Source organism: Xanthomonas chitinilytica (assembly GCF_026107455.2).
Classification (GTDB): Bacteria; Pseudomonadota; Gammaproteobacteria; order Xanthomonadales; family Xanthomonadaceae; genus Stenotrophomonas; species Stenotrophomonas chitinilytica.
On sequence record NZ_JAPCHY010000012.1, the window covers coordinates 1 to 56650 of the forward strand.

51 protein-coding genes (1 of these 51 cut by a window edge) are annotated in these 56650 nt (G+C 68.6%); 20 read left to right on the forward strand and 31 right to left on the reverse strand.

Translation table 11 applies throughout. From position 1 onward, the window contains the following. Positions 1 to 64: 64 nt before the first annotated feature. The 5 genes from OK345_RS13620 to OK345_RS13640 all read right to left on the reverse strand — a co-directional run bounded on the left by OK345_RS13620 (position 65) and on the right by OK345_RS13640 (position 4796). A complete protein-coding gene (locus OK345_RS13620) occupies positions 65 to 1729 on the reverse strand; it encodes an ATP-dependent nuclease (protein ID WP_265128531.1) in 1665 nt (554 codons plus the stop codon). Between the two features lie 78 nt (positions 1730 to 1807). Further along, positions 1808 to 2200 carry a hypothetical protein gene (locus tag OK345_RS13625; RefSeq protein ID WP_146389488.1) on the reverse strand — a complete coding sequence of 131 codons (393 nt, stop codon included), beginning with the start codon at positions 2198 to 2200 and terminating at the stop codon, positions 1808 to 1810. Positions 2201 to 2687: 487 nt separating this feature from the next. Continuing rightward, entirely contained in the window at positions 2688 to 3017 is a 330-nt protein-coding gene (locus OK345_RS13630) for a hypothetical protein (RefSeq protein ID WP_265128532.1), read from the reverse strand. A 463-nt stretch (positions 3018 to 3480) separates the two neighbouring features. Then, a complete protein-coding gene (locus tag OK345_RS13635) occupies positions 3481 to 4011 on the reverse strand; it encodes a hypothetical protein (RefSeq protein WP_265128533.1) in 531 nt (176 codons plus the stop codon). Between the two features lie 266 nt (positions 4012 to 4277). Beyond that, complete coding sequence (locus OK345_RS13640) at positions 4278 to 4796, reverse strand: HNH endonuclease (protein WP_265128534.1); 519 nt, start codon at positions 4794 to 4796, stop codon at positions 4278 to 4280. 261 nt (positions 4797 to 5057) lie between these two features. Between OK345_RS13640 and OK345_RS13645 the strand changes: the two genes are divergently transcribed. After that, positions 5058 to 6029: an integron integrase gene (locus OK345_RS13645; RefSeq protein ID WP_306332099.1), complete on the forward strand. Its 972-nt coding sequence runs from the start codon at positions 5058 to 5060 to the stop codon at positions 6027 to 6029. A 52-nt stretch (positions 6030 to 6081) separates the two neighbouring features. Here the strand turns inward: OK345_RS13645 and ilvD are convergent, their stop codons facing one another. Then, positions 6082 to 7920, reverse strand: coding sequence for a dihydroxy-acid dehydratase (ilvD, locus tag OK345_RS13650; RefSeq protein ID WP_265128536.1), 1839 nt, complete (start codon positions 7918 to 7920; stop codon positions 6082 to 6084). Between the two features lie 221 nt (positions 7921 to 8141). Here ilvD and OK345_RS13655 point away from each other — a divergent pair, with 221 nt between their 5' ends. Together OK345_RS13655 and OK345_RS13660 are read left to right on the forward strand one after the other, a co-directional pair. Further along, entirely contained in the window at positions 8142 to 8702 is a 561-nt protein-coding gene (locus OK345_RS13655) for a DUF1190 domain-containing protein (protein WP_265128537.1), read from the forward strand. Positions 8703 to 8706: 4 nt separating this feature from the next. Continuing rightward, positions 8707 to 9885, forward strand: a complete 1179-nt coding sequence (locus tag OK345_RS13660; protein WP_265128538.1) for a glutathionylspermidine synthase family protein — start codon at positions 8707 to 8709, stop codon at positions 9883 to 9885. An 886-nt stretch (positions 9886 to 10771) separates the two neighbouring features. On the opposite strand, the gene OK345_RS13665 is transcribed toward OK345_RS13660, so the two are convergent. The 12 genes from OK345_RS13665 to OK345_RS13720 form a co-directional block, all read right to left on the reverse strand. Then, positions 10772 to 12448 (reverse strand): tetratricopeptide repeat protein, encoded by a 1677-nt coding sequence (locus OK345_RS13665; RefSeq protein ID WP_265128539.1) that lies wholly within the window; start codon positions 12446 to 12448, stop codon positions 10772 to 10774. A gap of 284 nt (positions 12449 to 12732) precedes the next feature. Beyond that, positions 12733 to 14031: a DUF58 domain-containing protein gene (locus tag OK345_RS13670; RefSeq protein WP_265128540.1), complete on the reverse strand. Its 1299-nt coding sequence runs from the start codon at positions 14029 to 14031 to the stop codon at positions 12733 to 12735. 130 nt (positions 14032 to 14161) lie between these two features. After that, on the reverse strand, positions 14162 to 15148 hold the full coding sequence (locus OK345_RS13675) for an AAA family ATPase (RefSeq protein WP_265128541.1): 987 nt from the start codon (positions 15146 to 15148) through the stop codon (positions 14162 to 14164). Then, positions 15145 to 16461 carry a DUF4350 domain-containing protein gene (locus OK345_RS13680; RefSeq protein ID WP_265128542.1) on the reverse strand — a complete coding sequence of 439 codons (1317 nt, stop codon included), beginning with the start codon at positions 16459 to 16461 and terminating at the stop codon, positions 15145 to 15147. The genes OK345_RS13675 and OK345_RS13680 overlap by 4 nt, the downstream gene beginning before the upstream one ends. Further along, positions 16458 to 18044 carry a DUF4129 domain-containing protein gene (locus tag OK345_RS13685; protein WP_265128543.1) on the reverse strand — a complete coding sequence of 529 codons (1587 nt, stop codon included), beginning with the start codon at positions 18042 to 18044 and terminating at the stop codon, positions 16458 to 16460. The genes OK345_RS13680 and OK345_RS13685 overlap by 4 nt, the downstream gene beginning before the upstream one ends. Continuing rightward, the gene (locus OK345_RS13690) at positions 18034 to 19026 is read right to left on the reverse strand and encodes a stage II sporulation protein M (RefSeq protein ID WP_265128544.1); all 993 of its coding nucleotides are present in this window, start codon (positions 19024 to 19026) and stop codon (positions 18034 to 18036) included. The genes OK345_RS13685 and OK345_RS13690 overlap by 11 nt, the downstream gene beginning before the upstream one ends. Next, on the reverse strand, positions 19023 to 19712 hold the full coding sequence (locus tag OK345_RS13695) for an RDD family protein (protein ID WP_265128545.1): 690 nt from the start codon (positions 19710 to 19712) through the stop codon (positions 19023 to 19025). Before OK345_RS13695 ends, OK345_RS13690 begins: the two co-directional genes overlap by 4 nt. A gap of 179 nt (positions 19713 to 19891) precedes the next feature. Then, positions 19892 to 21070, reverse strand: coding sequence for a vWA domain-containing protein (locus tag OK345_RS13700; RefSeq protein WP_265128546.1), 1179 nt, complete (start codon positions 21068 to 21070; stop codon positions 19892 to 19894). A 3-nt stretch (positions 21071 to 21073) separates the two neighbouring features. Continuing rightward, entirely contained in the window at positions 21074 to 21286 is a 213-nt protein-coding gene (locus OK345_RS13705; protein ID WP_265128547.1) for a DUF2164 domain-containing protein, read from the reverse strand. Positions 21287 to 21289: 3 nt separating this feature from the next. Beyond that, positions 21290 to 22135, reverse strand: a complete 846-nt coding sequence (locus OK345_RS13710; RefSeq protein ID WP_265128548.1) for an AAA family ATPase — start codon at positions 22133 to 22135, stop codon at positions 21290 to 21292. Between the two features lie 31 nt (positions 22136 to 22166). Then, a complete protein-coding gene (locus OK345_RS13715) occupies positions 22167 to 22706 on the reverse strand; it encodes a gamma carbonic anhydrase family protein (RefSeq protein WP_265128549.1) in 540 nt (179 codons plus the stop codon). A gap of 69 nt (positions 22707 to 22775) precedes the next feature. Next, positions 22776 to 23594 carry a nucleotidyltransferase domain-containing protein gene (locus OK345_RS13720; RefSeq protein ID WP_265128550.1) on the reverse strand — a complete coding sequence of 273 codons (819 nt, stop codon included), beginning with the start codon at positions 23592 to 23594 and terminating at the stop codon, positions 22776 to 22778. A gap of 195 nt (positions 23595 to 23789) precedes the next feature. Here OK345_RS13720 and OK345_RS13725 point away from each other — a divergent pair, with 195 nt between their 5' ends. Continuing rightward, a complete protein-coding gene (locus OK345_RS13725; RefSeq protein ID WP_265128551.1) occupies positions 23790 to 24749 on the forward strand; it encodes an alpha/beta hydrolase in 960 nt (319 codons plus the stop codon). 503 nt (positions 24750 to 25252) lie between these two features. Further along, positions 25253 to 26110 (forward strand): PA4780 family RIO1-like protein kinase, encoded by an 858-nt coding sequence (locus tag OK345_RS13730; protein WP_265128552.1) that lies wholly within the window; start codon positions 25253 to 25255, stop codon positions 26108 to 26110. A gap of 324 nt (positions 26111 to 26434) precedes the next feature. On the opposite strand, the gene mnmG is transcribed toward OK345_RS13730, so the two are convergent. Both mnmG and OK345_RS13740 read right to left on the reverse strand, forming a co-directional pair. Further along, the gene (gene mnmG / locus OK345_RS13735) at positions 26435 to 28324 is read right to left on the reverse strand and encodes a tRNA uridine-5-carboxymethylaminomethyl(34) synthesis enzyme MnmG (RefSeq protein WP_265128553.1); all 1890 of its coding nucleotides are present in this window, start codon (positions 28322 to 28324) and stop codon (positions 26435 to 26437) included. Between the two features lie 498 nt (positions 28325 to 28822). Beyond that, positions 28823 to 29395 carry a hypothetical protein gene (locus tag OK345_RS13740; protein ID WP_265128554.1) on the reverse strand — a complete coding sequence of 191 codons (573 nt, stop codon included), beginning with the start codon at positions 29393 to 29395 and terminating at the stop codon, positions 28823 to 28825. Between the two features lie 131 nt (positions 29396 to 29526). Between OK345_RS13740 and OK345_RS13745 the strand changes: the two genes are divergently transcribed. After that, positions 29527 to 30486 carry a pyridoxal-phosphate dependent enzyme gene (locus OK345_RS13745; RefSeq protein WP_265128555.1) on the forward strand — a complete coding sequence of 320 codons (960 nt, stop codon included), beginning with the start codon at positions 29527 to 29529 and terminating at the stop codon, positions 30484 to 30486. Beyond that, positions 30471 to 31088, forward strand: a complete 618-nt coding sequence (locus OK345_RS13750) for a YdcF family protein (protein WP_265128556.1) — start codon at positions 30471 to 30473, stop codon at positions 31086 to 31088. Before OK345_RS13745 ends, OK345_RS13750 begins: the two co-directional genes overlap by 16 nt. Before the next feature lie 657 nt (positions 31089 to 31745). Here OK345_RS13750 and bioC read toward each other — a convergent pair. The 5 genes from bioC to bioB all read right to left on the reverse strand — a co-directional run bounded on the left by bioC (position 31746) and on the right by bioB (position 36587). Next, positions 31746 to 32630, reverse strand: a complete 885-nt coding sequence (bioC, locus tag OK345_RS13755) for a malonyl-ACP O-methyltransferase BioC (RefSeq protein ID WP_265128557.1) — start codon at positions 32628 to 32630, stop codon at positions 31746 to 31748. A gap of 89 nt (positions 32631 to 32719) precedes the next feature. Further along, positions 32720 to 33427 (reverse strand): DUF1963 domain-containing protein, encoded by a 708-nt coding sequence (locus OK345_RS13760; protein ID WP_265128558.1) that lies wholly within the window; start codon positions 33425 to 33427, stop codon positions 32720 to 32722. A 49-nt stretch (positions 33428 to 33476) separates the two neighbouring features. Next, positions 33477 to 34238 carry a pimeloyl-ACP methyl ester esterase BioH gene (gene bioH / locus OK345_RS13765; protein ID WP_265128559.1) on the reverse strand — a complete coding sequence of 254 codons (762 nt, stop codon included), beginning with the start codon at positions 34236 to 34238 and terminating at the stop codon, positions 33477 to 33479. 17 nt (positions 34239 to 34255) lie between these two features. After that, the gene (bioF, locus tag OK345_RS13770) at positions 34256 to 35629 is read right to left on the reverse strand and encodes an 8-amino-7-oxononanoate synthase (protein ID WP_265128560.1); all 1374 of its coding nucleotides are present in this window, start codon (positions 35627 to 35629) and stop codon (positions 34256 to 34258) included. Next, positions 35559 to 36587 (reverse strand): biotin synthase BioB, encoded by a 1029-nt coding sequence (gene bioB / locus OK345_RS13775; protein WP_265128561.1) that lies wholly within the window; start codon positions 36585 to 36587, stop codon positions 35559 to 35561. Before bioB ends, bioF begins: the two co-directional genes overlap by 71 nt. 49 nt (positions 36588 to 36636) lie before the next feature. Between bioB and OK345_RS13780 the strand changes: the two genes are divergently transcribed. Continuing rightward, on the forward strand, positions 36637 to 37362 hold the full coding sequence (locus OK345_RS13780) for a ComF family protein (RefSeq protein ID WP_265128562.1): 726 nt from the start codon (positions 36637 to 36639) through the stop codon (positions 37360 to 37362). Between the two features lie 77 nt (positions 37363 to 37439). After that, entirely contained in the window at positions 37440 to 37985 is a 546-nt protein-coding gene (locus OK345_RS13785) for an HdeD family acid-resistance protein (RefSeq protein WP_265128563.1), read from the forward strand. Positions 37986 to 38075: 90 nt separating this feature from the next. Here OK345_RS13785 and ubiA read toward each other — a convergent pair whose 3' ends face one another. From ubiA to OK345_RS13800, 3 genes are all read right to left on the reverse strand, one after another. Then, a complete protein-coding gene (gene ubiA / locus OK345_RS13790) occupies positions 38076 to 38975 on the reverse strand; it encodes a 4-hydroxybenzoate octaprenyltransferase (RefSeq protein WP_265128564.1) in 900 nt (299 codons plus the stop codon). Positions 38976 to 39176: 201 nt separating this feature from the next. Continuing rightward, entirely contained in the window at positions 39177 to 40877 is a 1701-nt protein-coding gene (locus tag OK345_RS13795; protein ID WP_265128565.1) for a M28 family metallopeptidase, read from the reverse strand. 58 nt (positions 40878 to 40935) lie between these two features. After that, positions 40936 to 41541: a DUF4097 family beta strand repeat-containing protein gene (locus OK345_RS13800; protein WP_265128640.1), complete on the reverse strand. Its 606-nt coding sequence runs from the start codon at positions 41539 to 41541 to the stop codon at positions 40936 to 40938. A 247-nt stretch (positions 41542 to 41788) separates the two neighbouring features. Here OK345_RS13800 and OK345_RS13805 point away from each other — a divergent pair, with 247 nt between their 5' ends. Then, entirely contained in the window at positions 41789 to 42973 is a 1185-nt protein-coding gene (locus OK345_RS13805; protein WP_265155111.1) for a murein hydrolase activator EnvC family protein, read from the forward strand. Positions 42974 to 43095: 122 nt separating this feature from the next. Further along, positions 43096 to 44562: a S41 family peptidase gene (locus OK345_RS13810; RefSeq protein ID WP_265128567.1), complete on the forward strand. Its 1467-nt coding sequence runs from the start codon at positions 43096 to 43098 to the stop codon at positions 44560 to 44562. Between the two features lie 112 nt (positions 44563 to 44674). Here OK345_RS13810 and OK345_RS13815 read toward each other — a convergent pair whose 3' ends face one another. Then, positions 44675 to 44995, reverse strand: coding sequence for a DUF1820 family protein (locus OK345_RS13815; protein ID WP_265128568.1), 321 nt, complete (start codon positions 44993 to 44995; stop codon positions 44675 to 44677). Positions 44996 to 45185: 190 nt separating this feature from the next. Then, positions 45186 to 45878, reverse strand: a complete 693-nt coding sequence (locus OK345_RS13820) for a rhomboid family intramembrane serine protease (RefSeq protein WP_265128569.1) — start codon at positions 45876 to 45878, stop codon at positions 45186 to 45188. Between the two features lie 226 nt (positions 45879 to 46104). Here OK345_RS13820 and OK345_RS13825 point away from each other — a divergent pair, with 226 nt between their 5' ends. The 3 genes from OK345_RS13825 to OK345_RS13835 all read left to right on the forward strand — a co-directional run bounded on the left by OK345_RS13825 (position 46105) and on the right by OK345_RS13835 (position 49394). Beyond that, a complete protein-coding gene (locus OK345_RS13825) occupies positions 46105 to 47472 on the forward strand; it encodes an outer membrane protein transport protein (protein ID WP_265128570.1) in 1368 nt (455 codons plus the stop codon). A gap of 148 nt (positions 47473 to 47620) precedes the next feature. Then, positions 47621 to 48229, forward strand: coding sequence for a nicotinamide riboside transporter PnuC (pnuC, locus tag OK345_RS13830; protein ID WP_265128571.1), 609 nt, complete (start codon positions 47621 to 47623; stop codon positions 48227 to 48229). Then, on the forward strand, positions 48207 to 49394 hold the full coding sequence (locus OK345_RS13835) for an AAA family ATPase (RefSeq protein ID WP_265128572.1): 1188 nt from the start codon (positions 48207 to 48209) through the stop codon (positions 49392 to 49394). The genes pnuC and OK345_RS13835 overlap by 23 nt, the downstream gene beginning before the upstream one ends. 261 nt (positions 49395 to 49655) lie before the next feature. Here OK345_RS13835 and putA read toward each other — a convergent pair whose 3' ends face one another. Next, the gene (gene putA, locus OK345_RS13840; protein WP_265128573.1) at positions 49656 to 52880 is read right to left on the reverse strand and encodes a bifunctional proline dehydrogenase/L-glutamate gamma-semialdehyde dehydrogenase PutA; all 3225 of its coding nucleotides are present in this window, start codon (positions 52878 to 52880) and stop codon (positions 49656 to 49658) included. Here putA and OK345_RS13845 point away from each other — a divergent pair. The 6 genes from OK345_RS13845 to OK345_RS13870 form a co-directional block, all read left to right on the forward strand. Next, on the forward strand, positions 52879 to 53100 hold the full coding sequence (locus OK345_RS13845) for a hypothetical protein (RefSeq protein ID WP_265128574.1): 222 nt from the start codon (positions 52879 to 52881) through the stop codon (positions 53098 to 53100). The genes putA and OK345_RS13845 overlap by 2 nt on opposite strands. A 73-nt stretch (positions 53101 to 53173) precedes the next feature. Further along, the gene (locus OK345_RS13850) at positions 53174 to 53653 is read left to right on the forward strand and encodes a DUF2244 domain-containing protein (RefSeq protein WP_265128575.1); all 480 of its coding nucleotides are present in this window, start codon (positions 53174 to 53176) and stop codon (positions 53651 to 53653) included. Positions 53654 to 53664: 11 nt separating this feature from the next. Further along, positions 53665 to 54570 (forward strand): cytochrome c oxidase subunit II, encoded by a 906-nt coding sequence (coxB, locus tag OK345_RS13855; protein WP_265128576.1) that lies wholly within the window; start codon positions 53665 to 53667, stop codon positions 54568 to 54570. A gap of 55 nt (positions 54571 to 54625) precedes the next feature. Continuing rightward, the gene (gene ctaD / locus OK345_RS13860) at positions 54626 to 56236 is read left to right on the forward strand and encodes a cytochrome c oxidase subunit I (RefSeq protein WP_265128577.1); all 1611 of its coding nucleotides are present in this window, start codon (positions 54626 to 54628) and stop codon (positions 56234 to 56236) included. Positions 56237 to 56249: 13 nt separating this feature from the next. Next, positions 56250 to 56384, forward strand: a complete 135-nt coding sequence (locus tag OK345_RS13865) for a hypothetical protein (RefSeq protein WP_265128578.1) — start codon at positions 56250 to 56252, stop codon at positions 56382 to 56384. Next, positions 56381 to 56650, forward strand: the 5' end (the start) of a protein-coding gene (locus tag OK345_RS13870) for a cytochrome c oxidase assembly protein (RefSeq protein WP_265128579.1). The gene runs 324 nt beyond the window's last position; 270 of the gene's 594 nt are visible here — the first part of the coding sequence; the start codon lies at positions 56381 to 56383; its stop codon lies beyond the right edge, outside the window. Before OK345_RS13865 ends, OK345_RS13870 begins: the two co-directional genes overlap by 4 nt.

Sequence of the window (56650 nt, forward strand, 5' to 3'; positions counted from 1 at the left end):
GAGCGACCCAAGAAGGTGCTCGGCGGACTGACCCCGAGCGACTACGCCAGCCAGCTGGCATCCGCTACGATTGATCCCGGACTCTAAACCGCCGTGCTACTGAAGGCGGGGGGACGTCGGAGGCAGGGCTGGCAGCCACTTGTTGTCCGACAAGTAGCTTGACCTTGGCGAGCGTTGCGTCAGAGCAAGTTTTGCCCTGCGACAAGAAGCACTCTCTAACGCGCGAAGACCATTTCTTGTTTGACCTAAAAGCTTTTGTGCTGAGGTCAACGCCGAAGTCATGCAACACAGCATCCTTATACAAAGAAAGCTCTAGAACGTCCTCAAACTCAGACTCAGTCATTCCGTTGCAGATGGTAAACGTGCAATCCGCAAGATCGAGCACGCCGTCCTTCTCTGCCTTGTCGAACGCAGTCTTGCCGGCAGCGTCATGATCCAGTAGCACATGTGTTAGACACAAGAAGCTCTTAAGCAGCGAAACCTTATAAGTAAGATTGCTCGCTCCACCGATCTGGTCTATTACGAGCACGTTATCTTTTAGGGCCTTCCCGAGTTTCTTGCTTAACGCGGGCAACAAAGCTCTGAGCGCGATGACGTCTTCATGCCCCTCGACAACTAACGAATAATTTGCATGTGTGAGATTGTCGGATGCGCGGATACCCAGAACATCTCGAATGGCATTGATTGATCGGGCCGGCACGGCCGATCCATCGCTCACGATAACGTTTGATTGAACTGTGTCGCGTACTACAAAGAGGGGATTGTGCGTAGTAATCAGAACCTGGGCGCTTTCTGCGACTTGACTGATGATCTCGTTGACTTGATGTATTGCCGAAGGATGGAGGTGAGACTCAGGCTCCTCGATAACCAGAATATGCGCGCCTTCTTTGTTGTTTGCGCTCTTCATGAGCCCCAAAGCGGCCAAGCTCTTGACGCCGTCGCCCTTCATCTCGATATCGGTTTCCGTCCCGTCATTGACAAGAACGCTGATGTTCTGCCGCAATGAATGTCGCCGCCCAATATCAGACACTTCAAGCCTGACCGACTGGATGTTGGGGAGGAATTCTTTCAGTGGCTCCTCAACGCGCTTTCCGATCTCGTCGAGTATTGGCTGTTGCAGCCTACTAATTGCTGCCAGCGCTTGCTCATACTCCTGATCGTTCTCAAGCGTGCGCAGCGCCTCAGAAAGCATTCGCTCGATAAGAGCTAGCGACTCTTTATCAGTCCTCACTGCAGGAATGTAGTTGAAGAAAATTCGTTCTGCCACAAATCGCGCGATCTGAGAGGATTTGTTTGAGAGTGTGGCGGATCCTCGCCCTGACTTCACCACACGGAAGGTCGGCTCGTTTGTCTTGCCGATTGATACTTCCAACGGTAATGAGCCATTGAGCATCACGCCAATCTGATCCTTAAACGCTGCGCACTCTTGGTCATCTAAAGAGAACTCAAGTCTAAATATGCTTTTAAGGCCAGACTTGCGACCTTGGTATTGCATTGGGAAATCGCGCTTCCACACATACGCACGAGAGTTATATGAAATGTGACGTCGAGCCGTGGCCTGACCCAGTGCATGTAGTGATAGCAAACCCATCGCTGCCTCTAACGCGCGCATTAGATTGGACTTGCCCTCGTTGTTGCGACCTACGAACACGGTCAAATTCGATAGGGCGACGCTGTGGGCCGATGTGATACTGCGAAAGTTGGTAACCGAAAACTTGAGAAGACGCATTGAACTTCCTTGTGTGGAGCTAACGCCTGAATTAAGCCGCGCCGCGAAGCGGCGTCGGCTTGAATGAATTGTTAGGCTTCACGCCCGGCCACCCTGCACATGCTCTCGGAAGCCTTGCGTGGCCTCAGAGGTGAGAGATAAAAGTTCTGTCTCATGAACATGGACGGCGGTGATTCCGCGGCGCTTGGCCTCCGAGGGGAACGTAGTTTGGAATTGCCCCTTCGGGAGCAGAAGGGTGGCAGGGGTGCCACCGCTGCGCTCCAAGCATGAGCTGAATAATTTACGCACTTCAAACACGGAAGGCTCGGCCTGCGCAACAGACACGAAAGCAGTGCCAAAGATGAAGCCGCTTGCAGCGTCCATGAGTGCGATGCAATTGAAATCTCCGTCTTGCTCGGTGCGAACGGGAGCATCATTGAGTTGGAACACAACCCAAGCCTCGTCTTCTTCAAATTGGTTGGGTTCTAGCATGAACTTTCCATGTGAAGCCTAACGCCTGAATTAAGCCGCGCCGCGAAGCGGCGTCGGCTTGAATGAATTGTTAGGGGGCGACCCTATCATCAGTGCGAACGTCGGAGACCATGACCGTCAGTCCTGCGCCGGGAAGCAGATAAGCGCGATAAGTGAACTGTTTGCCCTCACAAGCCTCAATTGTCCAGTGCTCTACGACGGCATCACCCTCGTCCCGCACAATCTCGGCAGCCAGCGGACGAACGTACGGACAGCTCGGTTGTTGTGCGTTGTGCCAGCCAGCGAGGTCCCGGGCTACATTTGCGGCTTGCCCCCCGCAAGCCGAAGTGCCGAGCGGACTGCAAGGTTTGGCAGGCGTAGAAGTGCATCCGGCCAGTACGGCAATGGACGCCGCGAATGAAAGTCGTATCAGTAGCGAAAACATCGCATAGCCCCCTAACGCTTGAATTAAGCCGACCCGCGAAGCGGGTTCGGCTTGAATGAATTGTTAGGGCGCATTGCGAGATGTTGAATCAATTGTTGCGTCTGCAATGTCTGCAATCATTAGTGATGCCTCAGCGCTAACCTTGACCAGAAGAGCAATAATCACTGCGCCAATCAAGGATGCAAGAACACCAAAGGTGCTTCCGCTGAAGAAGCCGACTAGAGCGAAAATTGCTGAAACTATGTAACCAGCGATAGTAAATACGGCGATGAACGCACGAAAGGCGGGGTAGCAGCTTGAAGCTCGGAGATTGCCGAGGTGAGTATGATTGTCTGTCTGAGTCTGGGTGCTTGGCGTAAATGAAGTAGTGGCCGGGCTGGGAGATTCTTCCATGCAGTTGCTGCACAAATCAGACATAAATCCAGCCTTCTCGACGCCACATGATTTACAGATTGCCATGTTTCCCCCTAAACAGTAGTGATGGTTGTTAAGCGCGCCCTAACGCCTGAATTAAGCCGCGCCGCGAAGCGGCGTCGGCTTGAATGAATTGTTAGATTGCACTCACCGTAGATCAGTCATCGAACCCGCAGTCACAGAAGTGGCACGTCTCACTTTTATCGGTGACGAGTTGGGTTCCGCCAGAAACAATTTGATTGTCCTCACCGCTCTCTTCCTGCTGCTTGATGCAATCCTCGCAAACGGCAACCGTAGGATACTGATCCGAGGCGCGGTCAGCCGTCATGTCTCCCCAAACCTCACAGTAGTACATTTTCATAACACCCCCTTGTGGTTTGAAAGTGCAATCTAACGCCTGAATTAAGCCGCGCCGCGAAGCGGCGTCGGCTTGAATGAATTGTTAGCCTTCTGGTCGTGAAACAAACGCATACATTACGAACTCGCCAAACAGGGTGATCTTGAACATTGCGGCGCGAGGCTCATCAGGTGGGACAACCCTTATCACCTCGAATCCGGGGCCGCGCGTGTACGCGACGCCATGCCGATCTAACATACGCTGGATTGGTTCCGCGCCGTTGGAATTGAGGGCATAGAAGTCCACTCGGAACGGCGGCTCTATAAATAGTCCGTCCTCTCGATAAGTGATTCCCCTGACAATTTTCTCGCAGAAGCGCCGGATGTGATTGGCCGGGATCACGAAAGCGACCTGATCGGCCCTGGCTCTGTCCCAACGCTCTCCCAAGCCGGGATAAATGCCCTCAGTGGGGATGTCATCTCCATGTAGCAACGACCCAATCACTCTTTCTCTCTTAGCACGGCGTGCCATCCGGTCCCGCTTGCCTTTACCTAGCGATTCGTTTACCGAGCGAAGAGCTCGCTCGTAGATTCCTGAACTAGCGTGGCCCTCTGGATCGATTGTCATGGCGAGCATGACGAGCAGTTCCTCTTCTAGCTTTCCGTAGTCAGAGTTGCACTTCTTGCAGGTTGGAATCTGCCACTTCTCCAAGTTGGGTGGCGTTGAATCTGGGTACCAAGATCGCGGAAGAACGTGATCCCAGTTTCGTATGTCGAACTGACCAAGGCAGTGAACACACTTTCCCGGGCCTGGTTTCTTCGCCACGCACTTGCTCCAGAAGGCTAACGCCTGAATTAAGCCGCGCCGCGAAGCGGCGTCGGCTTGAATGAATTGTTAGACGATCATAGTGAGTAGCTGACTTTTGTGTCAGCAACTATGATCTTTCCGTTGACTTGCAAGTGTTTAATTAGTGTTTCCAGCTGCGACTCGGTGATAGAACTCTTTGCGTTCTTGACAGTTGCACGGATGGTGCTTTTGAGTGTCTCGACTTTCCTTGGGCGGGAAGCGCCGCGCTTTTTAAGGTCTGCGAGAACAACTGCATAGTTGTCGATCTTTGGCGGAACTGGAGCGGCTTTAGCCGGAGGGGCAGGCAGGGGCTGTGCCCTGCCATTGCCATTTGGGCAGATGAACTTTCCGTTCTGATTCAGCACGACGCGAATTTTCTCTTTAAGCGACATGCTGCCAAAGAGCGCGTTGACTGCTTTGCAGCAGGCAACGCAGTTGTCATCGCTGTTGCTTCCGGCGCGAGAGGAAGCAACAAGATGCTCGACACTAGCGTCTGCCTTTGAAAGTGGCATGTTGCAAAAGAAGCAAATGCCTCCTTGGGCGAACATTAGTCTGTCAAGCGGCTTGGTGGTCATTTGATCGTCTAACGCCTATTCGATATAAAAATGGGGCGTAACCCCGGTGTGTAGCACGAAGCTCCCTACCGATGTCCAGGGGAAATCCCTACATCCACCAACGGCTTCCCCATCTTCTGGTGTGTAATGCCGGTGCCTAATCATGCCGTCATTCCCTCCCCCAGGACGGTTTCGATGCGACGGTATCACCGGGATAATCGGGCAGCAAGCGTTCCAGTGGCTGGGCAGGATTCCGTCCAGCCGCCCAGGTTGCTTGATCGCGTGCGTGAACGCATGCGGCGGCTGGGAATGGCGCGGCGCACGGAGGAGGCGTATGTCGGTTGGATCCGGCGTTTCATCATCGCCAATGGTCGTCGCCATCCCGAAACGATGGGGGAGGCGCAGGTGGAGGCCTTCCTGACGCGGTTGGCGGTGAAGGGGCGGGTGGCGGCATCCACCCAGAACCAGGCGTTGGCGGCTTTACTGTTTCTCTATCGCCAGGTATTGGGCCAGGACCTGGCATGGATGGAGTCGATTCGCCGGGCGAAGCGGCCGCAGCGGTTGCCGGTGGTGCTGGACGAGGGGGAGGTAGGGCGCCTGCTGGATCGGTTGCACGGGCGACACTGGCTGATGGCCTCGTTGCTCTACGGCACCGGCATGCGGTTGATGGAATGCGTGCGCCTGCGTATCAAGGACGTGGACTTCGCGCGCGGTGAGGTGATCGTGCGCGACGGGAAGGGCGGCAAGGACCGTCGCACGATGTTGCCGCAGGCCTTGCGCGAACCACTGCTGTCGCAGCGGGCCGAAGCATTGAGAGTGCATCAGCGCGATGTGCGCGCCGGGTTTGGCGAGGTCTGGCTGCCGGATGCGCTGGCCAGGAAGTTTCCCGGCGCCGCCCGCGAACCGGGATGGCAATACCTGTTCCCCGCGCCGCAGCGCAGCGTCGACCCACGCGGGGGAGCGACACGCCGGCACCATGTGGACGAGAAAGGCCTGCAGCGGGCGGTGAAGGCGGCCTGCCGCGCGGCCGGCCTGGACAAGCCGGCCAGCTGCCACACGCTGCGCCATTCGTTTGCGACCCACCTGCTGGAGCGCGGCTACGATCTGCGCACGATCCAGGAATTGCTTGGCCACAAGGACCTGTCCACGACACAGATATATACGCATGTGTTGGGCCGTGGCGGCCTTGGGGTCGTCAGCCCGCTCGACCGTGGGCCTTCCATGGCGATTTCGATGGAAGGCGGCGACCGATGAGGCGGGCCGGCGCGGCCTTGATTGCCGGCGCCGGCATCGTCGCGATGCGGTTTCAGTCGCCCAGCAGGGTGCGGTCGCGCACCGCACCCTTGTCGGCGCTGGTCGCCAGCAATGCATAGGCCTTGAGCGCGGTGGTGACCTTGCGCGGACGCGGCTGCGCCGGTTTCCAGCCGTGCGCGTCCTGTTCGGCGCGGCGGCGTGCCAGTTCGGCTTCGTCCACCAGCAGGTCGATGGCGCGCTGCGGGATGTCGATGCGGATACGGTCGCCGTCGCGCACCAGGCCGATGGTTCCACCGGCCGCGGCTTCCGGCGAAGCATGACCGATCGACAGGCCCGAGGTGCCACCGGAGAAGCGGCCGTCGGTGAGCAGCGCGCAGGCCTTGCCCAGTCCTTTCGACTTCAGGTAGCTGGTCGGGTACAGCATCTCCTGCATGCCCGGGCCGCCCTTGGGGCCTTCGTAGCGGATGACGACGACGTCGCCGGCCCGCACTTCGTCGCCGAGGATGCCCTTCACCGCCGCGTCCTGGCTTTCGTAGACGCGGGCGTTGCCCTCGAACACGTGGATCGACTCGTCCACGCCGGCGGTCTTGACCACGCAGCCGTCGGCGGCGAGATTGCCGTACAGCACCGCCAGCCCGCCCTCGGCGGAGAACGCATGGGCCACGTCGCGGATGCAGCCTTCGGCGCGGTCGAGGTCGAGCGTGGGCCAGCGCGTGGCCTGGCTGAAGGCGACCTGGGTGGGGATGCCGGCCGGGCCGGCTCTGTAGAACGTGTGCACGGCCTCGTCCGTCGTCCGGGTCACGTCCCACCGGGCGATGGCCTCGCCGAGGGTCGCGCTGTGCACGGTCGGCACGCCGGTATGCAGCAGGCCGCCGCGCGCCAGCTCGCCGAGGATGGCGGTGATGCCGCCGGCGCGGTGCACGTCCTCGATGTGGTACTTCGGGGTGTTCGGGGCCACCTTGCACAGTTGCGGCACGCGCCGCGACAGGCGGTCGATGTCGCGCAGGTCGAAGGCCACCTCGGCCTCCTGCGCAGCGGCCAGCAGGTGCAGGATGGTGTTGGTCGAACCACCCATGGCGATGTCCAGCGTCATCGCATTCTCGAACGCTTCGAATGTCGCGATCCCGCGTGGCAACGCGCCCGGATCTTCCGCGCCATACCAGCGATGGCACAGTTCCACCACCGTGCGCGCCGCGCGCAGGAACAGCTGCTCGCGGTCGGCATGGGTGGCCAGCGTGGTGCCGTTGCCCGGCAGCGACAGGCCCAGCGCCTCGGTCAGGCAGTTCATCGAATTGGCGGTGAACATGCCTGAGCACGAACCGCAGGTGGGGCAGGCGCTGCGCTCGAATTCGGCCACCTTCTCGTCGCTGGCGCTGTCGTCGGCGGCGATCACCATGGCGTCGACCAGGTCCAGCTTGTGCTCGGCCAGCCGGGTCTTGCCCGCTTCCATCGGCCCGCCGGAGACGAACACCACCGGGATGTTCAGCCGCAGCGCGGCCATCAGCATCCCCGGTGTGATCTTGTCGCAGTTGGAGATGCACACCAGCGCGTCGGCGCAGTGGGCATTGACCATGTACTCGACCGAGTCGGCGATGATCTCGCGGCTGGGCAGCGAGTACAGCATCCCGTCGTGGCCCATGGCGATGCCGTCGTCCACCGCGATGGTGTTGAATTCCTTGGCCACGCCGCCGACGCGTTCGATCTCGCGCGCCACCAGCTGGCCGAGATCCTTCAGGTGCACATGCCCGGGCACGAACTGGGTGAAGGAGTTGGCGATGGCGACGATCGGCTTGTGGAAGTCGCCGTCCTTCATGCCGGTGGCGCGCCACAGGGCGCGGGCGCCGGCCATGTTGCGGCCGGCGGTGGAGGTTCTGGAACGGTAGTCGGGCATGGAAACGTCTGCGGGAGCGGGCGGGTGCTGGCGGAAAACCGGTGTCGCCGCCCGATTCTGCCGAAAAACCTCGGTTGCAGCTGCAACCGTCCCTGCCGGGAAAATACCGGGGAAAAACGGGCGGGAACTGAAACGCGATTCAGCTTTCCGCGGCCCGGCGCTCCCGCTCGACGGCCCGGATCAGGCATCATTCACGGATCGATTGAACGAAGGGAGTCCGCATGAAGCGATCCAAGACCACCGCGCTGCTGCTGATGAGCGCCGCACCGCTGTTGTTCACCGCCTGCCAGCAGGAGCAGCAGGTCCAGGTGCAGGAAGGCCTGTACACGTCGGTGGAGAACTGCGCCGCCGCCACCGGCGACCCGTCCGCCTGCCGCCAGGCGTTCGCCGCCGCGCAGCAGCAGGCCGCCGATTCGGCGCCGAAGTACGCCAGCCGCGAGGCCTGCGAGCAGGACTACGGCCCGGAGCAGTGCGTGCAGCAGCGGACCAGCGCCGGCACCTCGTTCATCGGCCCGATGATGATGGGCTTCTTCATGTCGCAGATGCTCAACGGCAACCGCGCCGCGGCGGCTGCCCCGGCCGCGGCACCGGCGTTCAAGGACAAGGCCAATGGCTGGGCGCGCCCGGCACCGGGCGGCACCGGCGGGCTGAACACCGCCAGCGGCATCGGCGCGGGCAAGGCCGGGCTGGCACCGATCAGCAGCGAGCCCAACCGCGCCGTCACCGCCAGCCGTGGCGGTTTCGGCAACAACAGCCGCGGCCGCAACAGCGTCGGCGGTTGATGCGGTGAAGCGCATCGCGATTGCCGAGCGCGGCAACTGGCGCGCCCGGGCGGCCGAGGCCGGCTTCCGTTTCCATACCATCGACGGCGAGCCGTACTGGGACGAGACCGCGTACTACGCCTTCACCCTGCGCCAGATCGAGAACGACCTGGAAGACCCCAGTGCCGAGCTGCACGCGATGGCGCTGGACCTGGTCGGCGACGTGGTGGCCAGCGAAGCGCTGATGGCGCAGCTGGCCATCCCCGAACCGTTCCGCGACTGGATCGCCGACAGCTGGCGCCAGCGCCAGCCGCACCTGTACGGGCGGCTGGACTTCGCCTACGACGGCACTGGCCCGGCCAAGCTGTACGAGCTGAACTACGACACCCCGACCTCGCTGTACGAGGCCTCGTTCTTCCAGTGGCAGTGGCTGGAGGACCAGCGCAACCGTGGCGCGCTGCCGGCGCATGCCGACCAGTTCAACTCCATCCACGAAGCGCTGGTGGAGCGCTTCGGCGAACTGGCCGCGCAGCTGCCGCCGCCGCTGTGCTTCAGTGCCGTGCGCGACTCCGCCGAAGACCAGGGCACGGTCGACTACCTGCGCGACTGCGCCGCACAGGCCGGTTTGCACGGACAGGCCATCGCCATCGAGGACATCGGCCTGTCGGCCGACGGCCGCTTCACCGACCTGGACGACGTGGTGATCGGCAGCCTGTTCAAGCTGTATCCGCTGGAAGACCTGATGCGCGAGGAATTCGGCGCCGCGCTGCCGGGTTCGGGCGTGCAGCTGCTGGAGCCGGCGTGGAAGGCGGTGCTGAGCAACAAGGGCATCCTGCCGCTGCTGTGGCAACGCCACCGCGGCCATCCCAACCTGCTCGAAGCGCATTTCGACGACGGCAGCGCGCTGCCGGTGGGCTGGGTGCGCAAGCCGCTGCATTCGCGCGAGGGCGCCAACGTGGCCATGCACCTGGCCGACGGCAGCTGGCAGGAGAGCGAAGGCCCGTACGCCGGCCCCTGCATCGTGCAGGCGCTGCACCCGCTGCCGGCGTTCGAGGGCAACTACCCGCTGGTGGGCAGCTGGGTGGTGGGCGACCGCGCCTGCGGCATCGGCCTGCGCGAGGACGACAGCCGCATCACCCGCGACAGTGCGCGCTTCGTGCCGCACGCGATCATCGACGAAGCGCCGACCACCATCTACGTCTGACGGCGGGGGCGTGGGGCCCTGCCCCGCGCCGTATTGCTGGCCGGTACGGTTTTCGTTCCTGTCCATCGAGCGCGGCTGCACCCGGCCGCGCGGCTGCCGGCGGCAAGCGAACGACGCCGGAGGCCCACGGTCACCAGTCGCGAACTTCTCGGTTGGCCGCTCCGCCGCCGCACGCCCTTTCGGCCTGGAACCGGCAATCGGGCTACCCGGCTGATCGCGACGGTGGGCAGTCGCGCCGCTGCCGGCAGGTTCCGTGGCGGCGCTGGGTGGCCCCGGACTCCGGTTGCGGATCTTTCGGTCGGTCGCCGCACCGCTGCACGCCTCCGGAGCGGAATCGGCAATCGGGCTGTCCGGTTGTGCGCGCCAGCCTCGGGTAGGAGGACAACCGCTCGATGTTCTCGCGTTTGCCGCAGTGGATGAGGCTGGCCCGCCGTCGCACCCGGTCGCAAGCGCCGCTTGTCGCGGGCGGAAGAGTGGGTGCGCGCGCAGGCGCCGCAGCCGATTGTCATCGGCAGCCTCGGACCCTGCGCGTGCCGCAATAGCCAGCGTCGTCCCGGCTCAAGGCTTGCCGGGGGCTTTCTCCCGTTTGCCGGAGAAAAGCCTGCCCCACAGGCGCTTTTCACCAGCCCAATGGCTGGTCATGACGGGTCGGACTGGGGTGCCCGAAGGGCGGATGAGGGCATCGTCGATGCCTCGCCCATAAGGTCCGCTCCGCAAGCGGGAACAGGTGCCGGCCGAAGTATCCTGGAGGGCGGTTTCTCCGGCTGTTGATCGAAGCCACCGAAGCCGACGAAAACACCCGTCGGGCGCGGCTCGAAACCGTTCCACGCGAACGGCACCGCGGCGCCGGTCCGCTGCCGCGCGGAATCGCCCGCCGGGTTTGCGCTCAGTACCGGGCCGCGGTCAGCGGCGCGTCCGCCCACTGCCAGGCGGCGGCCTGCCGGCGCGATGTTTCGCGCGCGGCATCGACCTGCCCCAGTGCGTGTTGTGCCTGCGCCAGGCCGAACAGCGACCAGCCGTTCTCCGGATAGGCCTTCAGGTCCTGGCCGAATGCTTCCGCTGCGCCCCGGGCATCGCCGGCCTCGAACAATGCGGCACCCAGGTAGGGGCGGACCGGCAGCGGCCAGTCGGCCGGTTCGTTGTAGGCCAGCGCATCCTCGGCGGCCGCCGCCTCGCGCAACGCCGCGATGGCCTGTGCGTGCTTGCCCTGTGCGCGCAACAGTTCCCCGCGCAGCAGGGCATCGGCGACCTGCAATACGCCGCCGGCATGGTTGATGTCGAAGAAGCTCACCTCCGCGATGGCCGGATCACCCGCGATCGCCTGCAGGGCCTCGGCCTCGCGTGCGGCCTCGGCCAGCGCGCCCTGGCGCACGTGGGCCATGCCGCGGGCGAAGTGCCGGATCGCGGCCGGGTACGGCAGTTCCGGCGATGCGGCCGAATCGGACAGGATCGCGTCCCAGTCGCCGAAGCGGACCTGGGTGAGCATGGGCGCGACCACGAACTGCTGCATGAATTCCATCGGCGCCTCGCCCATCGCGGCGCGGTCCGCGCGCTGCGCCGTCTGCGCCGCCGCCTGCAGCGCCAGCGTGCGCGATCCGGTCAGGCTGGTGGTCATCGTGGCGAAGTGCCAGTTGTGCGGCACGTAGCCCAGCGGATAGACCCCGTTGCTGCCGCGGCATACCGCCAGGAAATCCTTGTCCGCGGTGGTGGCGGCCAGATTGGTCAGGGTCGCATCGTGGTAGCGCCCGACCCGGATGTAGGTGTGTGCGGGCATGTGCACCAGATGGCCCGAACCGGGCGCCAGCGCCGCCAGGGCGTCGGCATAGGGTTCGGCGCGCTGCGGCTCGGGCGAGGCCTCGGTGGCGTGGATGTAGTAGTGCATCGCGCCGATGTGGCGCGGGTTGCGCGCCAGCACGCGTTCCAGTTCGCCGAGGATGCGGGCGGTGAACTCCGCCGGGGTGCCGTCCGCTTCCCAGTACGCCCAGGGCGAGAGATTCATCAACGCTTCCGCGTACAGGGTCGCCGCGTCGTCGTCGTCGGGGAACTGCGCGGCCACGCGCGCCATCGCGTCGGCGTAGGCGCGGTCCAGCGGCTGGCGGTCCTCCAGCGCCGGGTCGGCGTAACGCGCCTGCAGCGCCTGGATCAGCGCTCGGTCGGCCGGGCGCGCACCTTCGGCGAGGCCCGCCGCGCGGTCGGCGAGGACGGCGGCGTCCTTCGCCACCGTCGGATCCATCGCCAGATTGATGTTCGGCCCCAGCACCAGCGCCTGGCCCCACACGCACATGGCGCATTGCGGGTCCAGCCGCGCAGCCTCGGCGAAGGCGCGCCCGGCCGCCTCGTGGTTGAAGCCGTAGGTCATGCGCAGGCCCTGGTCGAAATAGCGCTGCGCGGCGGGCACGCGCGTGGCCACATCGCGGTGCAGGTCGCCGAAGGTATCGAACAGGGGCAGGGCGGCGGCTTCGGGTGCGGCGTCGCCGGCCGTCTTCTGTGCGGCTTCGCAGCCCGCCAGCAGGACCGCCAGCAGGACCGCCAGCAGCGGCAGGAGCGAGAGTCGACGGATCATGGCGGTTCCCCGTGGTCGATATATCTGACAGTAACGGAGCCCGTTGGCCGAAAGCGGCCAGGGTTGCTCGAAAAAACACGGGATCGAAACGGTTGGCTCGACCGCACGGCGCCTTGGGCATCGGCCCGGACGCCCGCCCCGGAGCGAAAACCGCCATGGGCGATGCAGGGTGCGGGACCAGCACGGGCAACGGACGGGGAAGCAGGCCCGCGTGGTGGTCCGGGTTGCATGAATCCGGCTGCCGAAGCGGCTTCCGGCGGCAGCCGGCAACGCCCCCGGCGCCGCTACAGCAATCCGTCGCGCTTCACCGCCAGATAGCGCTCGACCAATGCCCCGGGCAGTTCCTCGGCAGTGACGTCCAGCACCATCACCCGATGGCTGCGCAGCGCCTCGTGGGCCTCGCCGCGCTGTTGCAGGTAGCGGGCGATGGCGCCGGCCTGCACCGCGTCGGGCAGTTCGTGCACCTCGCGCGACAGCGCGTCGTCCAGCTCGCGCTCGCGCAGGCTGGCCACGCACACCAGGTGCCGCTTCTGCAGCAGCCGCACCGCGGCCAGCAGGTCCTCGATGTCCTCGTCGCGGACGTTGGTGATGAGCATCACCAGCGAGCGCCGGCGTTGCCGCAGCGACAGCTCGGTGGCCGCGGCCAGGTAGTCGGTGGCCACCGGCTGCGCCTGCAGGTCGTAGCTGGCGCGCAACAGGGTGTCGATGGCGCCCATGCCGCGCTGCGGCGCCACCCAGCGGCTCTGCCCGCCGCTGGCGAACAGGCCCACCGCATCGCCCTGGCGCAGCGCCAGGTAGGACACCACCAGCGAGGCGTTGAGCACGTGGTCGAAGTGCGACAGCCCGCCCTCGTCGGCGAGCATGCGCCGGCCGGTGTCGATCAGCATCAGCAGCTGCTGGTTCTTCTCGTCCTGGTACTCGCGCGAGATCAGCTTGCGCGCGCGCGAGGTGGCCTTCCAGTCGATCTGGCGCAGGCTGTCGCCGACGCGGTACTCGCGCATCTGGTGGAAGTCGGTGCCTTCGCCGCGCCGGCGCTTGAGGTGGGCGCCGACCAGCCGCGAGGCCTGTTCGGCGCTGAACAGCGCGAAGCGGGTCAGCGGCGCGAAGTTGGGGTAGACCCGCACCGTCTGCGCGGGGGCCACCTGCCGGCGCTGCCGCCACAGCCGCCAGGGCGAATGCAGCCGCAGCTGCACGCCTTCGAAACGGAAGGTGCCGCGCGCGGTGGGGGTGAAGCGGTAGCCGAAGCGGGTCTCGCTGGCGGGCTTGAGCGTCAGCGCGCGCGGCAGCCCCTGCAGCGGCCAGCCGCCGGGGACGCCGTCGAACACCTCCAGCCGCTGGCGGCGGAACGACTCCAGCACCAGCCCGGCCTCGCGTTCGACGTTCAGCGCCAGCGCCTCGGGCAGCTGCCGCGTCACCTGCGGCGAGGGTTGCCGCCACAGCCGCAGCGCGTCCACGGCGGCCAGCAGCGCGATCGCGGCGGCGGTCGCCTGCCAGGCGGACAGCGGCAGCTGGCCCAGCGCGACGGCAACGCCGCCCAGCCCCCACAGCGCCAGCAGCGCGACCAGCAGCGGCGCCGGCCTCATCGGCGGGGTCCCGCAGGAGCGGCATGAGCCGCGACCGCAGACCATCGGCCGCAAAGCCCTGTCTCACCCGTCTGCATCCGGTCGCGACTCGCGTCGCTCCTGCAGACGGTCAGCGCGGGCGCACGCCTGATCATTGCCGCGGCGCTTCCACCTTGGCCAGCAGCGCGGTCAGCGCGTCGTCGGCCGACTGGCCTTCGATCTGCAGTTCCGGCGCCAGGGTGATGCGATGGCGCAGCGCCGGCCGGGCGATCTCGCGCACGTCGTCGGGAGTGACGAAATCGCGGCCGGACAGCACCGCCTGCGCCCGCGCCGCGCGCACCAGCGCAATGCTGCCGCGCGGGCCGGCGCCCAGGGCGATGCCCGGCCACTTGCGGGTGGCCGCGACGATGCGCACGGCGTAGTCGATCACCTGCGGGTCGACGGTGATCGCGGCCACCTCCTGCTGCAGTGCGACCACCTGGCCGGCGTCGAGCACGCGCGGCACCCGCGACAGGTCGAAGTCGCCGGCGCTGCGGCCGGTGGTCACCGCGTCGACCATGCGCTTCTCGTCCTCCAGCTGCGGGTAGTCGATCAGCACCTTGAGCAGGAAGCGGTCCAGCTGCGCCTCCGGCAGCGGGTAGGTGCCCTCCTGCTCGACCGGGTTCTGCGTGGCCAGCGCCAGGAACGGCGGCGACAGCGCGAACGACTTGCCCTCGATGGTGACCTGGCCTTCCTGCATCACCTCCAGCAGCGCCGACTGGGTCTTGGCCGGGGCGCGGTTGATCTCGTCGGCCAGCAGCAGGTTGGTGAACACCGGGCCGCGGCGGATCTTGAAGCTCTCGGTCTTGGGGTCGTACACGGCATGGCCGCTGACGTCGCTGGGCATCAGGTCCGGGGTGAACTGCACGCGCGCGTAGTCCAGCTCCAGCGCCTGCGCCAGCGCCCGCACCAGCAGGGTCTTGCCGAGGCCGGGCACGCCCTCGATCAGCACGTGGCCGCCGGCCAGCAGCGCGACCAGGATCTGGTCCAGCACCTCGGACTGGCCGATGAAGGCGTGGCCGACGGCCTGGCGCACCGCATCGACGCGTTCGGCCAGCGGCAGGCCGGGAAGGGGAGTGGAAGCAGGAGTCTCGGTCATAGCAGGTTTCTCATCTGGATCAGCAGGCGGATGCGGTCGCGCAGGCCGGCGACGTCGTTGGAAACGGGAGCTTGCAGCGCCTCGCGCACGCGCGAATGCGGCCATTGCAGGCGCTCGGCGATGGCGTGGACCTGGGCGTCGCCGGACAGCGCGGCGGCCATCGGCGCGCGCCGCTGCAACCGGGCGAGGAAGGCGCGGCGCACCGCCTCGTACAGCAGCGGCGACTTGCCGTAGCGCAGCAGGTGCTCGCCGCTGGCGCGCACGTGCTCCAGCAGCGAGCGGCGTTCCTCGCGCGGCGACGGCAGCAGCGGGCCGAAGCGCTGCGAGCGCGCCCACAGCCAGGCCAGCAGCGCCAGCAGCAGCGGCAGCCAGGCCGGCCAGCCCTGGCGCAGCACGGTGTGCCACAGCGACGGCATCTGCGCCGCGTAGATCAGGTGGACGGTGCCCTGGCCGTAGTTGGGCGCCAGCACGTGGCGCGCCAGCACGCGGTGCGGGCGGTCGCGCAGGCCACCGCTGTCGTCGCCGGCCAGCAACCGGCCAAGGCCGGGCAAGGACGGGCGCGAGCGCAGCTCGTTGCCGTTGTTGAGCAGGAAGTCCAGGTCCGCCAGCACGTCCACGCGGCCTTCGCCATGGCGCAGGCGGACATGGCCCAGGCCGTTGCCGCGCCGCTGCGCTTCCAGGCGCCGGCGGACCTGGTCGGTTGCATCGGCGTCGTCGGCGTCGTCCGCTTCATCGGCATCGGCATCGGCATCGGTATCCGCATCCCCGGGCGTCGTCGTCGCGCTTGTTCCCCACTGCAACTCGGCAACGACTCCGGGTTCGAGGCGGAAGCCGCGGCCATAGCAGAACTCGCTGTGGGAATCTTCGCCGGGGATGTGCAGCGGCAGGCAGGTGCGCAGGTTCTCCGACAGGTCCACGCCCAGGCGCTGCAGCAGGTTGCCGTCGCCATGCTGCGGATCCGGGCCGGGTGGCGGCGTGCGCACGACCAGGTGGCCGCCACGTTCCACCCACTCCAGCAGCCGGGTCGTCTCGGCGGCGCTGAGCAGGCGCGGATCCTGCAACAGCACCACGGTATCGCCGGGCTGCAGCTGCATCGCGGCCAGGTTCAGCCGCTGCCGCGACTCGGCCGGCACGTCGTCGGTGCGCAGCGCCTGGCGCAGGGCGTACAGCGGGTTGTAGACCGCTTCGCCATGTGGCGGCAGCGGTACCTGGTCCTCCACCCGCTCGTGCGTGTGCAGGAACCATGCCGCCATGCCGGCCACGACCAGCAGTACCAGCGCGGCGATCAGCGCGTTGCGCCAGCGAGCGCTCATGCCGACCACCGGTACTGCTGCTGCAGCTGCTGCAGCAGCGATTCGAACTCGGCCTGGCCGGGAATCCGCCCGGCATAGGCGGCGTACTGCCAGATGCGCACCATCTGCGCGAACAGCTGGCGGTCGCCCTCGTCGGGCATCTGCCGCGAGGCGCGCAGGCATTGCGCCTCGGTGGCGCCGGGCGGCAGTGCCTGCGCGGCGCGCTCGCACACCGTCTCGACGCTGGCGCGGTACAGCAGCGCCAGCGCGTGCCGCGGCCGGCCCTCGTCCCACAGCCTGCGCGCGGAGGCGATGACGTCCGGCGGCAACACTTCCGGTACCAGCAGTTCGTCCTGCTGCACCGGCGAGGGCGCCTCGCGGCGACGCCGGGTCGATCCGCGCAGCCACGGCAGCCACCAGCGCATCGTCAGCAGCAGTACCAGCACCAGGATGCCCACCAGGATCCACAGCCCCCATTCGGCGATCAGCGCGATCAGCTTGCCGATGCCGGAGAAGATGCCGGGATCGAAGCGGCGGCGTTTCCCCGTTTCCTTGCTTTCCTCATCGCCGGCCTTGCGCTCCCAGCGCACGATCGTGCGCTTGCTGCCCAGCAGCGGATCCTCGTAGGCGCGCTGTACCGCCTGCTCGAAGCCGGCGGTATCCACCGGCTGCCGGGTCAGCAGGTCGGGCAGGGGCGCGCGGGCCTCGGCATCGCGGTCGGCGGCGGATTTCTGGTTGCTGCGCGGCGCCGTGTCCGTGGCCACCGGCTCGGCGCCGCCGTCCTGCGCACGCGCCGGCAGCATGGGCATGGCCAAGGCCAGCAGCACCAGCAACAGCGGCGCCGCCGCGACCAGGCGTTCGCGCAGGCGGCGGAAGGCGATCTCCACGTCCCACGCCTCCAGCTCGGTGCGGCGGTTGAGGTACAGGCCGAAGCCGGCGCCGACGTAGAACGGCCCGATCAGGGTCATCGCCGCCCAGGCGATCAGGTTGCCGCCGACCTTGGCCCAGGCCGGCGTCTGCTCGCCGATCAGCGACCAGGCCGCGCGCAGCGATTCGGACAGCATCTCCACCGGCACGAACATGAAGACCAGCATGACGCTGGCGATCTGCAGCATCCACTCGAAATGCAGGCAGACCCAGGTCAGCAGGGTGGCGTGGCCATAGCTCTGGCCGCCGAGTACCCGCCGGCGCTGGCTACGGTGGACGGCATCGGCGCCTTCCAGCAGGTCCACCGGCATCAGCAGCGAACGCGCCGGACTCAGCCGGCGCCAGCCCAGGTAGGCGCCGATCCCGCGCCAGCCCCAGTTCCATTGCGCACGCAGGGTGTCGGCGGTGGCCGGCGTCGCGCCGAACACGCCGCGCGAGATCACGTACAGCGGGATGCGCTCGAACGCCGGCTTCAGCCACCACATCAGCAGCCCGGCCAGCCAGAACTGCCCGGTGAGCCAGCCGCCGAGGTTGAGCAGCGCGAACACCGGCAGCGTCAGCAGCAGCCAGGGCTTCCAGATCGCCGCGGCGTGGCGCCGCACCAGCGCCGTGCCCAGCTCCATCGCCTCCCACTGCGAACGGGCGCGCAGCACCACGTCGAGCTGGTCAATGCGCATCGCCGCCTCCGCGCCCGCCGCGCCACAGCCAGCCCAGCACCAGCGCCCACAGCACGCCGGAAACGCTGAACTTGATCCACGCCGGGACCGTCGCGCTGGACGACCAGAATGCCTCGATGAACGCCGCCACCAGCAGCATGAAGGCCACGCCCAGGCACAGCCGCGCGCCGATCACGCCACCCTCGACCAGCGCGTCGACCCGCCGCCGCCGTCCCGGCGCCAGCAGCTTCAGCCCCAGCTGCAGGCCGGCGCCGCCGGCGATGACGATGGCGGTCAGTTCGAACGGCGCGTGGCCGACGACGAAGCGCCAGAACGGGTCGCCCGAGCCGATCTGCTGCAGGTGCCCGGCCACCGCGCCGATGGTGACGCCGTTGAACAGCAGCACCATCACCGTGCCCAGCCCGGCCAGCAGGCCGCTGGCGAAGGTACGCAGGCCGATGCTGATGTTGTTCATGATGTAGTGGCCGAACATCGCCCAGTCGGTGCCGCTGTCGCGGCCCAGGCGCTCGGCGCCGGGGTCGTACATGCGCTCCATCGTCGCGATCTGCTTGGCGTCGAGCAGGCCGTGGATCAGCTCGGGCCGGTATTGCAGCAGCACGAAGATGCCGACCAGCGGCACCGCGAACAGCGCGGTCGCCGCCCACATGCAGCCGGCCTGGCTGCGCACCAGCTGCGGGAAGTCGGCGAACAGGAATTCGACCGCGCGCCGCCAGCGCGGCGGCGGCGTGCGGTACAGCAGGTTGTGGCCTCGCTGCATCAACTGCTGCAGGCGTGCGGTCAGCTGCGGGCTGTAGCCGCGCCTGCGCGCCAGCGCCAGCTGCTGGCACAGGCGCCGGTAGCGCTCGGGCACCTGCTCGTCGCCCAGGGCGTCGGGGTCGGCCCGGCGCCGCGCCTGGCGCGCGCTGTCGCCGCGGGTCTGCAGCCAGTGCTCGAACTGCTGCCACTCGTGCTGGTGGCGGGCGACGAACTGTTCCTGCCTCATCGCCGCCCCAGCAGCCAGTTGGCCATCGCATACAGCCGCAACACCCCGGTCTGGCCGTGGGCCTGGCTCAACGGCGCGGCGATGTCGGCCAGTTCGTTCTGGCGCGCTGGCGACAGCCGCGGTCCGCGCTCGGCGAAGGCGATCACCGCGGCCTGTTCGCCGGGCTGCAGCGGCAGCGGTGGCGCCAGCACGGCATCGACCGCTGCCGGGGCCGGCTCATGCCGCGGCGGCAGGTGTACCACCAGGGTGCCGGCGACCAGGTCGCCCAGGCGGCGGCCGTGCGGATCGAACAGGCTGGCGACCAGTCCCAGCGCGTAGCCGAACGGCAGCATGTCCACCGTGCGCAGCAGGTTGCGCACGATCGCCGCCATCCAGCCCAGCGGCGCGCCGTCGCGCGCGACCACCCGCAGGCCCAGCGCGCGCTTGCCCAGGGTCTGCCCGTTCCAGGCCTCGAACACGATCGGATAGGCCCAGAACACCAGGAACATCAGGCCCAGGTAGAGCCCCTGGCCGATTCCGCCCAGCAGCATCAGCGGGAAGCTCATCAACGCCAGCGTGCCGAAGCGCACGCACAGGTCGATGGCCCACGCCAGCGCCCGCGGCACCGGGCCGGCGGCCGGCAGGTGCAGCGGTACGCCCTCGGGCGTGATCACCTCGCGGTAGGTGTCCAGCATCGGCACGCTCATCGGCCGCGGTCCCGCGCGTTGCGTTGAAGGGGCCGGATTCCCGTCCGGCCGGATGCCATCGGCATGCGTGTCTCGACTGCTCCCGTCGTGGACGGGACTTTAGCCGGTGGCGGTGGTGCTTTCATAGCCCGAAAGGGCGGAAAGTCCCGGTGCTGGCCATTCCGGAGAACTGTCGCCGGCTATTTCGCCAGCCGCGTCATCGCCTCGCCAAGGCCGTCGGGGGTGAGCGGGAACATGCGTTCCTCCAGCAGTTCCCGGACCATCCGGGTGGACGGGGTATGGTCCCAGCGCTCGCGCGGCACCGGGTTGATCCAGGCCACGTGCGGGAAGTGGGACAGGATGCGCTGGAACCACACTGCGCCGGCTTCCTCGTTCCAGGCCTCGTTGCAGCCGCCCGGCGCGGCGATTTCCCAGGGGTGCATTGCCGCGTCGCCGACGAACACCATCCGGTGGTGCGGCCCGTAGCGGTGCAGCAGGTCGAAGGTATCCACCCGGTCGCCGGCAGCGCGCCGCGCATGCGTCCACACGTGGCCATAGGTGAAATTGTGGAAGTAGTAGTGCTGCAGCCGCTTGAACTCGGCACGGGCGGCGCCGAACAACGCTTCGGCCGCGTGCACGTGGTCGTCCATCGAACCGCCGATGTCCAGCAGCAGCAACACGCTCACCGCGTTGCGCCGTTCCGGGCGCATCGCCACGTTGAGCAGGCCGCCGTCGCGTGCGGTGGCGGCGATGGTGCCTTCCAGGTCGAACTCCTCGGCCGCGCCGCTGCGGGCGAACTTGCGCAGCCGGCGCAGGGCCAGCTTGAGGTTGCGCGGACTGAGTTCGGCATCGCCGGCCAGCTCGGCGAAGCTGCGCTGTTCCCAGACCTTGGCCGCGCTGCGGTTGCGGCCCTGCCCGCCGACGCGGATGCCGCCGGGATGGAAACCGGAATGACCGAACGGGCTGGTGCCGCCGGTGCCGATCCAGCGGTTGCCGCCCTCGTGGCGCTCGTCCTGCTCGGCCAGGCGCTCGGCGAACTGCTTCATCAGTTCCTCCAGGCTGCCCAGTTGCTGGATCTTCGCCTTGTCCTCGTCGCTGAGCTCGCGTTGCAGCGCGTTGCTCAGCCAATCCTCGGGGATGACCTTGGCCAGCGCTTCGGCCGGCGCGGCGGCCACCTCACCCAGGTACCGGCCGAAGGCGCGGTCGAAGCGATCGTAGTGACGCTCGTCCTTGATCAGGGTGGTGCGCGCCAGCGCGTACAAGCCTTCGGGCGTGGGGTCGCCGACGCCGGCCTGCAGCGCGCCCAGCAGGTCCAGCCACTCGCGCGGGGTGACCGGCACGCGCTGTTCGCGCAGGGCGTGGAACAGGCGCAGGAACACGGCTCAGCGCTCCGCCTGTCCGAGTTGCTCCAGCACCGCCTGCGCATCGCGCACGCCCTGGTTGTAGTAATGCGGGCCCAGCGTCTGGCCGATGAAGTCCAGCAGGAAACCCGCGTCGAAGCTGCCCAGTTCGGTGCCGGTGTTGTCGGCCAGCCAGCGCTGCAGGTCGGCGGCCAGCTGCTCGCGCCGGCCATGCGGGAAGCCGATCCCGGCCATGGTTCAGCGGCTCTGGCGGCGATGCAGGAACATCAGCCGCTCCAGCAGCTGCACGTCCTGTTCGCTCTTGATCAGCGCCCCGGCCAATGGCGGCAATGCCCTGGACGGCTCGGCATCGCTCAACTGGCGCGCGGCCAGTTCGTCGGCCATCAGCAGCCGCAGCCAGTCGATCAGCTCGGAGGTGGAGGGCTTCTTCTTCAGCCCCGGGACCTCGCGCAGCTCGAAGAACGCGCGCAGGGCACGGCCGACCAGCTGCTGGTCGATATCCGGGAAGTGCACGTCGACGATCCGGCGCAGCGTCTCCGCGTCCGGGAAGCTGATGTAGTGGAAGAAGCAGCGGCGCAGGAAGGCGTCGGGCAGCTCCTTCTCGTTGTTGCTGGTGATCAGGATCACCGGGCGATGCCGCGCGTTGACCGTCTGCCCGGTCTCGTAGACGTCGAACGCCATCCGGTCCAGCTCGTGCAGCAGGTCGTTGGGGAACTCGATGTCGGCCTTGTCGATCTCGTCGATCAGCAGCACCGCGCGACGTTCGCTGTCGAACGCTTCCCACAGCTTGCCGCGGCGGATGTAGTTGCCGATGTCGTGCACCCGCGCCTCGCCCAGCTGCGAGTCGCGCAGGCGGCTGACCGCGTCGTACTCGTACAGGCCCTGTTGCGCCTTGGTGGTGGACTTGACGTGCCAGGTGAGCAGCGGCGCGTCGAGCGCGGCGGCCACTTCCTCGGCCAGCAGCGTCTTGCCGGTGCCGGGCTCGCCCTTGACCAGCAGCGGGCGTTGCAGCGCGATGGCGGCGTTGACCGCCTGCATCAGCTCCGGCGTGGCGACGTAACGGGAGGTGCCTTCGAATTTCATGCGGGGGATCGGGAGTAGGGGGAGGGTGGGATCAGCTGGCGCTGCCCAGGTACTGGTCCTTCAGCCGGACGTAGTGGTCGGCCGAATAGCGCAGGCCTTCGATGTCCTTCTCCGAGAGCATGCGCGCCGGCCGCGCCGGATTGCCCACCCACAGCTCGCCGCGCTTGACCCGCTTGCCGGGGCCGACCACCGCGCCGGCGCCGATGAACGCCTCGTCCTCGATCACCGCCCCGTCGAGCACGCAGGCGCCCATCCCGATCAGGCAGTAATCGCCGATGCTGCAGGCATGGATGATGGTGCCGTGGCCGACGGTGACGCCCTCACCGATGATCGTCGGGTAGCCGCCCTTGTTGTACGGACTTTCGTGGCTGACGTGCACGATCGTGCCGTCCTGCATGTTGGTGCGCGCACCGATGCGCACGTGGTTCACGTCGCCGCGGATGACCGTGCCCGGCCACACCGAAACGTCGTCGCCCAGCACCACGTCGCCGATGATGGTGCATGCCGGATCGACATACACGCGCTCGCCCAGTACGGGCATCTTGTCCAGGAAGGGGCGCAGTGGCGCCATGACGGAACTCCGGAAAAACAGCGGAAATGCGCGCCATGATAGCGCGCACTCTCGCCGTGGCCGCCGGCCTCAGCGAGGCGCGTGGTCGGCCAGCATCTGCCGGAAGAGCGCATCGAGCGCTTCGGCGTCGCCATGACCGGCAGGGAGCGAGGGGGCTGCGCCGGCGCGCCGGTCCAGTTCGGCATCGATGTAGTCGCTGATGGCGCCGATGCGCGGGCCATCGGCCACCTCGGCACTGGCCCGCTTGAGCGCCAGCAACCGGTCGATGGCGTGGCGCACGGTCCCGTCGGGCAGCAGGCGGTCGAGCAGCAGCTCGAACGCCATCGGCGGTGGCGTCGGCTCGGCTTCGATCCACTGGCAGGCGAGCAGCGGGCGCAGCACGTACAGGTATTTCTTGGTGCGCACCCGTTCGCCGCGCAGGTAGCCGCGATGGTTGGTGCGGGCCATGTTGAAGTAATGCCACCAGCTGCCCAGTGGGGAATGGAACCGCTGTACCGCGTCGCGCAGGCGCGCGGTGGCCTGCGCATCCTCCCGGTACAGGATCGGCGAACGCAGCCACTCGGACAGGGTCGGATTGGACTTGGAGACCAGTCGCAGCGCCTTGCGCAGGTCCCAGCCACTGATGTCCAGCTCCGCGTCGATCGGCAGTTCGATCACGTCGCGCTGCGCTTCGCCGGGCCCGGTGCGCTCGTTGACGCTCAGGTACCACGGTTGCCGGTGCACGTAGATGAAGCGCGCGTCGTAGTCGCTGTCCGGAGAAGAGAATCCCCATCCGCGGCTGCCGGATTCGCAGGCCATCAGCACGCGGACGTCGTGCTGGCGTTCTATCTGTTCCAGTGCGGCAAGAACCGCTTCGCGCTTCTCCGGCGCGATCGGGTGGATATCCATGTCTGTGGATCGTTGATGCTGGCCCGACAGTCTAGGCCACGCGCGTGGTCCAGATGCACCAGCTGCAGCGGGATCACACGCGGGACCTGTCCGGGTGGCCAGCGGCACCGGCCGGCATCAGCCCATGGCCGATGGAGATGACCGCGCCGGGCGATCGCGGCGATCATGCGATTTCCATTCCGCTGGAGCGCCCCAATGCTTCGAGCCGCCTGCCTGGCCCTGTTGCTGGCCCTGGTCTCCGTCGCCGCGCAGGCGCGCCCGCAACCCGGGCCGCAGACCCGGCAGGATCACGTCGTCGCCGACGACGGCCTGCCGCTGGCGGTGTGGTCGCGGCTGCCGGCGCATCCGCGCGGGACCCTCCTGCTGGTGCATGGGCGCACCTGGAGCGCGCTGCCCAACTTCGACCTGCAGGTGCCGGGCGAACCGGCCGACTCGCGCTCGGTGCTGGCCGCGCTGGCCCGGGCCGGCTATGCGGCCTACGCGGTGGACCTGCGCGGCTATGGCGCCACGCCGCGCGACGCCAGCGGCTGGAACACGCCGGCGCGTTCGGCGGCCGACGTGGCCGAGGTGCTGGACTGGATCGCCCGCCGCCATCCGGACCTGCCGCCACCGGCGCTATTGGGCTATTCCAACGGTGCACGGCTGGCGTTGCTGGTGGCCCAGCAATCGCCGCAGCGATTGTCGGCGGCGGTGCTGTACGGCTTCCCCGATGATGTCGACGCGGCGGTGCAGGTGGCCGCCGAGCCGGGTTCGGATGCGGCGCGGCCGCCGCGCCGGCGCACCACCGCCGAGGCCGCCGCTTCGGATTTCATCGTCGCCGGCGCCTGCCCGCAGGCGGTGCGCGATGCCTACGTGGTGCAGGCGCTGGCGGCCGATCCGGTGCGGACCGACTGGCGCGCGGCCGCGGAGTTCCACTTCGAGCCCGAGCGGGTACGGACCACTCCGGTGCTGTTGTTGCGTGGCGCGCACGACCCGCTGGCCACCCAGGACGAGAATGCGCGCCTGTACCTGCGCCTGGCCACCGCGGACCGCAGCTGGGTGACGCTGCCGGCCTCCGACCATGTGGCCCATGTCGAGGACTCCCATGCCGCCTGGGTGCAGGCGGTGGTGGACTTCCTGCAGCGCCCGCGCCCGCCCGCCTCCACGGATCGGTAATCCGCCAGAACGTTGCCGGTGCGGCTGCATCCATCCGGTGGCGGGCCGACCACCGCGCCAGCGGCTATGCGCGCGGGCAATCGGGTGGTTGTCGTGGCCTGATGGGGGGCGGCTGGCCGGGTTCGCGATCGCGGACAGTCGGGGGCGCCTTTGTCCCGCGGTGGCCGCATGCGGGATCTCTGGAGCGGGTGCGGCGGGCGGGTCCGGCACGGAGACGGCGTTGCGATCGCCGCATCCTGCCGGACCGGGTCACTGCTTCTTCTTTTCCTGCTTGGCCGCGCGCTTTTCCTTCGGCGTCCGGGTGGGCTGCTTCTTCTCGCTTTTCTTCTGGTTCATCCCTTTGCTCATGACATCCTCGCCTGTGGTGGATCGATGCAGCCTCCGGCATCGCCGCCAGGGCGGTGGCGTGCGCGGCCACTGTACTCCTCGCCCTGCAACACGCCCTCACGGCAGTGCTGGGTCATAATCCGCCCCCCTACGTTGCCTGGCCCCGGCCACTTTTCATGAAAACTCCCAAGGGCCTGCAGCCGCTGGTCGACGATGGCCTGATCGACGAGGTGCTGCGGCCGCTCAAGAGCGGCAAGGAAGCGTCCGTCTACGTGGTGCGTGCCGGCGACGAGGTGCTGTGCGCCAAGCTCTACAAGGACATGGCCCAGCGCAGCTTCCAGTCGCGCGTGGTCTACCAGGAAGGGCGCAAGGTACGCGGCAGCCGGCAGGCGCGGGCGATGGGCAAGGCCAGCAAGTTCGGCCGCCGCGAGCAGGAAGAGGCGTGGAAGGACATCGAGGCGACCACGCTGTACCAGCTGGCCGACGCCGGCGTGCGCGTGCCGCAGCCGTACGGCTATTTCCACGGCGTGCTGCTGATGGCGCTGGTGACCGACGCCGATGGCCACAGCGCGCCACGCCTGGGCGAGGTGGATCTGGAGCCGGCCCAGGCCGAGGCGTTCTACGCCATGCTGGTCGCCGACGTGGTGCGCATGCTCGCCCTGGGGCTGGTGCATGGCGACCTGTCCGAATACAACGTGCTGGTGGCGCCGGATGGGCCGGTGATCATCGATTTCCCGCAGGTGGTCAGCGCCGCCGGCAACAATTCAGCGCGCGCCATGCTGCTGCACGACGTGCACAGGATCCGCGATTACCTGGCCGGCTTCGCCCCGGCGCTGGCCGCGCTGCACCACGGCGAGGAGATGTGGGCGCTGTACGAGAAGGGGGAACTGCGCGGCGACACGGCGTTGACCGGGCGCTTCGTGTTCGACACCCGTCGCGCCGACGTGCGCGCGGTGCAGGCCTCGATCGAGGATGCGCGGCAGGAGGCGATCATCCGCCAGCAGGGGCGCGAGGCGGCGGAAGAGAACGACTGAGGGCCTGGTTCCAGGTCGCCGGCAGGGGCGTCTGCGTCGTGGGTCGGCGCTTCCTGTGCTTTGCATCGTCGCCTCCGCATCAGGCGGGCAACTGACGCCTTTCGTGCGATCTGTACCCCGGCACCAGACGCCGGCTTCGCGACCTTGGCCCCGTCATCCCAGCGCAGGCGGGAAGCGCTCTTCAACAGCCGGCAGGCTGGTCACCCGGCGACTTCGCCGGCTTGGTCGCCGGGAGTCCCGGCACCCGATTGATGCCGGGACGCATGCCGCCGGGTTGCTGCCTGCATGGAAACGACGGCTGCCGGTCGGCGGCGCCAGGACGGCTCACGCCACCCGGCTGCGCCGTGCGCGCTCCAGGTGCACCAGCAGCAGCGAGATCGCGGCCGGGGTCATGCCGGGGATGCGCTGGGCCTGGCCGATGGTCTGCGGGCGCACGCGCTCGAGCTTCTGCTGCACTTCCGCCGACAGGCCGCGCACGCCGGCGTAGTCGAAATCCTCGGCGATGGCGGTGTTCTCGTGGCGCTGCTGGCGCTCGATCTCCTCGCGCTGGCGGTCCAGGTAGCCGGCGTACTTGACGCCGATCTCCACCTGCTCGGCGACCTTGGCGTCGTCGACGCCCGGGCCCAGCGAAGCCACCTGCATCAGCTTGGCGTAGTCCAGCTCGGGACGCTTGATCAGGTCCAGCACGTTGGTTTCGCGGCTCACCGCCACGCCGGTGGCTTCCAGCACTTCGCGGCCCAGCGCGTTGGCCGGGGTCGCCCACAGTCCGCGCAGGCGCGCGCTTTCCGCGGCGACGGCGGCCTGCTTGGCCTCGAACACGGCCCAGCGGCGGTCGTCGACCAGTCCCAGCTCGCGGCCGGCCGGCGTGAGCCGCGCGTCGGCGTTGTCCTCGCGCAGCTGCAGCCGGTACTCGGCGCGGCTGGTGAACATGCGGTACGGCTCGTTGGTGCCGTGGGTGATCAGGTCGTCCACCAGCACGCCGATGTAGGCCTCATCGCGGCGCGGGCACCAGCCATCCTGGCCGCGCACGAAGCGGGCGGCGTTGAGGCCGGCCAGCAGGCCCTGCGCGGCGGCTTCCTCGTAGCCGGTGGTGCCGTTGATCTGGCCGGCGAAGAACAGGCCGGACACCTGCTTGGTCTGCAGCGTGTTCTTCAGCCCGCGCGGGTCGAAGAAGTCGTACTCGATGGCGTAGCCGGGGCGGGTGATGTGCGCGTGCTCGAAGCCGCGGATGCTGCGCACCAATTCGAGCTGCACGTCGAACGGCAGCGAGGTGGAGATGCCGTTGGGATAGATCTCCACCACGTCCAGCCCCTCGGGCTCGACGAAGATCTGGTGGCTGGCCTTCTCGGCGAAGCGCACCACCTTGTCCTCGATGGAGGGGCAGTAGCGCGGGCCGATGCCTTCGATCTGGCCGCTGTACAGCGGCGAGCGGTGCAGCGCGTTGCGGATGATCTCGTGGGTGCGCTCGCTGGTATGGGTGATCCAGCAGCTGACCTGCCGCGGGTGCTCGCGCACGTCGCCGAGGAAGGACATCACCGGCAGCGGATCGTCGCCGGGTTGTTCTTCCATCACCGAATAATCCAGCGAACGGCCATCGATGCGCGGCGGGGTGCCGGTCTTGAGCCGGTCGATGGCGAACGGGCGCTCGCGCAGGCGCGCGGCCAGAGTGGTCGCCGGCGGGTCGCCCATGCGCCCGGCGGTGTACTGGGTCTGTCCGATGTGGATCTTGCCGGCGAGGAAGGTGCCGGCGGTCAGCACCACGGCCGGGGCATGGAAGGTCAGCCCGGTCTGGGTGACGGCGCCGCGCACGGCGTCGCCCTCGATCAGCAGGTCATCGACGGCCGCCTGGAACACGGTCAGGTTGTCCTGCGCCTCGACGATGCGGCGGATCGCCATGCGGTAGAGGTTGCGGTCGGCCTGGCAGCGGGTGGCGCGCACCGCCGGGCCCTTGGAGGCGTTGAGCGTGCGCCACTGGATGCCGGCCAGGTCGGCGGCATGGGCCATGGCCCCGCCCAGGGCGTCGATCTCCTTGACCAGGTGGCCCTTGCCGATGCCGCCGATGGCCGGGTTGCAGCTCATCGCGCCGACGGTCTCGACGTTGTGGGTCAGCAGCAGGGTCCGCGCGCCGCCACGGGCCGCGGCCAGCGCGGCCTCGGTGCCGGCGTGGCCGCCGCCGATGACGATGACGTCGTAACGGTAGAAGGAATCGCTCATCGCAGTGTCTTGGACGTCGCCGGGCAGGCGAGGGGGGAAGGCGGAACGCGCGTGATGGCGGCGCGGCCATGGGATGGCGATTTTAGCGCCAACGGCCCGGCGATGAGCCGGCGCCAGAGTTGGCATGGATCGTGCGATTCATCCCAATGCACCCATCGTGGCATGCGACACAGGCGCAAAGGCTGGAATTGGAACAGGGGCCAGCCAGGCGCACGTTGGGGAAGCCAAGGGCCGGCAGTCGGGGGACTGTCGGCCCTTATCCTTTGCGCGGATGACCGCATCCGCATGCCGCAGACAGCAAAAAGCCCCGGAAAACCGGGGCTTTTTGCGTTATGGGCGCCGACGCCCGACAGGGCCGGAACAGGGGGGATCCAGATTTCCTGTCGGACATCGACATTGAAAATGTGTGGGGTTTCGGCCCTGTAGGTCACAAACCGACGCAGGCCGTCACTCCGTTTGCGTAGATTGGCCCTGTTCCGATCCCAAATGCAAGCCCCTTTATCGCTCTTGTGTGCGCACGGTCTCACTGCGGCGTGGAGAAGCCTCGCGCCGCACCGGTGCCGGGCGTGGTTGCGTCGCCGGGCGGGCCTGCACGGCGGGTCGTGGCGCCTGGGCCGCCGGACGTGCCGGGATGGCCTGCCGCTGCTGCTGGACCGCGCGCTGCTGCTGGTCGCGGGGTTGCGGCCGTTGCAGGCGGTCGAGGTCGCGCCAGGGCGCCTTGCTGCTTCCGCCGTCGTGCGGCGGCGGCGGACGGGTCGGCTTGCCGCCGCCATGACCCGGCTCGGACGGACGCGGCGGCGGACGGTGGCCGTGGGAGGGCGGTGGCCGGTAGATGTAGCCCGGATAGCCGTAGTACCCGTAATTCCCGTAGTAGCCGTAGCCATAGCTGCTGTAGCCATAGCCGTACGGAGATCCATAGCCGTACGGGGAACCGTAGCCGGCCGGGTAGCGGTACTGGGTCGAGGGCGTGCCGTGGTAATACCCGCCCGCGCCGTTGCCGGTGTAGTCGTAGGTGGCGCAACCGGACAGGCCGAGCAACAGGCCTGCGGCAAGGATCAAACGGGTCTTCATGAGCATTCCCCCCTGATGGGTATGGTGCCAGCTTCGGCGCCGGGCATTGAATCGGTCCTTAACCCCCACGGCCGCGGCTGAATGCCGGACCGGCATGGCCGGCGGCCATGGCGCTACGTTAACCTTTGTCCATGAGCGATTCCTCCCTGCCCGGCGTTGCCGACGTACTGGCGGCCGCGGCGCGTATTGCGCCCCACGCGTCCCTGACCCCGATCCTGCGGTCGCGCGAGCTCGATGCCCTGAGCGGGGCGCAGCTGCACTTCAAGGCCGAACACCTGCAGCGCGGCGGGGCGTTCAAGTTCCGTGGCGCCTGCAACGCGGTGTGGGCGCTGACGCCGGAACAGGCGGAACGCGGCGTGGTCACCCATTCCTCCGGCAACCACGGCGCGGCGCTGGCGCTGGCCGCGCGCACCCGCGGCATCGCCTGTCACGTGGTGGTGCCGGAAGGTGCGGTGGCGGCCAAGCTGGCCAACATCGGCCGCCATGGCGCCGTGCTCTGGCGCTGCGCGCCCACGATCACGGATCGCGAGCAACGCTGCGCGCAGGTACAGGCCGAAACCGGGGCGACCCTGGTGCACCCCTACGCCGATGCGCAGGTGATCGCCGGGCAGGGGACGGCGGCGCTGGAACTGCTGCAGGCCGTGCCGGGGCTGGAAGCGCTGGTGGTCCCGGTCGGCGGCGGCGGGCTGGCGGCGGGGACGCGGCTGGCGCTGCAGCATCTGGCCCCCGGTTGCGAACTGGTACTGGCCGAACCGGAAGGAGCGGCCGATACCGCACGTTCGCTGGCGGCCGGCGAGCGCCGGGTCGATTTCGTCCCGGATACGGTATGCGATGGTCTGCGCGGCGCCCTCGGCGCGCCGAACTTCGCGCTGCTGCATGGCGCAGCCAGTGTGGTGACGGTGGCCGATGACGCCGTCGTCGCGGCGATGCGGCTGCTGTGGCAGGTGACCAAGCAGACGGTGGAGCCGTCCTCGGCGATCGCGCTGGCAGCGGTACTGGCGCAGCCGGAGCGCTTCGCCGGGCGCAACGTCGGCGTGATCCTGTCCGGTGGCAATGTCGATATCGACGCGCTGCCATGGGCGGCGGCATGAGCCGGCGCGGCAGGCGCGGGCTGTGGGGTTGGCTGTGGCGGCTGGGACTGCTGTTGTTGCTGTGGCTGCTGGGCGTGGCCACCTGGATCGTGTGGGTGGGCGACCACGACCAGGCCGCGCCGGCCGACGCGATCATCGTGCTCGGCGCTGCCGCCTACGACGCCAAGCCCTCGCCGGTGTTCGAAGAACGCATCCGCCATGGCCTGGACCTGTACCAGCGCGGCTATGCGCCGGTGCTGATCTTCACCGGCGGCTACGGCGGCACCCGCGCGCGTTTCGCCGAATCGCAGGTGGCGCGTCGCTATGCGCTGCGCCAGCAGGTGCCGGAGGAGGCGATCCTGATCGAGACCGTGTCGCGCACCACCCGCCAGAATTTGGAGCAGGCGCGGCTGCTGATGCGCCAGCACGGCCTGCAGCGCGCCATCATCGTCAGTGATCCGCTGCACATGGCGCGCGCGCTGCGGCTGTGCCGCGAACTGGAAATCGACGCGCTGGCTTCGTCGACCCCGAGCACGCGCTTCCGCAGCTTCCACACCCGCTGGCGTTTCCTGGTGCAGGAGGTCTACTTCTTCCACCGCGACCTGCTGGTGAAAGGCGCCTGAGCGCGGCGGTGGCAGGCTGGTGCGGGTGGGCGGAAGGCGATCCTCACCGTTGGCCGTATCGCCGGGGCGAAGGCGCTCCGCCCCTGCCTTCCGTGGACTGCCGGCAGCGGACGTGTCGCCCCGGGTCGTGCTGGCGTCGGGAGCCTGCCGACAAGAACGCCGTCGTCGTCCCCGCGCGGGCGGGAAGCGATTTCCGGCAGCGAAGGCGTTTTTCAACAGCCAAATGGCTGGTCATGGCCGACCGCCCGGAGGCCTTCTGGCTGCCTGCGCGGCGGCGAACTCCGGTAACCATGCGGCTTGCTCCAAGAGAGATTTCTTGGCTGCCTACGCGGCAGCGAGCTCTGGACAAAGCCGTGCCCCTGGAACGTGAAATTTCCGAGCTGCCCACGCGGCAGCGAACCGCGTCTGCACGTTGATGCCCACACCCATCTTTTTCTTAGCTGCCTGCGCGGCAGTGCACCACAGGTAGAAGCGGAATCGGTAGTCCATCGTTTTCTGGGCTGCCTATGCGGCAGCGAACTCCGTCCAGCGCACGTTGAAAGACGTGTCGCTTTTCTTGGCTGCCTATGCGGCGGCGAACGAGCCGGATCGGAAGAGGGGCGGCGAGATGCTTTTTCGAGCGGCCTGCGCGCAGGACGACGGATTCCATCGGACGCGCTAGTCCTTGCGGCGGCGGATCGGGATGGCCGACAGCGGCACCGCGGCGATGTCGTGGCCGCGTTCGCGGATCGGCGCGCCGGGGTCGGGCGCCCAGGCGTGGGCATAGATCACTTCCCAGCTGCTGGGCAGCTTGCCGTCGGCCTGGCGCAGCGGCTCGTAGGCGGCCTGCGCGGCGGCGAAGCGGCCGCGGCCGGTCAGGGTGTGGCGGCGGCTGGACATGGCGTTGGTGGCGCCCAGCGCGCGCAGTTCGTGCATCAACGCGGCCAGGTCGTCGTAGGTGAGGGTGAACAGGTCGCGGTCCAGCACCGGGTCGCGGAAGCCGGCCATCATCAGCGCGTCGCCGAACTGGGCGATCGGCGCGAAGCGGCTGACGTGCGGGGTGTCGTCGGCCTGGGCGAAGGCGTCGCGCAGTTCGATCAGGGTTTCCGGGCCGAAGGTGGAGCACAGCAGCAATCCGCCGGGCTTGAGCACGCGGCGGAAACCGGCGAACACCGCCGGCAGGTCTTCCACCCATTGCAGGCACAGGTTGCTGAAGATCACGTCCACGCTCTGGTCCAGCAGCGGCAGCGCCTGCGCGTCGCCGCACACGCGCGCGAACGGCTTCCACCAGCCGGCCTGTTTCTTCGCCTCGCGCAGCATCGGCTCGGCCATGTCCAGCGCGATCACCTGCGCCTTCGGCCAGCGTTTCTTCATCGCCGCGCTGGCGTGCCCGGGGCCGCTGCCGATGTCCAGCACCACCTGCGGCGTGCGGCCTTCCAGGTAGTCCAGCGATTCCAGCAGCCGCTTCTCCACTTCGCGCTGCAGCGCGGCGGCGGCGTCGTAGCTGGAAGCGGCGCGGGAAAAGGCGCGGCGGACGTGGCGGGGATCGAAGGTCTGGTTCATGGCTTGCTCGTGGTGCCCGGTGCGGTGGCGCGCCGGTCTTGCGGGAGGCGGAAGGGGCCGCGAGGCCCGCCACGCGCCGGCGGTGGCATTCAGTGGAAGTCGTAGTAGAGGGCCCACTTTCCCGTGGTTCCGTGCTTCCAGAACATCAGGCTGCCGTTGTCGACGACGTTGAAGTTGGCCTTGGCGTCGGAGGAGACCTGGAAGGCGAATTCGAATCCTTCGCCCGGATCGACGCCCGACTGGCAGAACGAGGGATAGCCGCCGATCTTGTGTTCGTAGGCATGGGTGATCAGGTCGTAGTAGCTGTCGATCGCGCCTTCGCTTTGCAGGCGCAGTAGCTCCCGCTCGATCCCGGGCGGAACGCCGCCGCCGTCCCACAGCGGGTAGTCCTCGGCGACCGGCTCGGGCTTCAGCGGAAAAGGCTTCAGGAACGACGACGGGACGGGAAGGTCCTTGCGGACGAGCGTTTCGCCGTCGGCGTATTCCCTCACCAGCCAGTTGCGGCCCATGTCCTCGAACGGTTCCGGGAGCGACTTCGAGGCGAAGACGCTCAGCACGCGGATTCCGTCCAGGAGCGGGCCTCGATGGGGCAGGCCGGGGAGGTGGAACTGGGCCAGCGGCAGCATCGGCTCCCCGGCCGCATCGGTCGGGACCGATTCATGCGGGCGGAACAGGAAGACCCTGCCGATCCAGCTCTCGTCGTCCCCATGGATGGGCCTGAAGCCGCCGGTGAGGAAGCGTGTCGCCGGCTTCGCCAGCCGCTGCTTGATCCGGGCGATGTTCATGCCGGCGGACATGCGGATGCCGTCGCGCCGGAGGTGGCCAGGGCCGGGGGCATGCGGGTGTTCATGGCAGCGCCGCGACGAACCGCTGCAGGGCGTCGGCCACCTGGTCGGCATGGCCGAGGAACGGGGCGTGGCCGCCGCCGTCCACGGTGACCGCCTGTCCCTGCGGCGCGAGCGCCGCCGCGGCGTGCATGGCCGCGGCCGGCACCAGCCGGTCGCGCTGCCCGGCCAGCCACAGCGTGGGCTTGTCCAGGCGGCGCAGGGCGTTGCGCAGGTCGGTGTCTTCCAGCAGCCGCAGGCCTTCCTGCAGCGCGCGCGGCGCCGGTTCGCCGCGCGCGGTCAGCGCTTCGCGCAGGGTGCGCAGTTCGCTGCGGGCGTGCTGCGAGCCCATCACGTCCAGCGCCAGGAAGCGCTCCAGGGTGCCGCGGTAGTCGCCGGCCAGGTCGTGGCCGAACTGCTCGAACACCGCCGGTTCGACCGCCTGCGGCCAGTCGTCGCCGCGCACGAAGCGCGGGGTGGCGGCGACCATCGCCAGGCCGCGCACCTGCGGCAGGGTGGCGGCGGCATGCAGCGCGAACAGGCCGCCCAGCGACCAGCCGCACCACGCCGCCGGCGGCGTGGCCGCGGCGATCGCGCCGACCACGTGGGGCAGCTTCAGCGGGGTGCCGTCGTCGCGGCTGCGGCCGTGGCCGGGCAGGTCGACGACGTGCAGCTGGAAGTGCGGCGACAGGCGCTCGACCAGCGGTGCGAAGATGCCGCCATGCAATGCCCAGCCGTGGATCAGGACCAGCGCCGGGCCGGTGCCGGTAACGTCGATGTGCATGGGCGGCAGCAGCGGTCTCAGGCGGTGGCGGCGGTCAGCGACTGCTGGTACAGCACCACGTCGCGGGCGCGGGCGATGGCGTCGATCAGCGCGGTGACCTGCGCCGGGGTGTGCAGCGCCGACAGGGTGACGCGCAGGCGCGACTTGCCTTCGGGCACGGTGGGTGGGCGGATCGCGCTGACCAGGAAGCCGGAGGTCTCCAGCGCCGCGGACAGCGCCATGGTCACGCTTTCCTCGCCGCACAGCAGCGGCTGGATCGGGGTTTCCGAGGGCATCAGTTCCAGCCCGTTGCGGCGCGCGCCTTCGCGGAACACGCCGATCAGCTCGGCCAGCTTCTGCCGGCGCCAGTGGTCGCGGCGGGCCAGCTTGACCGCGGCCAGCGAGGCGGCCGCCTGCGCCGGCGGCAGCGCGGTGGTGTAGATGTAGGGGCGGGCGGTCTCGGCCAGGTGCTGGATCAGTGCTTCTTCGCCCAGCACCACCGCGCCGTGGCCGCCGAGCGCCTTGCCCAGCGTGGCCAGCTGCAGCGGCACTTCGTTGACGCCCAGGCCGGCATCGGCCACGCAGCCGCGGCCCTGTTCGCCGACCACGCCGACGCCGTGGGCGTCGTCGACGTAGAACAGCGCCTCCTGCATGCGCGCGACCAGCGACAGCGAGCGCAGCGGCGCGATGTCGCCGTCCATGCTGAAGACGCCGTCGGTGACCAGCATCGCCGCGCCGTCGGGGGCGTGCTTGAGCTGGCGCATGGCGCCTTCGGCATCGACGTGCGGATAGCGGCGCAGGCGGCAACCGGCCAGGCGCGAGGCGTCGAGCAGGCTGGCGTGGTTGAGCCGGTCCTGCACGCAGACGTCGCTGTCCTCGGACAGCAGCGCCTGCTGCACCGCCAGGTTGGCGGAAAAACCGCTGTCGAACAGCAGCGCGCGCGGGTAGCCGAGCCAGTCGGCCATCTCCCGCTCCAGCGCCTCGTGCGCGGTGTGGTGGCCGCAGATCAGGTGCGAGGCGGTGCTGCCGGCGCCATCGCGCGAGGCGGCGTCCTGCAGCGCGGCCACGACCTCGAACTGCTGGGCCAGGCCCAGGTAGTCGTTGCTGCAGAAACCGGTCAGCCAGCGGCCGTCCACTTCCAGGCGGACGCCATCGCGGCGGCTGACGGTGCGGCGGGTGCGGATACGCCCCTGGGCCTCGCGCAGCTTGCGCTGGGCCTGGATGCGTTCGTGCAGGTCGGGACGGGCCATGGCGGTCGGTTCATGGACGGGCGGCCGATAAGCGTAACCGGTTGCCGGGGCCGATGCCCGGGCAACGGCGACGACCGGCCGCCGCCAAGGATCAGGCGGTCTGTGCGCAGGGCCGGACGATGTCGAAGTGCACGGTGCCGGGGTGGTCGTGCCCGGCGGCATCGACCTCGACCGGCATCGGCTCCAGGCCCAGCCGCGCGAACAGCTGCCGGTCGCGTTCGGTGTCCGGGTTGCCGGTGGTCAGCAGCTTCTCGCCATAGAAGATCGAGTTGGCGCCGGCCAGGAAGCACAGCGCCTGCAGCTCGTCGCTCATGGCCTCGCGCCCGGCCGACAGCCGCACCATCGACTTCGGCATGACGATGCGCGCCACCGCGATCATGCGCACGAATTCGAACGGATCCAGCTCGGCGCTGCCGTGCAGCGGGGTGCCGGCGACCTGCACCAGCCGGTTGATCGGCACCGAGTCCGGGTGCGCCGGCAGGTTGGCCAGCGCCAGCAGCAGGCCGGCGCGGTGCTCGCGGGTCTCGCCCATGCCGACGATGCCGCCGCAGCAGGTCTTCAGCCCGGCCTGGCGCACGTGCTCGAGCGTGTCCAGCCGGTCCTGGTACTGGCGGGTGTGGATGATCGAGTCGTAATAGTCCGGCGCGGTGTCCAGGTTGTGGTTGTAGTAGTCCAGCCCGGCGTCCTTGAGCGCCTGGGCCTGGTGGCCCTCGAGCATGCCCAGGGTGGCGCAGGTCTCCAGTCCCAGCGCCTTCACCCCGGCGATCATCGCCGCCACCTTGGGGATGTCGCGGTCCTTGGGCGAGCGCCAGGCCGCGCCCATGCAGAAGCGCGAGGCGCCGGCGTCGCGGGCCGTGCGCGCGCGCGCCAGCACCGCCTCGGTGTCCATCAGTTTCTGTGCATCGACGCCGGTGTCGTAACGCTGCGCCTGCGGGCAGTAGGCGCAGTCCTCCGGGCAGCCGCCGGTCTTGACCGACAGCAGGGTGGAGACCTGCACCTGGGCGGGATCGAAGTGCTCGCGATGCACGCCGGCGGCGCGATGCAGCAGTTCCGGGAACGGCAGCGCGAACAGGGCGAGCAGTTCCTCGCGTTGCCAGTCGTGGCGGATGACAGCGGACATCGGGATTTCCTGACAGTAAGGACGTCGAAAGCCGGGCAGTCTGGTGAGCATGGACAAGGCTGTCAACAATGTACTTGCACGTATGGTTTACAGCGGCTGGGCACAGCTGGGCCGCTGGCTGCTGCCGGGGCGCTGCCTGGCCTGCCACGGCGCCGGCAGCGCCGAGCGCGACCTGTGCGATGCCTGCCATGCCGCGCTGCCGTGGAACGGGGTGGCCTGCACAGCCTGTGCCCTGCCACTGCCGGCGGGCGAGGCGACGGGCATCTGCGGCGCCTGCCTGCGCTCGCGTTCGCCACTGACGCGGACGCAGGCGGCGCTGGTCTATGCCGCGCCGGTGGATGGACTGTTGCGCCGCTTCAAGTTCCATCACGACCTGGCGGCCGGGCGCCTGCTGGCGCAGCTGATGGCCGTGCCGCTGGCGGCGGCGCCGCGGCCGCAGGCGATCGTGCCGGTGCCGCTGCATCCCGCACGACTGCGCCGCCGCGGCTACGACCAGGCGCTGGAACTGGCGCGGCCGTTGGCCCGCCAGCTGCATCTGCCGTTGTGCCATGGCCTGCGGCGGGTACGGGCAACGGCGGCGCAGTCGGAGCTGGACGCGGTGGCGCGCCGCCGCAACCTGCGCGGCGCGTTCCGGGCGGGGCAGGCATTGCCGGCGCACGTGGCCTTGCTGGACGACGTGATGACCACCGGCGCCACCCTGCAGGCGGCCGCTGCCGCACTGCGCCGGGCCGGGGTGGCGCGGGTCGACGCCTGGGTCTGCGCGCGGGTGCCGTGAGCCGGATGGCGGCTTGACCCGGGAGAAGTCGGCGTATTCACTGTGCGGGTTCGTCCCCCAAGGCGAGGATCGCAACCGTGAACAGTCTTCCGCAACAGGCCGCCCGTGGCGGTTGGACGCTGGTGTTGTTCGGTGTGTTGGCGCTGGTGTTTGGGGTGGCCACCCTGGTCTGGCCGGCGGTATCGGTACTGGCGATGGTGATGACGTTCGGCGTGCTGTCGCTGGCCGACGGCGTGGTGAGCCTGCTGGGCATCTTCCGCAAGAGCATCGCGCTGCCGAACTGGGTACTGGTGCTCTACGCGCTGCTGTCGCTGGCGTTCGGCGTATTGGCGGTGAGCCAGCCGGCGCAGATGGCCGAGGCATTGCTGTGGCTGTTGGCGCTGTGGCTGGTGATCGCCGGCATCGCCCGCATCGTGTTCGCGGTGCAGCTGCGCAAGCTGGTCGAGGGCGAATGGATGCTGGTGCTGAGCGGCCTGCTGGCGGTGGCGCTGGGCCTGTTGTTCTTCGCGCGGCCGGGCATCGGCCTGATCACCATCGCGCTGTGGGTGGGCGTGGGCGCGCTGCTGTACGGGGTGCTGCAGGTATGGGCCGGAACCCGGCTGCTGCGTCGGCGGACCGGCTGACCTTTGCGTCGCGCCGTGCTGGGATGAAACGACAACGCCACCGATCGGTGGCGTTGTCGTTCCCGGGAGGTGCGGTGGCGCGCAGGTGGCTCAGCTGCCGGGCCAGGCCAGCGCGGCGGCGATGCCGGCGAACAGTGCCGCGCCGACCCAGTTGTTGTGCAGGAATGCCTTGAAGCAGGCCTCGCGCTCGCGGTGGCGGGCCAGCCAGAACTCCCAGGCCACCAGCGCGGCGGCGAGCAGCAGCCCGAGCCAGTACCACAGGCCCAGTTCCGCGCGCAGGCCGACCAGCGCCATCGCGCCGAGGAACAGCGCGTACAGCACGCCCTGGATCACCAGGTCCAGGTCGCCGAACAGGATCGCGGTGGAGTGCGAGCCGACCCTGAGGTCGTCGTCGCGGTCGACCATCGCGTACCAGGTGTCGTAGGCGGTGGACCACAGGATGTTGGCGCCGTACAGCACCCAGCCCAGCGGCGGCACTTCGCCCTGCACCGCGGCGAACGCCATCGGGATGCCCCAGCCGAACGCCATGCCCAGGTACACCTGCGGCAGGTGGGTGTAGCGCTTGAGGTAGGGGTAGGTGGCGGCCAGGAACAGGCCGACGAAGCTCAGCAGCACCGTCAGCCGGTTCATCGTCAGCACCAGCGCGAAGGCCGCGACCATCAGCGCCGCGAACAGCGCCAGCGCCTGCCGCCCGGACACCGCGCCGGTGGCCAGCGGACGATCGCGGGTGCGCTTGACGTGCGGGTCCAGCCAGCGGTCGGCGTAGTCGTTGATCACGCAGCCGGCCGAACGGGTCAGCCACACCCCGGCGCTGAACACGAACAGCGTCCACAGCGGCGGCAGCCCGCCCGCGGCCAGCCACAGCGCCCACCAGGTGGGCCACAGCAGCAGCAGGGTGCCGATCGGGCGGTCGGCGCGCATCAGTTTCCAGTACTGGCCCAGCCGCGAAGGCGCGCTGGCGTCCGGCTGTTCGTATCGTTCGTAACCCATGGGCGGAAAGGTTAGCAGCTGCCGGCCGTGGCCAGGCGGAAGGCTGTAGGAGCGACGTGAGTCGCGACGGGCCTTACCGGGAAAGCTCCGTCGCGACTTACGTCGCTCCTACAGGGGTTCCAGGGGCACGGTTTCCGGGGGCAACGAAAAACGGCGCCATTGCGGCGCCGTTTTCCTGCTGCGTTGCGACTCGTCGCCGGCTCAGGGCCGGCCGCCCGCGGCCTTGCCCTGCATCTGCGCGTCGCGTGCGGCCTTGAACGGGTTGCCTTCGTACCAGTTCGGCCAGCGGTCGCCGCCGGCCAGCTCCTTGCCCACGCCGTACAGCAGCTGCAGGTCCTCGACCGTGCCGTCCAGCTTCCAGGTCGCCGCGTCGTACTCGTCCTTCGGCCCGTGGTAGCGGTTGCGGCCGTAGTCCTCGGCCGCGCGCGCGCCGGCCGCCTTGCCGCCCTCGAGCAGGTCGCTGCCGCCGCCGGCGTACAGCGCCGGCACGCCGGCCTTGGCGAAGTTGAAGTGGTCGGAGCGGAAGTAGAAGCCGCTCTGCACCGACTCCTCGCCGCGCAGCGTGCGGTTCTGCATCGCCGCCAGTGGCTTGAGGATGTCCTCCAGCTCGGAGCTGCCGAAGCCGGTGACGGTCATGTCGCGGGCGCGGCCGGCCACCGACATGGCGTCGATGTTGATGACGCCGGCGATCTTGTCCAGCGGGAAGGTCGGGTGCGCCACGTAGTACTGCGAACCGAGCAGGCCCGATTCCTCCAGCGTCACCGCCAGGAACACCACCGAACGTTCCGGCGGCGGCTGTTGGTTGGCCATCGCGTCGGCGATCTCGAGGATGCCGGCCACGCCGGTGGCGTTGTCCACCGCGCCGTTGTAGATGTTGTCGCCTTCCTGGCCCTCGTGCTTGCCGAGGTGGTCCCAGTGGGCCATGTACAGCACCGCCTCGTCGGCGCGGCCGCTACCCGGCAGCACGCCGACCACGTTGCGCGACTTCTTCTCGGCGATGCTGCTCTTCAGGTCCAGCGACAGGCGGGTGTCGAGCGGCACCGGCTTGAAGCCGCGCTTGTTGGCGTCCTTGTAGGCCTGGTCCAGGTCCAGCCCGGCGTCGGCGAACAGCGCGCGCGCCGCTTCGGCGCTGAGCCAGCCCTGCGCCGGCAGGCGCCGCGCCGGGTCGTCCTTGGCCGGCAGGTCGTACTGCGGGCCGGCCCAGGAGTTCTTCACCACGTCCCAGCCGTAGGCGGCGCCGGCGGTGTCGTGCACGATCAGCGCGGCGGCCGCGCCCTTGCGCGCGGCTTCCTCGAACTTGTAGGTCCAGCGCCCGTAGTAGGTCATGCGCTTGCCGTCGAACAGCGTGTCGTCGTCGACGTGGAAGCCGGGGTCGTTGACGAACATCACCACCGTCTTGCCGGTCCAGTCCTGGCCGGCATAGTCGTTCCAGTCCTGCTCCGGCGCGTCGACGCCGTAGCCGACGAACACCATCTCGCTGCCGTCGATCTTCACTTCCGGCTCGCCGCTGCGGGTGCCGATCACCATGTCGGTGCCGAACTTCAGCTCGCTGTGCTTGCCGTCGCGGTCCAGCCGCAGCACGGTAGATTCGTCGGCGCTGGTCTCGGTCATCGCCACTTCCTGGAACCAGCTGTCGCCATTGCCCGGCTGCAGGCCGATGCGCTGCATCTGGTCGCGGATGTAGTTGACCGTCAGCTCCTCGCCCTTGCTGCCGGGCGCACGGCCCTCGAACTCGTCCGAGGCCAGGGTCTTCACCAGTTCGGCGAAGTCGCCGGCATCAATGTCGGCGGAGAAGGCGTGGCCCGATGCGGCGGGCGTGGCCGGCGCCGGTGCGGCTTCCTCGCGCTTGCAGGCGCTCAGTGCCGCAGCGGCGGCAAGACACAACAACAGTTTGCGTGGCATGGATGCTTCCTGGTTCGGACAAACCCCGATTCTATGCAAACCGGGGGCGAGGACGGGTTCAGTCGCGCGGGGCGGTGTCGGTGTCGAAGGTCTGCACGGTGGCGCCGGTGACCGGGCCGATCTTGGCGCTGCGGTGCACGTACAGCGTCACCTCGCGCTCGAACTCCAGCGGGCCTTCGACCACCGCATCGGGGCCGACGATCACCCGCGGCGTGCGCGGCGGCTTGAGCGACAGGCTGAAGCCGGACTTCTTGACCCGGATACCGCCCTGCACCTGCGAACCGACGCCGACGGTGATGTCGCCGTTGACGGTTTCGATGCCCTTGCCCAGCTGGGTGCCGACCAGGCCGATGCTGCCGTTGACGGTTTCCACGCCGCCGGCGATGCGGCTGCCCTGGTCGACGAAGACGCTGCCGTTGACGGTCTCCAGGCCGCCGCTGCCGACCACGCCACGGCCGAGCCGGATGCTGCCGTTGACGGTTTCGACGTTGCGGACCTGTGCGTTGTCGCCGATGCGGACGCCGCCGTTGACGGTTTCGACGTTGCGCGCCTGCACGCCGGCGGCGACGGTGATGCTGCCGTTGACGGTTTCCAGATCGCGGTACTGGCGGCCGGCCTCGGCGCTGATGCTGCCGTTGACCTTGCTGATGTCGTCGCTGGCCATCGCCGGCGCGGCGGCGGCCAGCGTCAGGGCGAGCAACAGGGAGAGTCGGGACTGTTTCACGGGATACCTCCGGTTGTCGGTCTGCGAGGGCGCGACCGCCGGCGGTTATCTCACCACGCATGGTTACAATCCGCATCTGCCTGAAGTCACTGGACCTGCCTTGTCCTTGAGCGCCCATCGTTCCCGTCCGGTCCGCCCGCTGCCCGTCGCGTTTCCGGGTCGCCGGTCGTTGCGGATACTGGCGGGCGTGGCAGCGGCCTTGCTGCTGGCGCTGGCGGTGCAGGCGCAGAACCCGCGCGAGGCCGAAAAGAAGCTGCAGCAGGTCCGCGGCGAGCTGAAGAACGTGGCCCAGGAGCGTCGCCGGATCGAGAACGAGCGCGGCGAAGCCTCGCGCCGGCTGCGCGAAGCCGACGAGAAGGTGGCCCGGGCCGGCCGCGCCGTCGCCGAGGCCGAGGCCGCGATCCGCCGCGAGGAGCAGGCGCTGGCGCAGCTGCAGGCGGACCGGGACAGGATGCAGCAGGGCCTGCAGGGACAGCGCGAGCAGCTGGCGGCGCTGCTGCGCGGCGCCTACCGGCTGGGCAACGACGCGCCGCTCAAGCTGCTGCTGTCGCAGGACCGGGTGGCCGACGCCAACCGCACCCTGGCCTACCACCGCTACCTGCAGCGCGAGCGCACGCAGCGCATCGCGGCATTGACCGCCGAGATGCAGTCGCTGGCGGCACTGGAGCAGGAAGTCGTGCAACGCCGCGACGAACTGCAGCGTGTCCGCGACGAACATCGGCGGCAGGCCGCCGGCCTGGCCAGCGACCGCCGCCAGCGCGCGCAGCTGATGGCCGAGCTGGACAAGCGCTACCAGGACCGCAGCGAGCGCGAGAAGGCGTTGGGCCAGGACGCCAAGGCGCTGGAGCGGCTGCTGGCCAACCTGCGCGCCGCCGCCGCACGCGCCGAAGCCGAGCGCCGCGCGGCCGCACGGCAGGCAGCGGCCGGTGGCGACCCGCCGCGCGCCGGCAAGACTCCGCCGAAGGCGACGGCCAGCGCGCCGCCGCCCCGGGTCGGCGGCCTGGGCTGGCCGCTGTCCGGCAACCTGCTGGCGCGCTACGGCGGCAAGCTGCCCGATGGCCGCACCAGCAGCGGCGTGCTGATCGGCGCGGCGGCCGGCAGCACGGTGACCGCGGTGGCCGACGGCACCGTGGTGTTCTCCGACTGGATGACCGGCTACGGCATGATCCTGATCGTCGACCACGGCAACGGCTACATGAGCCTGTACGCGCACAACGACACGCTGCTGCGCGACACCGGCGCACGGATCAAGCGCGGCGACGCGGTGGCCAGGGTCGGCAACTCCGGCGGGCAGGGGACACCGGCGCTGTACTTCGAACTGCGCCGCAACGGCCAGCCGGTCGACCCCTCGTCGTGGCTGCAGCGGCGCTGAAGCGGCGATGAAACCGCCGGGCCGGCGCGGGCGCCGGTTCAACGGGAATTTACCGGGGTTTCGCGCATAATCGACCGGTGCGTGCGACGAAAGCGCGCCTGTCCTTCATACCGGAGTGGTCCATGCGCGTAGCCCGTCCTGCCGCCCTGCTGCTTGCCCTGCTGCCTGCGTTTGCATGGGCGCAGAACGCCACCGCCCCTTCCCCCACCAAGCGCACCGACGATCCCGATGCCCAGGAGTCGGTCACCTCGCGGGTGCCGCTGGAGGAGATACGCCGCTACGTCGCCGTCTACAACGCGGTACGCGCGGCCTACGTGGACCCGGTGGACGACGCCAAGCTGATGCAGTCGGCCATCCGCGGCCTGCTGCTCGACCTGGATCCGCACAGCACCTACTTCGACAAGGCCGACGCCGAGGCCTTCGACGAACAGGCCAGCGGCGCCTACGACGGCATCGGCGTGGAGCTGCTGCAGCAGCCGGACAACACGCTGAAGGTGATCGCGCCGATCGACGACACCCCGGCCGCGCGCGCCGGCCTGCGCCCCGGCGACCTGATCGTCGCCATCGACGGCAAGCCGATCAGCGCGTTCGAGGCGATGGAGCCGCTGCGCGGCCCGCCGGGCAGCAAGCTGGTGCTGACCCTCGTGCGCGAGGGCGAGGACAAACCGTTCGACGTCGGCATCACCCGCGAGACCATCCGCATCACCAGCGTGCGCAGCCGCATGCTGGAGCCGGGCTACGGCTACGTGCGGATCAGCACCTTCCAGGCCGACACCGGCGCCGATTTCCAGAAGCACGTCGCCCAGTTGCAGGCGCAGGCCGGCGGCCGCCTCAAGGGGCTGGTGCTGGACCTGCGCAGCAATCCCGGCGGCCTGCTCACCGCCGCGGTGCAGGTGGCCGACGACCTGCTGGAGAAGGGCGGCATCGTCAGCACCCGCGGCCGCATCGCGATCAGCGACACCCGCTTCGACGCCACCCCCGGCGACCTGATGAAGGGCGCGCCGGTGATGGTGCTGGTCGATGCCGGCTCGGCCAGCGCCTCGGAAGTGCTGGCCGGCGCCCTGCGCGACAACCAGCGCGCGCGGGTGATCGGCAGCCGCACCTTCGGCAAGGGCTCGGTGCAGACGGTGCTGCCGCTGGACAACGGCGACTCGGTCAAGCTCACCACCGCACGCTATTACACGCCCAGCGGCAAGTCGATCCAGGCCACCGGCATCGTGCCGGACGTGGAACTGCAGCCCGAGCCGGCGGAAGGTGCCGGCGACCGGCCCGCCAGCCTGGCCGATTTCAGCGAGGCGACCCTGCCCGGCCACCTGCGCGGCGACGAGGAAGACGGCGAGGGCGACGGCCGCAAGGCCGGCGCGGTGCTGTCCGGCGATGCGCCGGTCGCCGCGGCGCTGGAGGAACTCAAGCGGCCCGGTTCGGTGGCCGCGCGCCAGCAGCGCCAGGCCGAGGCGGCCAAGGCGCAGCAGCCGAAGCCGGCACCGGCGGAGACGACCGGGCCAGCGCCGGAAGCAACCGGGGAAACTCCGCGGGAAGTGCCGGCGGAAGCGCCGGAAGAGATCCCGGCGGAGGAACCGGCCGGCTGAGCGGCAACGCGCGGTCGCCGGATCGCGCGCTGCTTCGCGTCAGGCGCGGGTGCCGATGGCCTGCGCGTTCACGGCATCGATGCGTCGGCATCGATGCGGCAGGCGTCGCGGATCAGCGCGGCTTGGCCGGCATCGGGAACGGGGTGACCACCTTTTCGCCGGTGGCGGCGTCGCGGATCGCCGACTGCCCCTTCTTCTCCACCTCCTCGATGCGCACGATGCTCTGCATCGGCAGGTGCAGCACCTTGGTGTTGCCGAACTCGTCGCGCAGGCGTTCCTCGGTGGGATCCACCAGCACGCCGTCGCGCAGGTCGAACACCAGTTCGGCGACCTCGTTGAATCCCCACAGGTGGCTGCTGCCCACGCGTCCGGCATACAGCTCGTAGACCTTGCCGTGGTTGAGGAAGGTGACTTTGTACAGGGGCTTGCTCATGTGCCGATTATAAAACCCCTTGCGGCAGCTTCTTTCCCGGGCTGCCCGAAAGGCTCGCGACTGACGTCGCTCCTACAGGCAGGCTCTTGTAGGAGCGACGTCAGTCGCGACAGGGACTGCATGGAGCCCCGAAATCCAAGGAATGCGCTCCCGAAGCCCGGCCGGACCGGTGCCCGGCCGCGCCGGGCTTTCAGAAACCCTGGCGCTTGCGCAGCCGCCGCGCGATCGCCGCGCGCACGTACAGGCCGTAGACCACGCCGAAGACGAAGCCGGCCACGTGCGCCGACCACGCCACCATGCCGAAGCTGGGGCCGATGTAGGCGAACACCACCTGCAGCGCGGCCCAGATGCCGATCAGCAGGAACGCCGGGGCGCGGACGAACTCTAGGAACAGCCCCAACGGCAGCACCACTCCCAGCTTGGCTCCCGGGAACAGCGCCAGGTAGGTGCCGATCAGCGCCGACACCGCGCCGCTGGCGCCGATGATGACCCGGTCCGGGCTGCCCATCGCGTACAGCGCGGCCAGGTTGGAGATCGCCCCGCCGACCAGGAACAGCAGCAGGAACCGCCACGGGCCGAGCACCCGCTCGGCCGGCAGGCCGAAGATCAGCAGGAACACCAGGTTGCCCAGCAGGTGCGACCAGTCGGCGTGCAGGAACAGCGCGGTGAACAGCCGCAGCACGCTGCCGTCGCGCAGCGCCGCCCACCAGTCCTGCGGATGCGACAGGCCGGTGGCCAGCGCGCCCCAGTCCAGCCACAGCGTGCGCCGGGCCTCGTCGGGGCGCGAGATCGACCACAGGAACGCGATCCAGATGACGGCGAACAGCAGCGGCGCGGCCCAGCGCAGCGTCGGTTTCTTGCGGGTGGGAATCGAGATGAACATGGGTGGCCTAGCCTAACCCGGCACCCGTCCGGCGGGCATCGCCGGGGGCCGCGGCGGCGGTCCAGATGAATGGGGGAGGGCGTTATTGTTTAGTTAACGCCGCTGGGTATACTGCATACGGCGTCGTATGTCGGGAGGGGACTCCGGCGCATTCCGCGGGCGTTCCATGGCTGCGGAATGCAAGGCGCAGAACGAAAAATCACCGCTTTCCGGAGAGAACAACAACATGCATACCGCTTCCAATCTTGCCCGCGTGACCGCCTTGGCCGTCGGTATTGCCGGCGCCCTGGCTTTCGGCCACGCCAACGCCGCTGCCTTCCAGCTGAAGGAAAACAGCGCCAAGGGCCTGGGCCGCGCTTTCGCCGGCTCCACCAGCGCCGAGGGCGACGCTTCGGTCGTGGCCACCAACCCGGCATCGATGCGCCTGCTGGAAGGCCGCCAGTTCCAGGGCGACCTCAGCGCGATCAGCTTCTCGGCCAAGTTCGACAAGTACGACGCCCGTCACGTCGGCCCGACCGGTCCCGGCACCGGCGCCCCGGTTTCCGGCGGCAACGGCGGCGACGCCGGCATGATCGCCCCGGTTCCGGCCGCGTACTTCCACCTGCCGTTCGGCGAGAACGAGAACATGCACTTCGGCATGTCGCTGAGCGTGCCGTTCGGCTTCAAGACCGAATACAACCGCGACTGGGTGGGCCGCTACCACGGCGTCAAGACCGACCTGAAGGCGATCGACCTGGGTGCGGCGTTCTCCTACGACGTCAACCCGTACGTGTCCTTCGGCGCCAGCGTGTTCGTCGAGCACCTGACCATCGAGCTGAGCAATGCAATCGACTTCGGCACCGCGATCTACAGCATGGGCGGCGGCGCGGCCGGTTTCGCACCGGGCAACGCCGACGGTTATGTCACCATCGAAGGCGACAACAATGCTTTCGGTTACGTGCTGGGCGGTACCTTCAGCCCGAGCGAAGATACCAACATCGCCCTGAGCTACCGCTCCAAGGTCGAGCACAAGATCACCGGCGGCGACGCCACCTTCGATCTGCCGGCCAACGCTGCCGCGTTCCTGGGCGTCTATGCCCCGGGCCAGTACGTCAGCACCAGCGGCAAGGCCACCGTGACCCTGCCGGCCTCGGCCACGCTGAGCATCACCCACAAGGTCAACGACCGCTGGTCGATCATGGGCGACGTGAGCCGCACCGCGTGGAAGACCGCGTTCGATTCGGTGACCGTGGACTTCGCCTCGAACCAGCCGGACAACGTGCTGACCTTCGCCTACGACGATACGACCTTTGCCTCGATCGGCACCGAGTACAAGCTCAGCGACACCGTCACCCTGCGTGGCGGCGTGGCCTACGACGAGTCGCCGACCAGCTACGCCCACCGCGACGTGCGCGTGCCGGACGTGACCCGCAAGTGGGTGTCGCTGGGCCTGGGCTGGACCCCATCGGAGCACGTGGAATACAACTTCGGCTACACCCATCTGTTCACCAACGAGCCGGCGGTCAACCTGACCTCGGCCACCGGCAGCACCCTGTCCGGCAAGTACAAGGTGGGCGGCGACATCCTGGCGGCCTCGATCAACTACAAGTTCTGATCGACGCAGGCAGGCAAGCAATACCGGAAGGCCCCGCTGATGCGGGGCCTTCTTCGTTGCGGGGTGGGGCATCGGCGCGTTTCCGGCGACAATGGCGTTCCTTCCCGCGATTGCCGCCGATGATCCCTTTCCGCGCCGGTGAGCGGCGATGAACCTCGCCGATCCCGCCTTCCAGCTCGAGCTGGCCGCCAACCTCGCCGTCGCCGGCTCGATCCTGCTGGCCGGCCGCAACAACATCCACACCTGGTGGCTCGGCATCGTCGGCTGCGCGCTGTTCGCGCTGGTGTTCCGGCAGGCGCAGCTGTACGCCGACATGGTGCTGCAGGGGTTCTTCATCGTGGTCAGCGTGTTCGGCTGGTGGCAGTGGCTGCGCGGCGACCACGGCGCGCCGCTGGCGATCACCCACATCGCGCGCGCGACGCTGTGGTGGCTGTTGCCGCTGGCGGTGGTCGGCAGCCTGGGCTACGGGGCGATGCTGCACGTGCTCACCGACGCCCGCGCGCCGTACCCGGACTCGGCGGTGCTGGTGCTGAGCGTGATCGCGCAGCTGCTGATGATGCGGCGCAAGCTGGAATCGTGGTGGTTCTGGCTGGCGGTCAACACCATCGCGGTGCCGCTGTACGCCAGCCGCGAGCTGTACCTGACCGCGATCCTCTACGTCGGCTTCTGGATCAACGCGCTGGTCGCGCTGCGCCACTGGCGGAAGCTGATGCGCGAACCCGGGCCCTGCGCCGATGCCGGTCGCGAACCTGCCTGAGCGCTTCGGTGTCGGCCTGGTGGTGGGCAAGTTCTGCCCGCTGCACCTGGGCCACGAGCGGCTGATCGAACACGCCCTGGCGCATTGCCGGCAGGTGGTCGTACTCAGCTGGAGCAAGCCGGAGTTCGCCGGCTGCGGGCCGGAGCGGCGCGAGCGCTGGCTGGCGGAGCGCTTCCCGCAGGCGGTGCGGCTGGTGCTCGACGACGCGCGCCTGGTCGGACTGTGCCGGCAGCGCGGGCTGCCGCTGCGGGGGCTGCCCGACAACGGCGCGCCCGATGCCGGGCAGCGCGCCTTCGCCGCCTGGCTGTGCAGCGAGGTGCTCGACCGGCGGATCGAGGCGGTGTTCACCAGCGAGGACTACGGCGACGGTTTCGCCGCGGCACTGAGCGCGCATTTCGATGCCCGTTACGGGCCCGCCGCGCCGGTGCGGCACGTCTGCCTGGACCCGGCGCGCAGCGTGGTTCCGGTTTCCGGCACGGCGGTGCGCGCCGACCCGCATGCGCATCGCGAACTCCTGTCGCCGCAGGTGTATGCCGATTTCGTGCAGCGGGTGGCGTTCGTCGGCGGCGAGTCCAGTGGCAAGACCACGCTGGCGCGCGCGCTGGCCGCCCGCTACGGGAGCTGCTGGGCGCCCGAGTACGGACGCGAGCTGTGGGAAGCGCAGGGCGGGCGGCTGGACGAGGCCGACCTGCTGCGGATCGCGCGGGTGCAGGCCGGGCGGGAGCGGGCGCTGGCCGCCGAAAGCCGCCGCTGGTTGTTCTGCGATACCACGCCGTTGACCACGCTGGGCTACAGCCTGTCGATGTTCGGCCGCGCCGATCCGGCGCTGCAGCGGTTGGCGGAGCGTCGCTACCACGCGCTGTTCCTGTGCGCGCCGGACATTCCCTTCGACCAGGACGGCACGCGCCGCGATGCCGCGTTCCGCGAGCGCCAGCACCGCTGGTACCTGCAGCAGCTGGAACGGCGGGGCTGGGCCCATACGCTGCTGCGCGGATCGCTGGACGAGAGGATCGCGCAGGTGGCGGCGGTGCTGGAGCGGTTGCCGGCCTCGGCGACCGTCGAGCCGGCCGGCGATCCTGGGGGAGGAGGCGAGACTGGCCTGGGCGGTGTAGGAGCGACGTCAGTCGCGATGGGGCCTTGCCGGGAAAGCCCTGGTCGCGACTGACGTCGCTCCTACAGTGGGTTTTCATGGGGCATCGTGGCCGTTGGCGGGGGTGCTGGAGCGGTTGCCGGCCTCGGCGACCGTCGAGCCGGCCGGCGATCCCGGCGAGGAGGGCGGTGCTGGCCTGGGTGTTGCAGGAGCGACGTCAGTCGCGATGGGGTCTTGCCGGGAAAGCCCTGGTCGCGACTGACGTCGCTCCTGCAGGGGTCATGCGTGAAAAACCCCGCTTGCGCGGGGTTCTTCGTCGCACATCGTGGCGGTGGATCAGTCGCCCAGGGTCAGCAGCGAGGCGTTGCCGCCGGCGGCCGTGGTGTTGACGGTCACCGTCTTCTCGGTGGCGAAGCGCAGCAGGTAGTGCGGGCCGCCGGCCTTGGGGCCGGTGCCGGACAGGCCCTGGCCGCCGAACGGCTGCACCCCGACCACCGCGCCGATCTGGTTGCGGTTGACGTAGACGTTGCCGACGTTGACGCGCGAGGCGATGCGCTCGACGGTCTCGTCGATGCGCGAGTGCACGCCCAGGGTCAGGCCGTAGCCGGTGGCGTTGATCTGCTCGATCACCGCATCGAGCTGGTCGCCCTTCCAGCGGATCACGTGCAGCACCGGCCCGAAGATTTCGCGGTGCAGCTGGTCCAGCGACTTCAGCTCGTAGGCGCGCGGGGCGAAGAAGGTGCCGTGCGCGGCTTCCTCGTCGAGCTCGGCGGCGGCGATCAGGCGCGCTTCCTTCTCCATGCGGATGGCGTGGTCCTTGAGGATCTGCAGCGCGTCGGCGTCGATCACCGGGCCGACGTCGGTGGACAGCAGGCCCGGGTCGCCGACCTTCAGTTCGGCCATCGCGCCGGCCAGCATGGCCATCACCTTGTCGGCGATGTCGTCCTGCACGAACAGCACGCGCGCGGCCGAGCAGCGCTGGCCGGCCGAGGTGAAGGCCGAACCGATGGCGTCCTTGACCAGCTGTTCCGGCAGCGCCGAGGAGTCGGCGATGAAGGCGTTCTGGCCGCCGGTCTCGGCGATCAGCACGCCGATGGCGGCATCGCGCGCGGCCATCGCGCGGTTGATCGCGCGCGCGGTGTCGGTGGAGCCGGTGAAGGCGACGCCGGCCACGCGCGGGTCCTTGGTCAGCGCGGCGCCGACGGTGGCGCCGTCGCCCGGCAGGAACTGCAGCACGCCTTCCGGCACGCCGGCCTCGTGCAGCAGCTTCACCGCGTAGTAGCCGACCAGGTTGGTCTGCTCGGCCGGCTTGGCGATGACGCTGTTGCCGGCGGCCAGCGCGGCGCCGACCTGGCCGAGGAAGATCGCCAGCGGGAAATTCCACGGGCTGATGCAGACGAACACGCCGCGGCCGTGCAGCTGCAGTTCGTTGGATTCGCCGGTCGGGCTGGGCAGCTTCTCGGCATGGCCGAACTGCTCGCGCGCCTGCTTGGCGTAGTAGCGCAGGAAATCCACCGCCTCGCGCACTTCGGCGATGCTGTCGGGCAGGCTCTTGCCGGCTTCCTTGACGCACAGCGCCATGAATTCCGGCAGGCGCGCTTCGAGCTGGTCGGCGGCGTGTTCGAGGATCGCCGCGCGGCTGGCGGCCGGAGTGCGGTTCCAGCCCGGCTGCGCGGCCACGGCATTGGCCAGCGCCTTTTCGACGGTGGCGGCGTCGGCCGGTTGCCACTGGCCGACGACCTGGCGGGTGTCGGCCGGGTTGGTCACGTTCACCCGCGCGCCGGTCGGGTTGGCGCCCGGCACCAGCGGTGCGGCCTGCCACGGTTTCACCGCGGCGTTGAGCTGCCCGGCCAGGGCGCGCAGATCGTTGTCGTTGGCGAGATTGACGCCCATGGAATTCTTCCTGTCGTGGTTCTGGCTGCGCAGCAGGTCGACCGGCAGCGGGATTTTCGGGTGCGGGATGGACGCGAACGCGGACACCGCTTCGACCGGATCGCGGATCAGGTCGTCGATGGCCACGTCCTCGTCGGTGATGCGGTTGACGAAGCTGGAGTTGGCGCCGTTCTCGAGCAGGCGGCGCACCAGGTACGGCAGCAGGTCCTCGTGCGAGCCGACCGGCGCGTACACGCGGCACGGCACGTTCAGGCGATCGGCCGGCACCACTTCGGCGTATAGGTCGTCGCCCATGCCGTGCAGCTTCTGGTGCTCGTACTGGCCGCCCCGGGCGATCGCCTTCACCGCGGCGATGGTGTGCGCGTTGTGGGTGGCGAACATCGGGTAGATCGCGTCGGCATGCGTGAACAGGCGCTTGGCGCAGGCCAGGTAGGACACGTCGGTGTTCTGCTTGCGGGTGAACACCGGGTAGCCGGGCAGGCCGTCGATCTGCGCGCGCTTGATCTCCGCGTCCCAGTAGGCGCCCTTGACCAGGCGCACCTGCAGCTTGCGGCCGATGCGGCGGGCCAGGTCGGCGAGGTGGTCGATCGTGTACGGGGTGCGCTTCTGGTAGGCCTGCACCACCACGCCGAAGCCCTCCCAGCCGGCCAGCGAGGCATCGCTGACCACCGCTTCGATGATGTCCAGCGACAGCTCCAGGCGGTCGGTTTCCTCGGCGTCGACGGTGCAGCCGATGCCGTAGGACCTGGCCAGCTGCGCCAGCTCCAGCACGCCCGGGACCAGGTCGGCCAGCACCCGCGCGCGCTTGGCGTGCTCGTAGCGCGGATACAGCGCCGACAGCTTGATCGAGATGCCCGGTGCCGAATTGACGTCGCCGTCGGGGCGCCCGCCGCGGGCCTTGTGATCGCCGCCGATGGCGTGGATCGCGCGGCGGTAGTCCTCCAGGTAGCGCTTGGCGTCCTTCATCGTCAGCGCGCCTTCGCCGAGCATGTCGAACGAATAGCGGTAGCTGGCGTTGTCGCCCTTGTGCGAGCGCGCCAGCGCTTCGTCGATGGTGCGGCCCATGACGAACTGATGGCCCATGATCTTCATCGCCTGGCGCACGGCCAGGCGGATCACCGGCTCGCCGACGCGGCCGATCAGGCGCTTGAACGCGCCCGGCACGTCGGCGCGGGTGGCGTCGTTGATCTGCACCAGCTTGCCGGTGAGCATCAGGCCCCAGGTCGAGGCGTTGACCAGCACCGAGTCGCTGCCGCCCAGGTGCTTCTTCCAGTCGGCATCGCCGAGCTTGTCGCGGATCAGCTTGTCGGCGGTGTCCTGGTCGGGGATGCGCAGCAGCGCCTCGGCCACGCACATCAGCAGCACGCCTTCCTCGCTGCCCAGGTCGTACTGGCGCATGAAGGCCTCGATCGCGCCCTGGTCCTGGGCGCGCACCCGCACCCGCGCCACCAGGTCGGCGGCCATGGCCTGCACCTTCGCCTGCTCGTCGGCCGGCAGCCGCGCCTGCTCCAGCAGCTCGCGCACATGGTGGGTTTCGTCCTTCAGCCAGGCATCGGTGATGGCCTGGCGGAACGCGTTTGGAATGGCCGGCAACTCGGGCGCGAGCAATGGTCGCGAGGCGGCGTTGGCGGGTGGGGAAACGGCGTTGGGGGGAGTGTGTGCGTTCATGCGCGAGGCCACGTGGAAACTTGACCATTTTAATCCAAATGCGGATTTTGCAAGCGCCGGACATGGCCCCGGACGAACGCCCGAGCCCCTGTGCTCAAAGGCTATCGACGGATATCGCCAATCCGTCATGAACTATGCCGAATTCGGCAAATTGTGTGACGGAACCTGGTTGCGCTGCAGCAAAATCCAGGGTGCGCTGCAGCATTCCGATGAAGAATGAATGGAAGCTTGCTCGCATGAATTGGCGCGGCTACCATCGAACGCGTTTCCCGCGGCACGAACGCGGTTGCGACATGATCGAGATGTTTCGGTTTGTTCCGGATGGGTCAGGTGCGCGGCTGCGGCTGCGTCCCCCACGGGCGCTCACTGCCCGGCAGTTCGTCCTGTTGTTCGCCGCACTGGCGGGTGCGATGTGGTTCGCGGCAGGCCTGGGCTGGCTGTCCGGAAACGTCTTCGCCCCCGTCTTCGCGCTGCTGCACAGCCTCCTGGTGGCAGCCGCGCTGCGCTGTACATGGCGCAGCGGCGAACGCCAGGAGGAGATCCGGGTTGGGCCGGACTGCGTGGAGGTCATCCCCGCAGGCGGCGATTCCCCGACGTTCCGGGCGCATCCCTACTGGGTACGCCTGGTCGCCGAGGACGAGAAGGTCCGGCTGGTATCCAGCGGCCGGCAGGTGGAGGTGGGAAGCTTCCTCGCACCAGCCGAACGCCGGCAACTGGCACGGACGCTTGAAGGCTTGCTCGCGGCCAGCAATGGCTGCAACCGACGACGCTAAGGGTCTAGGCAATGAAGCAACGCAGCGGGTGGGGTGCGAAGTGGGGTTCGGCGATGGTGCTGTTGTCCGCCTGGATGGCGGTGCCGATGGCATGGGCGCAGTCGGCCGACCCGAAGGCATGGCAGCTCAACATGGGCCGCGGCGTCACCCATACCTCGCGGATGGCGTGGGAAGCGCACATGATGGCGCTGGGGGTGTGCGCGGTGATCGGCGTGCTGGTGTTCGGCGCGATCGCCTACGCGATCTTCAAGTTCCGCAAGTCCAAGGGCGCGGTCGCCGCCCAGTTCAGCCACAACACCAAGGCCGAGGTCATCTGGACCGTCATTCCGGTGCTGATCCTGATCGTGATGGCGTGGCCGGCCACGGCCAAGCTGATCGCCATGTACGACACCCGCGAGTCGGAGATGACGGTCAAGGTCACCGGCTACCAGTGGATGTGGAAGTACGAGTACCTGGGCGAGGGCGTCGAGTTCACCAGCCGCCTGGACCGCGAATCCGACCGCTTCCGGCAGACCGGGCAGCGGCCGACCCTGGCCTCGCACCCGCACTACCTGCTCGACGTGGACAACCGGCTGGTGCTGCCGGTGGACACCAAGGTGCGCTTCGTCATCACCGCCGACGACGTGATCCACGCCTGGTGGGTGCCGGCGCTGGGCTGGAAGCAGGACGCCATCCCCGGAATCATCAACGAGGCCTGGACCAGCATCGAGCAGCCGGGCGTCTATCGCGGCCAGTGCGCCGAGCTGTGCGGCAAGGACCACGGCTTCATGCCGATCGTGGTCGAAGCGGTCTCCAAGGAAGACTTCAAGCGCTGGCTGGCCGAACGCAAGCCGGCCCCGCCGGCCGAGCCCGAGGCACCGGCGGAAACCGCGCCGCCCGCGGACGAAACGCCCGCCCCCGCGCCGTCCGACGCGTGATCCGCTCCCGCACCGCCGCGTGCGAACCGCCAATCGATAAAGAGGTGTAGTCGCGATGTCCCACTCCGCAGTCGACCACTCCGATCATCACGGGCACAAGCAGGGCTTCGTCGAGCGCTGGTTCTTCTCCACGAACCACAAGGACATCGGCACGCTGTACCTGCTTTTCAGCTTCCTGATGTTCATCGTCGGTGCGGCGATGAGCGTGGTGATCCGGCTCGAGCTCGCGCAGCCGGGGTTGCAGTACGTCAAGCCCGAGTTCTTCAACCAGATGACCACCGTGCACGCGCTGGTGATGATCTTCGGCGGGGTGATGCCGGCCTTCGTCGGCCTGGCCAACTGGATGATCCCGCTGCAGATCGGCGCGCCGGACATGGCGCTGCCGCGCATGAACAACTGGTCGTTCTGGCTGCTGCCGGTGGCCTTCACCCTGCTGCTGCTGACCCTGTTCCTGCCCGGCGGCGCGCCGGCCGGCGGCTGGACCCTGTACCCGCCGCTGTCGCTGCAGGGCGGCTACAACGTCGCCTTCAGCGTGTTCGCCATCCACGTCGCCGGCATCAGCTCGATCATGGGCGCGATCAACATCATCGCCACCGTGCTCAACATGCGCGCGCCGGGCATCGACCTGCTGAAGATGCCGATCTTCTGCTGGACCTGGCTGATCACCGCGTTCCTGCTGATCGCGGTGATGCCGGTGCTGGCCGGCGCGGTGACCATGCTGCTGACCGACAAGTTCTTCGGCACCAGCTTCTTCAACGCCGCCGGCGGCGGCGACCCGGTGATGTACCAGCACATCTTCTGGTTCTTCGGCCATCCCGAGGTCTACATCATGATCCTGCCGGCGTTCGGCGTGGTCAGCGAGATCCTGCCGACCTTCAGCCGCAAGCCGCTGTTCGGCTACCAGGCGATGGTCTACGCCACCGCGGCGATCGCGTTCCTGTCGTTCATCGTGTGGGCGCACCACATGTTCACGGTGGGCATGCCGCTGGGCGGCGAGATCTACTTCATGTTCGCCACCATGCTGATCTCCATCCCCACCGGGGTGAAGGTGTTCAACTGGGTCAGCACCATGTGGAAGGGCTCGCTGACGTTCGAGACGCCGATGCTGTTCTCGATCGCCTTCGTCATCCTGTTCACCATCGGCGGCTTCTCCGGGTTGATGCTGGCGATCGTGCCGGCCGACTTCCAGTACCACGACACCTACTTCGTGGTGGCGCACTTCCACTACGTGCTGGTGACCGGCTCGGTGCTGTCGCTGATCGCCGCGGTGTACTACTGGTGGCCGAAGTGGACCGGGCGCATGTACAGCGAGTTCTGGGGCAAGTTCCATTTCTGGTGGACGATGGTGTTCGTCAACCTGCTGTTCTTCCCGCAGCACTTCCTCGGCCTGGCCGGCATGCCGCGCCGCATCCCCGACTACAACCCGGTATTCGCCGACTGGAACCTGATCAGCTCGATCGGCGCGTTCGGCATGTTCCTCACCCCGTTCATGATGGCCGCGATCCTGATCAGTTCGCTGCGCAGCGGCAAGCCGGCCGACGCCCGTGCCTGGGAAAGCGCGCGCGGCCTGGAGTGGACGGTGCCGTCGCCGGCCCCGGCGCATACCTTCACCGTGCCGCCGGTGATCCGGCCGGGCGACCTGGCCCACGACGATGTCAGCCATTGACCGGAGCCTGCCGATGACCGGGTTGCGCCCACCCGCCGACGATCTCGCCCTGCGCCGCCGCCGTGCGGCGCGCACCGCGCTGGTGGTGGCGCTGGTGGCGGTGGCGATCTATGTCGGCTTCATCCTGTCCGGGGTGGTCGGGCGATGAACGCGCCGGCGCCCGCAGCGCAGCGCAGCGCCGGCCTGGCGCGGCTGGTCGGCGTGGCGCTGGGCGTGTTCGTGCTGACGTTCTCGCTGGTGCCGCTGTACCGCATCGCCTGCGAGAAGGTGTTCGGCGTGCGCCTGGAGCGCGGTCCGGGGCAGTCCGAAGCCCGCGCGGGCGCGGGCGGCGACGGCCGCCGCACGGTGCGGGTGGAGTTCGATGGCGGGGTCAATTCGAAGCTGCCATGGGCGTTCCATCCCGAGCGACTGACC

Coding starts and splice junctions, on each gene's coding strand:
- OK345_RS13705 (WP_265128547.1), bottom strand. CDS start 21,286: ATGGCCGGGATCGGCTTCCCGCATGGCCGGCGCGAGCAGCTGGCCGCC.
- OK345_RS13750 (WP_265128556.1), top strand. CDS start 30,471: ATGGGCGGCGGCATGAGCCGGCGCGGCAGGCGCGGGCTGTGGGGTTGG.
- ilvD (WP_265128536.1), bottom strand. CDS start 7,920: ATGCCCGACTACCGTTCCAGAACCTCCACCGCCGGCCGCAACATGGCC.
- OK345_RS13695 (WP_265128545.1), bottom strand. CDS start 19,712: ATGAGCGTGCCGATGCTGGACACCTACCGCGAGGTGATCACGCCCGAG.
- OK345_RS13825 (WP_265128570.1), top strand. CDS start 46,105: ATGCATACCGCTTCCAATCTTGCCCGCGTGACCGCCTTGGCCGTCGGT.
- OK345_RS13625 (WP_146389488.1), bottom strand. CDS start 2,200: ATGCTAGAACCCAACCAATTTGAAGAAGACGAGGCTTGGGTTGTGTTC.
- bioC (WP_265128557.1), bottom strand. CDS start 32,630: ATGAACCAGACCTTCGATCCCCGCCACGTCCGCCGCGCCTTTTCCCGC.
- OK345_RS13675 (WP_265128541.1), bottom strand. CDS start 15,148: ATGACCGAGACTCCTGCTTCCACTCCCCTTCCCGGCCTGCCGCTGGCC.
- ctaD (WP_265128577.1), top strand. CDS start 54,626: ATGTCCCACTCCGCAGTCGACCACTCCGATCATCACGGGCACAAGCAG.
- OK345_RS13835 (WP_265128572.1), top strand. CDS start 48,207: ATGCCGGTCGCGAACCTGCCTGAGCGCTTCGGTGTCGGCCTGGTGGTG.
- OK345_RS13780 (WP_265128562.1), top strand. CDS start 36,637: ATGGACAAGGCTGTCAACAATGTACTTGCACGTATGGTTTACAGCGGC.
- OK345_RS13725 (WP_265128551.1), top strand. CDS start 23,790: ATGCTTCGAGCCGCCTGCCTGGCCCTGTTGCTGGCCCTGGTCTCCGTC.
- OK345_RS13715 (WP_265128549.1), bottom strand. CDS start 22,706: ATGGCGCCACTGCGCCCCTTCCTGGACAAGATGCCCGTACTGGGCGAG.
- OK345_RS13740 (WP_265128554.1), bottom strand. CDS start 29,395: ATGAAGACCCGTTTGATCCTTGCCGCAGGCCTGTTGCTCGGCCTGTCC.
- OK345_RS13820 (WP_265128569.1), bottom strand. CDS start 45,878: ATGTTCATCTCGATTCCCACCCGCAAGAAACCGACGCTGCGCTGGGCC.
- OK345_RS13640 (WP_265128534.1), bottom strand. CDS start 4,796: ATGACCACCAAGCCGCTTGACAGACTAATGTTCGCCCAAGGAGGCATT.
- bioF (WP_265128560.1), bottom strand. CDS start 35,629: ATGCCGCCGGGCACGACCACCCCGGCACCGTGCACTTCGACATCGTCC.
- mnmG (WP_265128553.1), bottom strand. CDS start 28,324: ATGAGCGATTCCTTCTACCGTTACGACGTCATCGTCATCGGCGGCGGC.
- OK345_RS13620 (WP_265128531.1), bottom strand. CDS start 1,729: ATGCGTCTTCTCAAGTTTTCGGTTACCAACTTTCGCAGTATCACATCG.
- OK345_RS13720 (WP_265128550.1), bottom strand. CDS start 23,594: ATGGATATCCACCCGATCGCGCCGGAGAAGCGCGAAGCGGTTCTTGCC.
- OK345_RS13730 (WP_265128552.1), top strand. CDS start 25,253: ATGAAAACTCCCAAGGGCCTGCAGCCGCTGGTCGACGATGGCCTGATC.
- ubiA (WP_265128564.1), bottom strand. CDS start 38,975: ATGGGTTACGAACGATACGAACAGCCGGACGCCAGCGCGCCTTCGCGG.
- pnuC (WP_265128571.1), top strand. CDS start 47,621: ATGAACCTCGCCGATCCCGCCTTCCAGCTCGAGCTGGCCGCCAACCTC.
- OK345_RS13670 (WP_265128540.1), bottom strand. CDS start 14,031: ATGAGGCCGGCGCCGCTGCTGGTCGCGCTGCTGGCGCTGTGGGGGCTG.
- OK345_RS13865 (WP_265128578.1), top strand. CDS start 56,250: ATGACCGGGTTGCGCCCACCCGCCGACGATCTCGCCCTGCGCCGCCGC.
- OK345_RS13745 (WP_265128555.1), top strand. CDS start 29,527: ATGAGCGATTCCTCCCTGCCCGGCGTTGCCGACGTACTGGCGGCCGCG.
- OK345_RS13630 (WP_265128532.1), bottom strand. CDS start 3,017: ATGGAAGAATCTCCCAGCCCGGCCACTACTTCATTTACGCCAAGCACC.
- OK345_RS13665 (WP_265128539.1), bottom strand. CDS start 12,448: ATGATCCGTCGACTCTCGCTCCTGCCGCTGCTGGCGGTCCTGCTGGCG.
- OK345_RS13760 (WP_265128558.1), bottom strand. CDS start 33,427: ATGTCCGCCGGCATGAACATCGCCCGGATCAAGCAGCGGCTGGCGAAG.
- bioB (WP_265128561.1), bottom strand. CDS start 36,587: ATGTCCGCTGTCATCCGCCACGACTGGCAACGCGAGGAACTGCTCGCC.
- OK345_RS13800 (WP_265128640.1), bottom strand. CDS start 41,541: ATGGCCAGCGACGACATCAGCAAGGTCAACGGCAGCATCAGCGCCGAG.
- putA (WP_265128573.1), bottom strand. CDS start 52,880: ATGAACGCACACACTCCCCCCAACGCCGTTTCCCCACCCGCCAACGCC.
- OK345_RS13680 (WP_265128542.1), bottom strand. CDS start 16,461: ATGAGCGCTCGCTGGCGCAACGCGCTGATCGCCGCGCTGGTACTGCTG.
- OK345_RS13795 (WP_265128565.1), bottom strand. CDS start 40,877: ATGCCACGCAAACTGTTGTTGTGTCTTGCCGCCGCTGCGGCACTGAGC.
- OK345_RS13845 (WP_265128574.1), top strand. CDS start 52,879: ATGCGCGAGGCCACGTGGAAACTTGACCATTTTAATCCAAATGCGGAT.
- OK345_RS13810 (WP_265128567.1), top strand. CDS start 43,096: ATGCGCGTAGCCCGTCCTGCCGCCCTGCTGCTTGCCCTGCTGCCTGCG.
- OK345_RS13690 (WP_265128544.1), bottom strand. CDS start 19,026: ATGAGGCAGGAACAGTTCGTCGCCCGCCACCAGCACGAGTGGCAGCAG.
- OK345_RS13815 (WP_265128568.1), bottom strand. CDS start 44,995: ATGAGCAAGCCCCTGTACAAAGTCACCTTCCTCAACCACGGCAAGGTC.
- coxB (WP_265128576.1), top strand. CDS start 53,665: ATGAAGCAACGCAGCGGGTGGGGTGCGAAGTGGGGTTCGGCGATGGTG.
- OK345_RS13850 (WP_265128575.1), top strand. CDS start 53,174: ATGATCGAGATGTTTCGGTTTGTTCCGGATGGGTCAGGTGCGCGGCTG.
- OK345_RS13655 (WP_265128537.1), top strand. CDS start 8,142: ATGAAGCGATCCAAGACCACCGCGCTGCTGCTGATGAGCGCCGCACCG.
- bioH (WP_265128559.1), bottom strand. CDS start 34,238: ATGCACATCGACGTTACCGGCACCGGCCCGGCGCTGGTCCTGATCCAC.
- OK345_RS13635 (WP_265128533.1), bottom strand. CDS start 4,011: ATGCTCGCCATGACAATCGATCCAGAGGGCCACGCTAGTTCAGGAATC.
- OK345_RS13710 (WP_265128548.1), bottom strand. CDS start 22,135: ATGAAATTCGAAGGCACCTCCCGTTACGTCGCCACGCCGGAGCTGATG.
- OK345_RS13685 (WP_265128543.1), bottom strand. CDS start 18,044: ATGCGCATTGACCAGCTCGACGTGGTGCTGCGCGCCCGTTCGCAGTGG.